This is a genomic window from Antarctobacter albus (assembly GCF_900101505.1).
Classification (GTDB): domain Bacteria; phylum Pseudomonadota; class Alphaproteobacteria; order Rhodobacterales; family Rhodobacteraceae; genus Antarctobacter; species Antarctobacter albus.
The window spans coordinates 1-43,675 of the sequence record NZ_FMZI01000024.1 but is presented as its reverse complement, the minus strand read 5'-3'; the positions used below and the strand labels follow the sequence as shown (position 1 = coordinate 43,675).

At 65.3% G+C, this 43,675-nt stretch carries 43 protein-coding genes and 1 pseudogene; 23 read left to right on the top strand and 21 right to left on the bottom strand.

What is annotated here, in order from left to right; all coding sequences use genetic code 11:
• From BLQ71_RS24830 to BLQ71_RS24795, 8 genes are all read left to right on the top strand, one after another.
• Positions 1-499: AMP-binding enzyme (locus BLQ71_RS24830; protein WP_139168487.1), on the top strand; the 499-nt coding region annotated here is incomplete at its 5' end.
• 7 nt (positions 500-506) lie between these two features.
• Positions 507-1,193: an adenylate kinase gene (locus tag BLQ71_RS24825; protein WP_074623644.1), complete on the top strand. Its 687-nt coding sequence runs from the start codon at positions 507-509 to the stop codon at positions 1,191-1,193.
• A 73-nt stretch (positions 1,194-1,266) separates the two neighbouring features.
• On the top strand, positions 1,267-1,554 hold the full coding sequence (locus BLQ71_RS24820; protein WP_043145385.1) for a DUF4212 domain-containing protein: 288 nt from the start codon (positions 1,267-1,269) through the stop codon (positions 1,552-1,554).
• 6 nt (positions 1,555-1,560) lie between these two features.
• Positions 1,561-3,348 carry a sodium:solute symporter family protein gene (locus tag BLQ71_RS24815; protein WP_043145386.1) on the top strand — a complete coding sequence of 596 codons (1,788 nt, stop codon included), beginning with the start codon at positions 1,561-1,563 and terminating at the stop codon, positions 3,346-3,348.
• 246 nt (positions 3,349-3,594) lie between these two features.
• Positions 3,595-4,161, top strand: coding sequence for a dihydrofolate reductase family protein (locus BLQ71_RS24810; protein WP_074623640.1), 567 nt, complete (start codon positions 3,595-3,597; stop codon positions 4,159-4,161).
• Positions 4,161-5,984, top strand: a complete 1,824-nt coding sequence (locus BLQ71_RS24805; RefSeq protein ID WP_074623639.1) for a DUF294 nucleotidyltransferase-like domain-containing protein — start codon at positions 4,161-4,163, stop codon at positions 5,982-5,984. Before BLQ71_RS24810 ends, BLQ71_RS24805 begins: the two co-directional genes overlap by 1 nt.
• Before the next feature lie 45 nt (positions 5,985-6,029).
• A complete protein-coding gene (locus BLQ71_RS24800) occupies positions 6,030-6,530 on the top strand; it encodes a hypothetical protein (RefSeq protein ID WP_074623638.1) in 501 nt (166 codons plus the stop codon).
• 4 nt (positions 6,531-6,534) lie between these two features.
• Positions 6,535-7,941: a 3'-5' exonuclease gene (locus tag BLQ71_RS24795; protein WP_074623637.1), complete on the top strand. Its 1,407-nt coding sequence runs from the start codon at positions 6,535-6,537 to the stop codon at positions 7,939-7,941.
• Here BLQ71_RS24795 and BLQ71_RS24790 read toward each other — a convergent pair.
• From BLQ71_RS24790 to bhcA, 16 genes are all read right to left on the bottom strand, one after another.
• Positions 7,938-8,549: a 3-hydroxyacyl-CoA dehydrogenase family protein gene (locus BLQ71_RS24790; protein ID WP_052244770.1), complete on the bottom strand. Its 612-nt coding sequence runs from the start codon at positions 8,547-8,549 to the stop codon at positions 7,938-7,940. The two genes, BLQ71_RS24795 and BLQ71_RS24790, sit on opposite strands and share 4 nt — an antisense overlap.
• On the bottom strand, positions 8,542-9,438 hold the full coding sequence (locus BLQ71_RS24785; protein ID WP_083342368.1) for a helix-turn-helix transcriptional regulator: 897 nt from the start codon (positions 9,436-9,438) through the stop codon (positions 8,542-8,544). Before BLQ71_RS24785 ends, BLQ71_RS24790 begins: the two co-directional genes overlap by 8 nt.
• A gap of 123 nt (positions 9,439-9,561) precedes the next feature.
• Positions 9,562-9,729: a hypothetical protein gene (locus BLQ71_RS26525; RefSeq protein WP_162846293.1), complete on the bottom strand. Its 168-nt coding sequence runs from the start codon at positions 9,727-9,729 to the stop codon at positions 9,562-9,564.
• Between the two features lie 137 nt (positions 9,730-9,866).
• The gene (locus tag BLQ71_RS24780) at positions 9,867-11,663 is read right to left on the bottom strand and encodes a feruloyl-CoA synthase (protein ID WP_074623636.1); all 1,797 of its coding nucleotides are present in this window, start codon (positions 11,661-11,663) and stop codon (positions 9,867-9,869) included.
• 10 nt (positions 11,664-11,673) lie between these two features.
• Complete coding sequence (locus BLQ71_RS24775; protein ID WP_069210376.1) at positions 11,674-12,435, bottom strand: SDR family NAD(P)-dependent oxidoreductase; 762 nt, start codon at positions 12,433-12,435, stop codon at positions 11,674-11,676.
• A gap of 91 nt (positions 12,436-12,526) precedes the next feature.
• Complete coding sequence (locus BLQ71_RS24770; RefSeq protein ID WP_043145401.1) at positions 12,527-13,843, bottom strand: TRAP transporter large permease; 1,317 nt, start codon at positions 13,841-13,843, stop codon at positions 12,527-12,529.
• On the bottom strand, positions 13,840-14,448 hold the full coding sequence (locus tag BLQ71_RS24765; protein ID WP_172430288.1) for a TRAP transporter small permease: 609 nt from the start codon (positions 14,446-14,448) through the stop codon (positions 13,840-13,842). Before BLQ71_RS24765 ends, BLQ71_RS24770 begins: the two co-directional genes overlap by 4 nt.
• 66 nt (positions 14,449-14,514) lie before the next feature.
• Positions 14,515-15,570, bottom strand: coding sequence for a TRAP transporter substrate-binding protein (locus BLQ71_RS24760; RefSeq protein ID WP_043145404.1), 1,056 nt, complete (start codon positions 15,568-15,570; stop codon positions 14,515-14,517).
• Positions 15,571-15,616: 46 nt separating this feature from the next.
• Positions 15,617-16,651: a TRAP transporter substrate-binding protein gene (locus BLQ71_RS24755; RefSeq protein ID WP_043145406.1), complete on the bottom strand. Its 1,035-nt coding sequence runs from the start codon at positions 16,649-16,651 to the stop codon at positions 15,617-15,619.
• A 322-nt stretch (positions 16,652-16,973) separates the two neighbouring features.
• Positions 16,974-17,966 carry an inositol 2-dehydrogenase gene (gene iolG / locus BLQ71_RS24750; protein ID WP_043145408.1) on the bottom strand — a complete coding sequence of 331 codons (993 nt, stop codon included), beginning with the start codon at positions 17,964-17,966 and terminating at the stop codon, positions 16,974-16,976.
• Positions 17,967-18,152: 186 nt separating this feature from the next.
• Positions 18,153-18,443, bottom strand: a complete 291-nt coding sequence (locus BLQ71_RS24745; RefSeq protein ID WP_043145410.1) for a putative quinol monooxygenase — start codon at positions 18,441-18,443, stop codon at positions 18,153-18,155.
• Between the two features lie 70 nt (positions 18,444-18,513).
• Positions 18,514-19,482, bottom strand: a complete 969-nt coding sequence (locus BLQ71_RS24740) for a 2-hydroxyacid dehydrogenase (protein WP_074623642.1) — start codon at positions 19,480-19,482, stop codon at positions 18,514-18,516.
• A 120-nt stretch (positions 19,483-19,602) separates the two neighbouring features.
• A complete protein-coding gene (bhcD, locus tag BLQ71_RS24735) occupies positions 19,603-20,595 on the bottom strand; it encodes an iminosuccinate reductase BhcD (protein ID WP_083342367.1) in 993 nt (330 codons plus the stop codon).
• 93 nt (positions 20,596-20,688) lie between these two features.
• The gene (gene bhcC, locus BLQ71_RS24730) at positions 20,689-21,852 is read right to left on the bottom strand and encodes a 3-hydroxy-D-aspartate aldolase BhcC (protein ID WP_074623635.1); all 1,164 of its coding nucleotides are present in this window, start codon (positions 21,850-21,852) and stop codon (positions 20,689-20,691) included.
• A gap of 72 nt (positions 21,853-21,924) precedes the next feature.
• Positions 21,925-22,899, bottom strand: a complete 975-nt coding sequence (gene bhcB / locus BLQ71_RS24725) for a beta-hydroxyaspartate dehydratase BhcB (protein ID WP_074623634.1) — start codon at positions 22,897-22,899, stop codon at positions 21,925-21,927.
• Positions 22,900-22,909: 10 nt separating this feature from the next.
• A complete protein-coding gene (gene bhcA / locus BLQ71_RS24720; RefSeq protein ID WP_074623633.1) occupies positions 22,910-24,100 on the bottom strand; it encodes an L-aspartate--glyoxylate aminotransferase BhcA in 1,191 nt (396 codons plus the stop codon).
• 178 nt (positions 24,101-24,278) lie between these two features.
• On the opposite strand from bhcA, the gene bhcR reads away from it, so the two are divergent.
• Positions 24,279-25,100: an HTH-type transcriptional regulator BhcR gene (gene bhcR / locus BLQ71_RS24715; protein ID WP_069210370.1), complete on the top strand. Its 822-nt coding sequence runs from the start codon at positions 24,279-24,281 to the stop codon at positions 25,098-25,100.
• A 111-nt stretch (positions 25,101-25,211) separates the two neighbouring features.
• Positions 25,212-25,808, top strand: a complete 597-nt coding sequence (locus BLQ71_RS24710; RefSeq protein WP_074623632.1) for a Hint domain-containing protein — start codon at positions 25,212-25,214, stop codon at positions 25,806-25,808.
• Between the two features lie 5 nt (positions 25,809-25,813).
• Here the strand turns inward: BLQ71_RS24710 and kynU are convergent, their stop codons facing one another.
• Together kynU and BLQ71_RS24700 are read right to left on the bottom strand one after the other, a co-directional pair.
• A complete protein-coding gene (kynU, locus tag BLQ71_RS24705) occupies positions 25,814-27,004 on the bottom strand; it encodes a kynureninase (RefSeq protein WP_074623631.1) in 1,191 nt (396 codons plus the stop codon).
• Positions 27,001-27,861 (bottom strand): tryptophan 2,3-dioxygenase, encoded by an 861-nt coding sequence (locus BLQ71_RS24700; protein ID WP_074623630.1) that lies wholly within the window; start codon positions 27,859-27,861, stop codon positions 27,001-27,003. The genes kynU and BLQ71_RS24700 overlap by 4 nt, the downstream gene beginning before the upstream one ends.
• Before the next feature lie 273 nt (positions 27,862-28,134).
• On the opposite strand from BLQ71_RS24700, the gene BLQ71_RS24695 reads away from it, so the two are divergent.
• From BLQ71_RS24695 to BLQ71_RS24635, 13 genes are all read left to right on the top strand, one after another.
• A complete protein-coding gene (locus BLQ71_RS24695) occupies positions 28,135-29,460 on the top strand; it encodes a serine/threonine-protein kinase (protein WP_074623629.1) in 1,326 nt (441 codons plus the stop codon).
• 16 nt (positions 29,461-29,476) lie between these two features.
• Positions 29,477-30,370: an FHA domain-containing protein gene (locus BLQ71_RS24690; protein WP_074623628.1), complete on the top strand. Its 894-nt coding sequence runs from the start codon at positions 29,477-29,479 to the stop codon at positions 30,368-30,370.
• Entirely contained in the window at positions 30,363-31,244 is an 882-nt protein-coding gene (locus tag BLQ71_RS24685) for a PP2C family protein-serine/threonine phosphatase (protein WP_074623627.1), read from the top strand. The genes BLQ71_RS24690 and BLQ71_RS24685 overlap by 8 nt, the downstream gene beginning before the upstream one ends.
• Positions 31,241-32,356, top strand: a complete 1,116-nt coding sequence (locus BLQ71_RS26520; protein ID WP_074623626.1) for a hypothetical protein — start codon at positions 31,241-31,243, stop codon at positions 32,354-32,356. The genes BLQ71_RS24685 and BLQ71_RS26520 overlap by 4 nt, the downstream gene beginning before the upstream one ends.
• 47 nt (positions 32,357-32,403) lie before the next feature.
• Entirely contained in the window at positions 32,404-34,389 is a 1,986-nt protein-coding gene (locus tag BLQ71_RS24675) for a dynamin family protein (protein WP_074623625.1), read from the top strand.
• Entirely contained in the window at positions 34,386-35,243 is an 858-nt protein-coding gene (locus BLQ71_RS24670) for a P-loop NTPase family protein (RefSeq protein ID WP_074623624.1), read from the top strand. Before BLQ71_RS24675 ends, BLQ71_RS24670 begins: the two co-directional genes overlap by 4 nt.
• Before the next feature lie 74 nt (positions 35,244-35,317).
• A complete protein-coding gene (locus BLQ71_RS24665; RefSeq protein ID WP_043145419.1) occupies positions 35,318-35,659 on the top strand; it encodes a hypothetical protein in 342 nt (113 codons plus the stop codon).
• A complete protein-coding gene (locus BLQ71_RS24660) occupies positions 35,656-36,438 on the top strand; it encodes a hypothetical protein (RefSeq protein WP_074623623.1) in 783 nt (260 codons plus the stop codon). Before BLQ71_RS24665 ends, BLQ71_RS24660 begins: the two co-directional genes overlap by 4 nt.
• A 197-nt stretch (positions 36,439-36,635) precedes the next feature.
• Positions 36,636-38,252 (top strand): peptide ABC transporter substrate-binding protein, encoded by a 1,617-nt coding sequence (locus BLQ71_RS24655; RefSeq protein ID WP_074623622.1) that lies wholly within the window; start codon positions 36,636-36,638, stop codon positions 38,250-38,252.
• Between the two features lie 132 nt (positions 38,253-38,384).
• Positions 38,385-39,314: an ABC transporter permease subunit gene (locus BLQ71_RS24650; protein WP_043145422.1), complete on the top strand. Its 930-nt coding sequence runs from the start codon at positions 38,385-38,387 to the stop codon at positions 39,312-39,314.
• Positions 39,311-40,246, top strand: a complete 936-nt coding sequence (locus BLQ71_RS24645; protein ID WP_074623621.1) for an ABC transporter permease — start codon at positions 39,311-39,313, stop codon at positions 40,244-40,246. The genes BLQ71_RS24650 and BLQ71_RS24645 overlap by 4 nt, the downstream gene beginning before the upstream one ends.
• On the top strand, positions 40,243-41,196 hold the full coding sequence (locus tag BLQ71_RS24640) for an ABC transporter ATP-binding protein (protein ID WP_074623620.1): 954 nt from the start codon (positions 40,243-40,245) through the stop codon (positions 41,194-41,196). Before BLQ71_RS24645 ends, BLQ71_RS24640 begins: the two co-directional genes overlap by 4 nt.
• Positions 41,193-42,176, top strand: a complete 984-nt coding sequence (locus BLQ71_RS24635; RefSeq protein ID WP_074623619.1) for an ABC transporter ATP-binding protein — start codon at positions 41,193-41,195, stop codon at positions 42,174-42,176. Before BLQ71_RS24640 ends, BLQ71_RS24635 begins: the two co-directional genes overlap by 4 nt.
• Before the next feature lie 10 nt (positions 42,177-42,186).
• Here BLQ71_RS24635 and BLQ71_RS24630 read toward each other — a convergent pair whose 3' ends face one another.
• From BLQ71_RS24630 to BLQ71_RS26925, 3 genes and pseudogenes are all read right to left on the bottom strand, one after another.
• Positions 42,187-42,621 (bottom strand): acyl-CoA thioesterase, encoded by a 435-nt coding sequence (locus tag BLQ71_RS24630; protein ID WP_074623618.1) that lies wholly within the window; start codon positions 42,619-42,621, stop codon positions 42,187-42,189.
• A 56-nt stretch (positions 42,622-42,677) separates the two neighbouring features.
• On the bottom strand, positions 42,678-43,475 hold the full coding sequence (locus tag BLQ71_RS24625; protein ID WP_074623617.1) for a glutathione S-transferase family protein: 798 nt from the start codon (positions 43,473-43,475) through the stop codon (positions 42,678-42,680).
• Between the two features lie 104 nt (positions 43,476-43,579).
• A pseudogene (locus BLQ71_RS26925) lies at positions 43,580-43,675 on the bottom strand (aldehyde dehydrogenase family protein); the annotation flags it as partial.

Genomic DNA, 43,675 nt, shown 5'->3' with positions numbered 1-43,675 from the left:
CGAGAAGACCTATTTCTCGGACTACAAGGGCTATTACTTCTCCGGCGACGGCTGCCGCCGCGACGCCGATGGCGATTACTGGATCACCGGCCGGGTCGACGACGTGATCAACGTCTCGGGGCACCGGATGGGCACCGCCGAGGTGGAATCGGCGCTGGTCGCGCATGAAAAGGTCGCCGAGGCGGCGGTCGTCGGCTACCCGCACGAGATCAAGGGCCAGGGCATCTACTGCTACGTGACCCTGATGAACGGCGTCGAGCCGACCGAGGAGCTGCGCAAGGAGCTGCGCACCTGGGTCCGCACGGAAATCGGCCCCATCGCCTCGCCCGACCTGATCCAGTGGGCCCCGGGCCTGCCCAAGACCCGCTCCGGCAAGATCATGCGCCGCATCCTGCGCAAGATCGCCGAGAACGACTACGGCGCCCTCGGCGACACCTCCACCCTCGCCGACCCTTCCGTCGTCGACGACCTCATCGAAAACAGAATGAACAAGGGCTGACCCGATGATGGACGGAGCAAACACCCCCGCCACCGCCCCCGTGCTGATCCTGCTGGGCCCCCCGGGGGCCGGCAAGGGCACCCAGGCGCGGATGCTGGAAGAGAAATTCGGCCTCGTGCAGCTTTCGACCGGCGACCTTCTGCGTGCCGCCGTGGCTGCGGGGACAGCGGCCGGGCAGCGCGCCAAAGCGGTCATGGAGGCCGGGGAGCTGGTCAGCGATGACATCGTCATCGCCATCCTGCGCGACCGGCTGGCCGAAGCGGATTGCGCCAAGGGCGTGATCCTCGACGGTTTTCCCCGCACCACGGTGCAGGCAGAGGCGCTGGACGGTCTGCTGGCCGAGAGCGGTCAGAAGATCAACGCCGCCGTCAGCCTGGAGGTGGACGACGCCGCGATGGTGACGCGCATTTCGGGCCGCTACACCTGCGGCTCCTGTGGCGAAGGCTATCACGACAGCTTCAAGCAGCCCGCCAAACCCGGCACCTGCGACAAATGCGGCGGCACCGAGTTCAAGCGCCGGGCCGACGACAATGCCGAGACCGTCGCTGCACGGCTCGAGGCCTACCACGCCCAGACCGCCCCGCTGATCGACTACTATGCCGCGCAACACGCGCTGATCGGCATCGATGCGATGGGCGAGATCGACGACATCGCGGGGAAACTCGCCGCGATCGTGAAGACGGCCACCGCCTGAGGCGGGGCCAGAGAAATCGCCCGCCGCGACCCCAGCGCGGCGGGTTCCTGGAGGAAAGAGGAGGACCCGCGACATGGCGGATCAAACCAATCACGGCGCCGAGGCGACCCAGAAGTCCGATGCGGCTTACTGGTCGGCCAACGTGCGTATCATCGTCATCAGCCTCATCATCTGGGCGCTGGTATCTTTCGGCTTTGGCATCCTGCTGCGCCCGATGCTGTCCGGCATTGCCGTCGGCGGCACCGACCTGGGCTTCTGGTTTGCCCAGCAAGGCTCGATCATCGTCTTCCTGGCGCTGATCTTTTTCTACGCCTGGCGGATGAACAAGCTCGACCGTGAATTTGGCGTCGAGGAGGAGTAAGACGTTATGGATCAGTTTACCATCAACCTGCTGTTCGTGGGCGCGTCCTTCGCGCTCTACATCGGCATCGCGATCTGGGCCCGCGCGGGTTCCACGTCGGAATTCTACGCCGCCGGACGCGGCGTGCACCCGGTCACCAACGGCATGGCGACGGCGGCGGACTGGATGTCGGCGGCCTCCTTCATCGGTATGGCCGGTCTCATCGCCTTCACCGGCTATGACAATTCGACCTTCCTGATGGGCTGGACCGGCGGCTACGTGCTGCTGGCGCTGCTGCTTGCGCCCTACCTGCGCAAGTTCGGCAAGTTCACCGTGTCCGAGTTCATCGGCGACCGTTTCTACAGCCCGACCGCCCGCGTGGTGGCCGTGATCTGCCTGATCGTCGCCTCGGTGACCTATGTCATCGGCCAGATGACCGGCGTGGGCGTGGCCTTTGGCCGCTTCCTCGAGGTGTCGAACACCACCGGCCTTCTGATCGGCGCCTGCGTCGTCTTCGCCTACGCCGTGTTCGGCGGCATGAAGGGCGTGACCTACACCCAGGTGGCCCAGTATTGCGTCCTGATCATGGCCTACACCATCCCGGCCGTCTTCATCTCGCTGCAACTGACCGGCAACCCGGTCCCGGCGCTGGGTCTCTTTGGCGATCACACCGCAAGCGGTGAGCCGCTCCTGGCCAAGCTGGATGCCATCGTGGCGGAACTCGGCTTCAACGAGTATACCGCACACCACGGCGACACCTTCAACATGGTGCTCTTCACCCTGTCGCTGATGATCGGCACCGCAGGCCTGCCCCACGTCATCATGCGGTTCTTTACCGTGCCCAAGGTGGCCGACGCACGCTGGTCTGCCGGCTGGGCGCTGGTCTTCATCGCGCTGCTGTACCTGACGGCCCCGGCTGTTGGCGCAATGGCCCGCCTGAACATCACCGACATGATGTGGCCGAACGGCGCATCCGGCGATCCCGTCTCGGTCGAGATGATCGAAGGCGACCAGCGTTACGACTGGATGGCCACCTGGCAGCAGACCGGCCTCCTGGGCTGGGAAGACAAGAACGGTGACGGCCGCATCGCGTACTTCAACGATGCAGATCCGGAAACCGTTGCGAAGATGAAGGAAGCCGGCTGGGGCGAAGCCAACGAGCTGACCAACTTCAACCGTGACATCCTGGTTCTGGCCAACCCCGAAATCGCCAACCTTCCCGGCTGGGTCATCGGTCTGGTCGCTGCGGGCGGTCTCGCCGCCGCACTGTCCACCGCCGCCGGCCTGCTGCTGGCGATCTCCTCGGCCGTGTCCCACGACCTGATGAAGGGTCAGCTGACCCCGAACATCAGTGAAAAGGGCGAGCTGATGTCGGCACGGATCGCAATGGCCGTGGCCATCGTCGTCGCCACCTACCTGGGGCTCAACCCTCCGGGCTTCGCGGCACAGACCGTGGCACTGGCCTTCGGCCTCGCCGCTGCCTCGATCTTCCCGGCGCTCATGATGGGCATCTTCACCAAGGTGAACAACAAGGGCGCGGTTGCGGGCATGGTCTCGGGCCTGGTGGTCACGCTGATCTACATCTTCCTGCACAAGGGCTGGTTCTTCATTCCGGACACCAACTCCTTCACGGATGCCAACCCGCTCTTGGGCACCATCAAGTCGACCTCCTTCGGGGCCGTCGGTGCGCTGATCAACTTCGCGGTGGCCTTCACCGTGTCGAAGATGACCCAGCCGATCCCGCAAGAGATCGAAGAACTGGTGGAATCGGTCCGCGTGCCGCGCGGCGCCGGGGCTGCCGTGGACGGTCACTGATATGGGTCGGGCTGTCGCAGCGGCAGCCCCTCCCCTGCGCATTCGTCCCGTCCGGCCATGTGCCGGGCGGGACTTTTCGTTTGATCTTTCTGACGTCGGACATTCGCCCGCCGGATCGGAATACACCCGACACGCAACGCGTTCCCAAAACCTGCGCCCTGAGACCGCCCGCCCCATGTCTTTTGCGCCGTTGCAGCGCTATGCGGTGCACAGCATCGCGCGCCCTCAACTGTCGGAGACGTCAAAGTGACCACCGGGCATGTCTTCATCGCCATGAGCCTCGACGGCTATATCGCCCGCGAGGACGACAGCCTGGACTGGCTGACCCCCTACCATGCCCCGGACGAGGATCACGGCTTCGATGCCTTCATGGCCTCAGTCGACGGGCTGGTCATGGGCAGCGGCACATTTCGCACCGTTCTGGGGTTCGGCGGCGACTGGCCCTATGCCAAGCCCGTCATTGTCCTCAGCCACAGCCTGACCCGGGACGACATTCCCGACGCCCTGCGGACACGCGTAACGCTCAGCCGAGAGACGCCTACAGCCCTGATGAGCAGGCTGGACGCCGAAGGGTTTCAACGCGTCTATGTCGATGGCGGTGCGGTGATCCGGTCCTTCCTGCAAGACGGCTTGATCGCGGACATGGAGATCACCCTGGTCCCTGTCCTGATTGGACGCGGACGCAAGCTCTTTGGCGAGATGGACCTGGCGACCGACCTCCGGCTCGATCAGCTCCGGGTGCGCCGGTTCTCCTCTGGCCTCGTCCTGACCCGCTACGCCGTTTCCGCCCCATCTTCCAGCAAGGACGCCTGATGCCCATCGACCACGCCGACCTGCTTCGCTTTCTCTCTGCGGTGCATCCCTATGACGCGCTGGACCCAGAGGCGCTGGACGAACTGCTGCCCGCCTTCCGGCCCCAGGCGATGGCCGCCGGAGAGGCGATCTACACACTGGGAGAGAAACTGGACGGGCTCTACCTGATCCACAAGGGCGCCGTGGAGGTTCGCGACCAGAACGGGGTGCAAATCTCTCTCCTGGGGCCGCGCAACTCGTTCGGGGAACGGGGTCTGATGCGGGACGGGCTGGCCGCAACCAGCGCCAGCACGCGCGAGGACACACTGCTATTGGTCCTGCCTGTGGACCAGTTCCAGAAACTGCTGGAAACCCAGCCCGCCGCGCGCAAGTTCTTTGATCGCCAGCGCGCCCCGAAACCCAAACGCGCCGACCTTGCCACCAGCCGGGTCGAGACGCTGATGGCCCCGGCCCCCCTGACCTGCCCGCCGGACACGCCGGTGCAGCACGCGGCGCAGCTGATGCATTCGCGGCATATCTCCTCGGTCTGCATCACCGAAGGCAAGCAACTGCGCGGCATCGCCACGATCCGCGACCTGTCCGGCAAGGTGGTGGGCGGCGCCCTGCCCTATGACACGCCGCTGTCCGAGATCATGACCGCCGATCCCGTCAGCCTGCCGCCTTCTGCCATTGGCTCGGACGTGCTGCACATGATGATGGAACGCCGCATCGGCCATGTCCCCGTGACGGAAAACGGCGAACTGGTGGGGATCGTCACGCAAACCGATCTGACCCGCTTCCAGGCCATGACCTCGGCGGAACTGGTTTCGGAAATCGCCCGCGCGAGAGACGCGCAAGACATGGCCCGTGTCACCGCGCGCATCCCGCAACTGCTGGTCCAGCTTGTCGCCGGCGGCAATCGGCACGAAGTCGTCACGCGGCTGATCACCGACATCGCCGACACCGCCACCCGCCGCCTTCTGGCGCTGGCCGAGGCGCAGCTTGGCAAGCCTCCCGTGCCCTATCTCTGGGCCGCCTGCGGCAGCCAGGGGCGGCAGGAACAGACCGGTGTGTCGGATCAGGACAATGTGCTGATCCTTTCGGACGATGTGACCGACGACCAGATGCCCTATTTCGAGGCGCTGGCAAATTTCGTCTGCGACGGGTTGAACACCTGCGGCTACGTCTATTGCCCCGGTGACATGATGGCCACCAACCCGCGTTGGTGCCAGCCGGTTCGCACCTGGCGGCAGTATTTCGACAACTGGATCGCCAAGCCCTCGCCCGAGGCGCAGATGCTGGCCAGTGTCATGTTCGACCTGCGCGCCATCGGCGGCACAACGGCGCTTTTCGAGGATCTGCAGGAGACAACCCTTGCAAAGGCGGCCAAGAATTCGATCTTCGTAGCGCACATGATCTCGAACTCGCTGAAACACACGCCCCCGCTGGGCCTGTTGCGCGGGTTCGCCACGATCCGCTCAGGCGAGCACAAGAACCAGCTGGACATGAAACATAACGGCGTCGTGCCGGTGGTCGACCTTGGCCGGGTCTACGCGCTGCAGGGACGGTTGACCCCGGTCAACACGCGCGCGAGGCTCGAGGCGGCCATTCCCGCCGGTGTGCTCAGCCAGTCCGGCGGGCAGGATCTGCTGGACGCCTACGACCTGATCGCCGAAACCCGGCTGGAACAGCAGGCCCGCCAGATCAAGGCCGGCAGCGCGCCGGACAACTACCTGGCCCCCGCTGACCTGTCGGATTTCGAGCGGAGTCATTTGCGCGACGCCTTTGTCGTGGTCAAATCCCTGCAATCGGCGGTAGGCCACGGCAAGGGAATGCTGTCGTAACAGCGGCCCGCGCCCGGAGGAGGGCGCGGCGGAGGAGGAGAGAGTATGTTTCTGGAACTGATCGCCGTCTTTGTCGCGGGGTTCTTCGGCGCGGGCATCATGATGCTGCTGAACTGGCTCTCGGGGCGGCGTCTGCCGCGCTGGTTCGTGCCGCTGGGCGCCGGGGGGGCCATGCTGATCGCCGCCATCGCCAGCGAATACAGCTGGTACGGTCGCACAGCGGACAACCTGCCCGACGGGCTGAGCGTGGCGCAAAAGGTCGAAAGCCGCGCCTTCTGGCGGCCTTGGACCTATCTCTATCCGCTGACCGACCGTTTCGTCGCCGCCGACACCGCCAACCCGCTGAAGAATACCGAACAGGACGGATTGTACCTGGTGAACCTCTATTTCTACGGACGCTGGCGGACCAACCGTGTGGTGCAGGTCATGGTCGATTGCGCCGGCCATCGCCGCGCCGACCCGGTGCTGGGCGACGGGTCAGAGCCGCTGTGGCGCGATGTCGGGCCGGAGGATCCCATCGTCAAGACGGTCTGCGCAGAGGTCTGATCCCATGAGCAAGCTCAGCCTGCGCCTGCGTATCTTCCTGTTTTTCTGCCTTCTGGCGCTGGGCGGCACCGTCCTGACGCTGGGCGCGCTATACGCGGGGCATTCCCGCGCGCTGGCCAGCACCCCCGCGAACGGCTTTGTCTTTGCCGGGATCCTGGCCAGCTTCGGCCTGGTAGCCCTGACCACGGGTGTCTGGCTGCTGTTTGACGAAAACGTCGCCAAGCCGATCGAACGCCTCTCGGGACAGTTGCGCGCCCGCGCCCATGCCGGGGCCGGGTTGCAGGTGGACACCGATGCCGCGCGCTATCTGGGCGACCTCGCGCCGGCGGCCGGCGCCATCACCGCAGCGCTGTCGAACAGCGCGGTCAGCACCGCCGAACGCATTGCCGTCGAGACCGAACGCCTGGCCACGGAAAAAGCCCGGCTGACCGCTCTCTTGACCGAAATCCCCGTGGCGACCCTGCTGGTCAACGCCGACGACCAGATCGTACTGTATGACGGACAGGCCGCCGAGGTGCTGGCCCAGCAGGCCGTGCCCCGCCTGAATGCCCCCCTGGCCGACTACTTCGACCCGGCCAGCCTGCGCGCCGCCCGCAGCGCGCTGATGAAATGCGGCAAGGAAATCAGCCGCACGCTGAAAGGGCTGGACGGACAGCAGACCTATGACGCCCGGATGAAGCCGACCGAGGGCGGCGGCTACATGATGATCATCGACGCCGCCCATATCGAGATCTCACCCGAAGCCGCGCGGCCGCTGGTCTATGATTTCGACCTGATGCAGGGGCGCAGCGGAGCCAAACTGGACGAAACGCCGCTTTCGGCGCTGACCTTCACCGTTTTCGACACCGAAACCACGGGGCTATTGCCGCACAAGGACGAGATCGTACAGATCGGCGCTGTGCGCGTGGTCAACGGGCGCATCGTCGAGGGCGAAAAGATCGACCAGCTGGTCGATCCGGGCCGCCCGATCCCGCCTGCCTCGACCAAGGTGCACAAGGTGACGGATGCGATGGTGGCGGGCCAGCCCAACATCGCGCGCGCCGGGCGGCTGTTCCACGGTTTTGCCCGGGATTCCGTGATCGTGGCGCATAACGCGCCTTTCGACATGGCCTTTCTGCAACGCCACAAGGGGCGGATGGGCGTGGTCTGGGACCACCCCATCCTGGACACGGTGCTGTTGTCGGCGGTGCTGTTCGGGGCCTCGGAAACCCATACGCTCGACGCCCTGTGCGAGCGGCTGGGCGTCACCATCCCCGAACCGCTGCGTCACACGGCACTGGGCGATGCCCGCGCCACGGCAGAGGTCCTGGTGCGGATGCTGCCCATGCTCAAGGCGCGCGGGCTGGATACTTTCGGAGAGGTGATCACGGAGACGCGCCGCCACGGCCGGCTGCTGGAGGATCTGAACTAGGGGACCTGCCCCTCGACCCGCCTCAAGGGCACCTTGCCCTCGTCCAGAACCGTCTTTGTCATCGCGGCCACCCCCGCCGGGTCCCTGGCCGCCCATGACAGCACGCCGCCCCGGTCTGCCGGGAACCCCAGCGCCTCGACCGAGACCGCGTCGATGTCGCTGGCTGCAAGCCCCTCGGCCTGCAAGTCACGGGCGGCGGAGACAAGAGCCACCAACAGCCGCTCGCGGATTTGGTCCGGAGTGTAGTCGCCCCGTTCCAGCCGATGAAAATGGGCCTCTTCCAGCGCCAGGTCCGCGACGATGGGATCGTCCACCTTGCCGTTGCCGCCGGGGTAACGATACCACCCTGCCCCGGTCTTGCGCCCCAGCTTGCCCAGTTCCATCATCCGCACCAGGATCGGCAAGTCCTGCGCGCCTTCGCCCGCCTTCCGACGGGCCCAGGCCAGGTCAAGCCCGATCCGGTCCTCGATCTCGAAGGGACCGGCGGCAAAGCCGAACTCCTCCATTGCCTCGTCCACCTCCCAGGGGGTCGAGCCATGCAGGAACACCGCCTCCGCCGCGTCCCGAAAAGGCATCCACAGCCGTTCCGCCAATGTGTCGTCAGCCAAGAAAATGCTCCTGCGCGATAAGGGCCAACAACCGCTCCAGCGATTCTTCCAGCGTCGCACCGGAGGTGTCGAGCAGCGCATGGGCACGTTCATAAAGCGCCTCGCGCGCCTGCAGGATGGATTTCAGCTGAGCCATCGCCTCGGGCTGACCCGCCATCGGACGTTCGTCCCCCTGGGCGCGCACCCGGGCCATGTGCTCCTCGGGCGCGGCCTTGAGCCATATCGTATTGAAATGTGCCAGCAGCCGGTTGTAGGTGCCCGGTTCGGCCACGATGCCGCCGCCAACCGCCAGGATCACCTGGTCATGGGTCGCGATCACGCGGTCCAGCGCATCCGCCTCCAGCTTGCGATAGCCCTCTTGACCGTAAAGCGCCATGATCTCGCCCACCGGCATCCCGCCGACCTCGGCGATCTCGCGGTTCAGCTCGACAAAGGGCACGTCCAGCGCAGCGCCCGCCAGCCGGCCCAGCGTCGACTTGCCCGCGCCGCGCAGGCCCACGAGACAGATCCGCTGCGCCCGCCGCCCGCCGGGGGCAGCCTCCAGCAGCAGTTCGCGCACCTGCGCCTGAACCGGTCCTTCGGCCTGGCGGTACATTTCGGCCATGTGCAGTGCCTCGGATGTCCAGGGGTCCTCTTCGCCCACCAGCCATTCGATCCGCAGGTCCAGCGCATCGGCCACCTTGCACAGCAACCCGATAGAGATGTTGCCCGCCCCGCTTTCCAACTGGGCCAGGTAACGCGGCGAGACGCCTGAGGACTCCGACAGCACACGGCGCGAGATGTTCCGCTGTTCGCGGGCCTGGCGCACGCGTTGGCCGACACGGGCCAACAGGCCCGCGACCGTGGCATTTTCCGCAGGTTCCGTTTCCAGGGCCACCCGATCCGACACCTCTGGTCCTTCCGATTGCGCGTTCCGACTTGTGAACTATAGTGCATAGCTCAATTCAGACGCGCAGGAAAGAACCGCCTTGATGCGGTGGGACGTAACGTCACGAACAGGATGGAACCGGGATCACTCCCCGCGGCCCAGCACGCTGTCGGGGACGACAAGCGCCTCGATCAGGGCGTGGCAGAGGCCGGTGCATTCCTTGCAGCCGATGCAGGTGCCCCCAGTCTCGTAGAATTTCTCTCCGAAGGCACGGGCGCGCGGGGCATGGCCGATCAGGCGGTCGCTTTGCATGGCATCACTTTCTGTTCGCGGCAGAAGATTCGAGTCCCAAGTTTACCGCCCCAGCCAAGCCCCACCTTGTTCCAGATCAAAAAGGGGCCGGGTTCGCGCTGCAAACCCGGCCCCCGGCCCGTCTTACGGGCGTTTTCCTACAGGCAGACCACGGCCGGATCATCGTCGCTGTAAAGCCTGTCCAGCAGGGATGCCCGGCGCGCCAGCACCTTGCGGTAGTTCAGGTTGCCCTTGGCGGTGATTTCTCCATCGCCCAGCGAGGGCGGTTCCGCCAGCACCATCACGCGGTTGACCCGCGCGGCTGATCCGTGATCGGCGCGCAGCGCCAGTTTCTCGGCCAGGGCGGCGCGCAGGGCATCGCTCATCAGGGCACCGTCCTTTTCGGCGCCCTCCCCGGCCAGGGCAAGCGCCTCTGCCGAGGGGAAGATCATCAGACCCACCTGCGACTTGTCGGCCCCGCAGATCACCATGTCCTGAACGAGGTTGCCGTATTCCTGCAGGAGTTCCAGCCGCAGCGTCGCCGCGCGCACCCAGGTGCCCGTCAACAGCTTGAAGTCTTCGGAAATCCGCCCATCAAAGCGCATGCCCTTGTTCAGGTCATTGTCATCGACGAATTTCACCGCGTCCCCGGTGCGAAAGAAGCCCTCTTCGTCGAAGGCTTCGGCGGTCTTTTCCGAATCGTGCAGGTAGCCCGGCATGATGTTCGGACCACGCACGCGGATCTCGCAGCGCATGTCCTCGTCCGGGATCAGCTTTACCTCGACCCCGGTCATGGGCACGCCGATGATGCCCGACATATGCGTCGGCTCGTGCTGGATCAGGCAGGCAGGACCGGTTTCGGTCAGCCCCCAGGACGAGTTCATCAGCGGCACCGCGCCACGCACCTCGCGCGCCATGTCCTCGAGATCGTCCCAGACATCCTGCGGCAACGAGGCGCCTGCGTAAAAGAGCATGTCGAGATCCTCGAAATAGCTCTTGCGCAGCTCCGGGTCCGCCTTCATCGCGTTGCGGATCATCGAGAACCCGACTGGCACGTTGAAGGCCAGCGTGCCGTTCTTCATCCGGTTGTTCTCTATCGTCTTGGCGATTTTTGCCGGAATCGGCTTGCCCGCGTCGATATAGAGCGTGCCGCCATTGGCCAGCATCATGTTGAAATTGTGCGACCCGCCAAAGACATGGTTCCAGGGCAACCAGTCGACGATCCGCGGCGCCCGGTCGCGCAGGAAAGGCAGCGCATCGGCCAGTTGCGCCTGATTGGCACACATCATCCGCTGGGTGGTGATGACCGCCTTGGGGTGCGAGGTCGAACCGGAGGTCATCAGGTACTTGGCCACGGTATCGGGACCGACCTCTGCCGCCGCCTTGTCCACCGCCGCATCATCGCAATCACCCAGAAGCGCGGTCAGTTCCGTCTCGCCCGCCTGCGGGTTCCGGGCCACGACGCGTTCCATGCCGTCGAACAGGTCATGCGCCAGCGCGGTGGCGAAACGCGCGCCATCGTCGGCAAAGACCATCGCCGGTTTGACCAGTTGCGCGCAGTGTTCCAGTTGCGGCCAGGCGCCGGGGATCAGGGCGTATTGCTCGGCCAAGGGCACCGTGGGCACGCCGACATATTGCGCCGCCAGCGTCAGCAGCGCGTGGTCCACGCCGTTGCCGGAAATGATCAGGATCGGCGTGTCGGCGTTCATGCCCCGCGCCAGCAGGCTGGAGGCTATGCGGCGCACGCTGTCGCGCGCCTGGGCATAGGTGACCTCGCGCCAGCCTTCGCCGTCACGTTCGGCCAGAAAGACCGCCTCGGGCGTTTCCCCGGTCCAGCGGTCCAGCCAGTCGCCGGTCTTTGTCGCGGGCTCGGTCATCTCGTAGCCCGAGCGCAGGATGATGGTGCCGTCCGGCCGGTCCTCGCGGGTGACGGAATGGGCGCGATACTTGCTCATTTCGGCCTCCTCAGCGCTGCGGCAGACGCACCGCCGCATCCAGCCGGATCGTGGTGCCGTTGAGATAGGGGTTGGCGACGATCTGGCTGACCATCTGGGCGTATTCCGCAGGCTCTCCCAGGCGGTGCGGGAACGGCACGTTGGCGACGATCCCGGCGGTCACATCCTCGGGCAGACCTTCCATCATGGGGGTGTTGAACAGGCCCGGGGCGATGGCCATGACGCGCACGCCCTGTTTCGCCATCTCGCGGGCGGCAGGCAGGCACATGGCCGCGATGGCCCCCTTGGAGGCCGAATAGGCCGCCTGTCCGAACTGTCCATCCTGGTAGGCGATGGAGGCGGTGTTGACGATCACGCCGCGTTCGCCGGTGTCCTCGGGCTCCAGCGCCATCATTTCGCGCGCGGCGTAGGACATGACGAAATAGGTGCCCATCAGGTTGACCCGGATGGTCTTTTCGAAAAGGTCGGTCGAGAGCTTGCCCTCGCGTCCGACAATGCGGGCCGCAAGGCCGATCCCGGCACAGCTGACCGCCACGCGCGGCGCGCCAAGCTTGTCCACGATTTCAGACATGGCCGCCGCGACCGAGGCCTCGTCTCCGACGTCCGTCTTTACCGCGTGCCCGCCGATCTCGGCGGCGACCGCTGCGCCGCGCTCGGCGTCGAAATCCAGGATGCCGACCCGCGCGCCTTCGCTGGCAAGACGTCGCGCCGTGGCCGCGCCCAACCCGCTTGCACCGCCCGAAACGACCGCAACTTTATCCGTGATGTCCATAGCTTACTCCTCGCGCCAGACGCGTTACATTGGGCTTGAAAGGTTTCCGGGAATGGTCGCGGCACCACGCGCCGCGACCGGGGCCAGAGCCCTACCCCGGTATCAGGAAGAGGGTGATCGCCGGGAAGGCCACCAGAATGACCACGCGGATCAGGTCAGAGACGACGTAGTAGAGCACCGCCTTGTAGGTCTCGACCATCGGTGTTTCCGGGTCCATCGCATTGATGACAAAGAGGTTCATCCCGACAGGTGGCGTAATTAGCCCGACCTCGACCACGATCAGCACAAGGATACCGAACCAGATCGCCGCGTGTTCCGGGCTCATGCCGAAGTCCAGCGCCATGATCACCGGAAAGAAGATCGGGATCGTCAGCAGGATCATCGACAGGCTGTCCATGAAACAGCCCAGCAGCAGGTAAATGACCAGGATGATCGCCAAGACCGCAATCGGGGACATGCCCAGTTCGACAACCCAGTTCGACAGTTCCTGCGGCACCCGCGTGCGCGCCAGGAACAGGTTGTAGAAGGCCGCGCCGAAGACGATGAAGAAGATCATGGCCGAGGACCGGGCCGTGTCGGTAAAGCTGTCCAGCAGGGTCCGCCAGGTCAGCCCGCCATTGAACAGCGCGATGATGCCGGTGCCCAGTGCGCCAACCGCCGCGCCCTCGGTCGGGGTGAAGATACCGCCGTAGATGCCGCCCACCACGGCGATGAAGACCAGCAGCACGGGCCAGACATCCAGGATCGCGCGGATGCGGTCGGCATAGGGAACCGGCTCGCGCACCCCGGCGGATTCCGGGTTCACCCGAACGTAGATCGACACGGCGATCATGTAGCCGATGGCCGCCAGCACACCCGGGATGAAGGCCGCCAGGAATAGCTTGGCGATGTTCTGTTCCGTCAGGATGGCATAGATCACCAGCACCACGGAGGGCGGGATCAGGATGCCCAGTGTGCCGCCGGCCGCCAGCGTCGCGGTCGAGAAACCGCCCTGGTAGCCATAGCGTTTCAGTTCGGGCAGGGCCACGCGGCTCATGGTGGCGGCGGTGGCCAGCGAAGACCCGCAGATCGCGCCAAAGCCCGCGCAGGCACCAATCGCCGCCATCGCCACACCGCCGCGACGGTGCCCCAGCCAGCTTTCCGCGGCCTTGAACAGCGCCTGGCTCATGCCGCCCAGCGTCGCGAAATAGCCCATCAGCAGGAACATCGGCACAATCGACAGCGAGTAGCTGGAGAAGGTCGAATAGGACAGGTCCTTGAGCTGCGCCAGCGGCAGCCGCGTGCTGCCCATGACCAGCCAGAACCCCGCAAAGCCGGTGCCAAACATGGCCAGCCCGATCGGCACGCGCAGGAATATCAACAGCAGCAGGGCCGGAAAGGAATAGATCCCGATCTCGAGGTTGCTCAATGATCCGCTCCCACGGCATTCGGCACGATCACGCGCCCGGACAAGAGTTCATACAGCCGCACGATGACGACATAGACGGAGGTGATGGCCGCCAGCACGGCCCCGAACAGGCTAGCCGCATAGGCCCACCAGATCGGGAATTCGAGCAGCAAAGAGGTTTGCGCCGCACCGAACCCGTTCGGCATCTTGCGGACCATCCCCTCGTAGAGCTGGACGGCGATCGTCACCAGGGCGACGGCGAAGAGGACCGCAATCAGGAAATCCAGCACGCGGTTCACGTTGCGCGACAGCATGTTGGTGAAGACATCCACAGAGGCATGCCCCATCGTCACCTGGCAGAAGGGCAGGAAGGCGAAGATGCAGAAGGCCATACCGGCCTCGACCAGCTCGTATGACCCACGGATTGCCCCGATGCCGACATCATTGATCAGCCAGTTGGCCAGCCCAGGTGCAATGCCCTGAACGAGGTCCGAATGGAGGCCGGAATTCACTGCGCGCCCGACGATAGAAATACAGGTGATCAGGATCAGCGCGGTCAGGATGACCCCGCCCAAGAGCGCCATGAAGCGCGCAACTCCCACCACGATGCGGTGCAAACCGGTCATCGTTGACGTCCCCCCTTGGTTTCATGAAGGGCCGCGGATTTCTCCGCGGCCCCGGGTTTCAGAGGCTTACTTGCCCCAGGTGTCCATCTCGGACGTGTATTCCGCCATCAAGGCGCGGGCCTGGTCGATCAGGGCCTGACCGTCGATGCCCTTGCTCTGCATGTCGGCGATCCAGGTCTCGTAGATCGGGTTCACCAGGGCGTCCCATTCCTTGGCTTCTTCCTCGGTCACGGTGAAGATGTTGTTGCCAAGGTCCACGGCGATCTGACGTGCCGGGCCATCGGCATCCGCCTGGGTGCCACCCGCAAAGATCGAGAAAGCGAGGCCCGAGTTGTCGTCGATCACCTTCTGCAGGTCTTCGGGCAGGCTTTCGTACATGTCCTTGTTCATCGCCAGGACGAAGGTCAGGTTGTACAGCGCGGCGCCGTCGAACTCGGTGTGGTTCTTGACCAGCTCCGGCACCTTGAGGGCCGAGGTCACTTCCCACGGGATCGTGGTACCGTCGAGAACGCCCTTGGACAGCGCTTCGGAGACCGCCGGGACCGGCATGCCGATCGGCTCGGCGCCGACGCGGGTCAGCAGATCGTTCACCAGGCGCGACCCGCCGCGGATCTTCATGCCTTCGAGGTCGGAAGGCACGCGCACCGGTTCGTTGGTGTGGAACATGCCGGGGCCGTGCACCCAGGTGCCCAGGATCTTGAGATCGGCGAATTCGCCGTCTTCCATGTGCTCTTCGAACATCTTCCAGTAGGCGTAAGAGGCCGCGCGGGCATCGGACACCATGAAGGGCAGTTCAAAGACTTCGGTCGTCGGGTAACGGCCGGGCGTATAGCCGACGACGGTCCAGACGATATCGGCGATGCCGTCGATAGCCTGGTCCATCAGTTCCGGCGGGGTGCCGCCCAGCTGCATCGAGGGGTAGCGCTCGATCTCGATACGGCCGTTCGAATCCGCCTCGACCTTGTCCGCCCAGACGTCCAGCACCTGCTTCGGCACATTGGCCTGCGCCGGCAGGAACTGGTGCAGGGTCAACGTGACCTCCTGCGCCATTGCCGAAGTGGTGGTCATCATCGCGGCCAGTGCGGCCCCGGCAATGCCAAGAACGGTTCTGCGTGTGGTCATGTCTTACCTCCCTGAATGACCTCCGCTTTCCCTTTTGGGAAGCGGTTTACTTTGCGTATTCCTGCATGAGGGCCTTGGCCTGGTCGATCAGTGCCTGCCCGTCGATGCCCTTGTCTGCCACATCGGCGACCCATGCATCGTAGACCGGGCGCGCAAGCTCCTCCCAGCGGGCGGCGTCCTCTGCACTGATGGTGATGATATTGTTGCCCCTGTCCACAGCGATCTGGCGCGCGGGCCCGTCAGCCGCGGCCATCGTGCCGCCGGCAAAGACCGAGAATTCCAGCCCCGAATTGTCGTCGATGACCTTTTGCAGGTCCTCGGGGAGGCTGTCATAGCGCTCCTGGTTCATGGCCAGGACGAAGGTCAGGTTGTAGATCGCCGGGCCATCGAATTCGGTGTGGTTGTCGACCAGTTCAGAGACCTTCAGCGCCGCCGTCACCTCCCAGGGGATGGTGGTGCCGTTGATGACGCCCTTGGACAGGGCCTCGGGGATGGCTGTCACCGGCAGGCCGATGGGCTCCGCCCCCAGCAGTTCCAACAGCTGGTTGACCATGCGAGAGCCGCCGCGGATCTTCATCCCTTCCAGGTCGGCGGGTTCATCCACCGGGTCGGAGGTGTGCAGCATACCGGGGCCGTGCACCCAGGTGCCCAGGATCTTGACCTGCGCAAAATCCGTGTTGGCCATGTGCTCTTCGAACATCTTCCAGTAGGCGTAGGATGTCGCCTCGGCGTCATAGGTCATGAAGGGCAGTTCAAAGACCTCGGTGTGCGGAAAGCGCCCGGGGGTAAACCCGTTCACCGCCCAGACGATGTCGGCCACACCGTCAATGGCCTGGTCGATCAGCTCGGGCGGGGTGCCGCCCAGCTGCATGGCGGGATAGCGTTCGATTTCGATCCGCCCATTCGAGTCCGCCTCGACCTTGTCGGCCCAGACATCAAGGATCAGCTTGGGCACGTTGGCCTGTGCCGGCAGGAACTGGTGCATGACCAGCGTGACGTCCTGCGCCGCCAAGGGTGCCGCCGACGTGGCCGCCACGAGTGTTCCGAAAATCGCCCCAAGGGCCGCTCTGCGCGTCTTCATCCTGACCTCCCCTTCAGAATGTACCTGGCTTCCGCCAAGACTATGCACAATTTTGCACGCGGTGCATTATATCGCAATGCATTTCCCGCCCGTGCGGTCGGTTTACGACGTCCAAGGCCTTGTGTCCACAGCCTTGAATGCCGCCCCTACAAGGGAACAGCTTCGACGTGAATTGTCCAGAATAATCCACTAGGAAACAAAATTTGCCGCGCTGAGAGCGCTCACACCTACGTGAGAGCCGGGATTTGGAGAGGAAATCTGACCGGTTTCGCGGATGTGCAAAGGAGGGGCTCGCCCGGGTTTTCCGGGCGCGCCGACAGAATCACACCAGGCTCACGGCCTTGCCAGACTGGGCCGATTCCAGTGCCGCGTCCGCCAGTTGCAGGGCTTTCAGCCCATCTTCGCCCGTGGTGGGAAGGGATGTGCCCTCGTTTACCGCAGCGACGAAGGCGGCGATCTCGTTGGCATAGGCGGCCGCGTAGCGGTCCATGAAGAAATTGAGCAGCGGCGGACGACCGTATCCGCCGGTTCCAGCCACCTCGACAGTGCTTTCGTGCCGGTTCGCGGCGGCGGCCATGCCCTCGGACCCGTGCACCTCGATTCGCTGGTCATAACCGTAGGTTGCGCGACGCGAGTTGGTGATCACGCATTGCTTGCCACTGGCGGTTTTCAGGATCACGTTGACGCTGTCGAAATCGCCCAGTTCACCGATCTCGGGATCGACCAGGACCGAACCCTGCGCCATGACCGTCACCGGCTCTTCCCCCAACAACCAGCGCGCCATGTCGAAGTCATGGATCGTCATGTCACGGAAAATGCCGCCCGAAACCTTGATGTAGGAGGCCGGCGGCGGGCCGGGATCGCGCGAGGTGATGACCACCATTTCGACATCGCCGATGGTGCCGTTGTCGATGGCTGCCTTGACCGACATGAAATCCGGATCGAAGCGGCGGTTGAAGCCGACCATCAGCTTGGCGCCGGTTTGCTCGACGGTGGCCAGCGCCTGTTTCACACGCTCTGCCGACAGGTCCACCGGCTTTTCGCAGAAGATCGCCTTGCCCGCGCGGGCGAATTTCTCGATCAGGTCGGCATGGGTGTCGGTGGGCGTGCAGATGGCGACCGCCTGCACATCGTCGCTGGTGGCAATCTCGTCGATGGTCCGCAACTCGCAACCATAGCGCGCGGCCATGTCGTCGGCGGCCTGCTGAAACGGTTCGGCCAGCGCGACGAATGCGGCCCCCGGCGTGGCCGAGATCGCGCGGGCATGGGCCTGGCCGATGCGGCCCGCGCCCAGAATGGCAAATCCTAGTGTCATGTCTCTCTCCCTCAAAGGGCCGCCGCGGCGCAATCCTGTGCGCCCGTGCGGTCGGCCCGATATGCCGTCGCTGCCCCCCCGTCGGTCAAGCGGCCCGCCTCGTGGATGCGTGATTTTCTATCAACTCTGAGACGGCGAGGGTCAAAACCTCTCAGCCATATGTCATTCCCTGTCACCGGCCAGATGTCAGCGAAAGACCTCTGCAAAGGTCTGTACCGACTTCGACAGGACCAGCGGATCGCTTGCGGCATCGAAGCTGATGAAATGAGAGGTGGTCATATGCGCCTCGAAGGAGGCCCGGTCATCGTAAATCTCGTAAAGGAACACGTCTTGCGGACGCTCCGGGTCGACGCAGACGTCGAACTGGCGGCAGCCGGGTTCGTCCCGCACCGAGGCATGGGCATTCTGGCGGATCAGATCCAGAAAGGCCGTCTCGGCCCCTGGCTTGATCTCGAAACGGACGGTGACTGCGTACATGGGCGCTCCTCTTTCCGGAGCGCAGGTTAGCCCCCCTGCCCGCCTCGGTCCATGTCACAGGTCAAACCGTTCAGGCCACCCGGTCGCGCGGCGCCTGCCCGGCAAAGAAATCCTCGAGGTTGGCCAGCACGCGAAACCCCATCTCTTCGCGCGTCTCGCGCGTGGCGCTGCCCAGGTGCGGCAGCATCACCAGGTTCGGCGCCGCCATCAGTTCGGGTGCAATCGCAGGCTCGCCCTCGAAAACATCCAGCCCCGCGCCGCCGATCCGGCCCGCCTCCAGCGCATCGGCCAGGGCGGCGGCGTCGACCACCTCGCCCCGGGCGGTGTTGATCAGGACCCCGCCGGGCCGCATGGCAGCCAGCGCTGATGCCCCGATCAGATGCCGGTTCGCCGCGCCCCCCGGGCAATGCAGCGAGATGAAGTCGCTTTCCATCAAAAGCGTGTCGAGACTGTCGACCTGCCGCGCACCGAAGCGGGCCAGCACCTCGGGCGCCACTTTTGACCGGTTCTGAACCAGCACCGTCATTCCAAAGCCGAAATGTGCCCGCTGCGCCATTTCCTGCCCGATGCGCCCGAACCCGACGATACCCAGCACTTTGCCGGAAACCCGGGTGCCCACAAGGTGGGTGGGGCGCCAGCCGGTCCATTGGCCGGCGCGCAGCTCGCGTTCCCCCTCGCCCGCGCGGCGGGCCACCATCAAAAGCAGAGTCATGGCGATATCGGCGGTGCATTCGCTCAGCACCTCCGGTGTGTTGGTCACGACAATCCCCTGCCGCGCCGCCGCCTCGGTGTCGATATGGCTGAAGCCCGCGCCGTAGTTCGCCAGGATACGGGCGCGGGGCGAACCCTCGAAGACGTCCGCGCCCAGGTGGTCCGTGACCGTCGGCAACACCGCGTCATGTTCGGCAAGCGCCTTGCGCAGCGCCTCTGCCGTCATCGGTCTGTCGGCCTCGTTCAGAGTGACATCATACAGTTCGGACAGCCGCGCCTCGACCGCCGCGGGCCAACGCCGTGTCACCAGCACCTTCGGTTTGCTCATGCCCTCATCCACCATCGAAAGGGCCGCGTCGCCCATGCCGTCACCCGCTGGCAGAATGCCCAACGCGCGGGGCCGGTGCCCCGGTCCCGCGCCTTTCATAATCCGCCAATAGCGAAAGGGCTAGAGGCTGACCCGCTGCGCGCTGCCCTCCTCCTCGGCGAGACGCGCGGCGACGGATGCCACGGCAAGGTCCTGCAGACCGACGCCGGTGCCATCGAACAAGGTGATCTCGTCATCCGAGGACCGGCCAGGATGGGCGCCGTTGATAACGGCACCGATGGGCGTGATGCGATCCTCGGTCAAAAAGCCTTCAGCGATGGCGTGCTGCGCCTCTCCGATGCTGATGGATTGCGCCACCTCGTCGGTAAAGACCGTCGCTGCGGCGACAAGCGCGGCATCGACCTCCTGTTTGCCCTTGGTGTCGGTACCCATGCAGGCGATATGCGTGCCCGGCTTGATCCAGTCCTTCATCAGCAGCGGCTCGAAGGCCGAGGTGATGGTGATGATGACATCCGCCTGGGCGCCCAACTGTTCCTGTGTGACCGCCTCGAAGGGCAGGCCCAGCTCCTCGGCCACGGCGCCCAGTTTCGGTAGCATCTCGGGGTGCGGGTTCCAGGCGACGACCTTTTCGAAATCGCGCTGTTCCGCCGCTGCGCGCAGCTGGAACTGCGACTGGTGGCCTGCGCCGACCATGCCCAGCACCTTGGCATCCTTGCGCGCCAGATGCGCAATCGACACAGCCGAAGAGGCCGCCGTGCGCACTGCGGTCAGGTAGTTGCCCCCCACCAGCGCCGCCAGTTGCCCTGTGTCAGGGTCGAACAGGAACACCGTGGACTGGTGATTGGTCAGCTCCTTGTCCATGTTGCCGGGCCAGTAACCGCCGGATTTCACGCCCAGCACCTTGCCCGCCTTGTCGAACCCCGACTTGAAGCCGTAAAGCGCGTCCGCATAGCCGATTGCCTCGCGCACCACAGGGAAGTTCCAGGCATCCCCCTTGGCCATCGCGCCGAACACGGCCTCGACGGCGTCAAAGGCGTCCTTGCGGCCCACCAGCCGTTCGCATTCCGCCTCGCCCACGATGACAAGGCCCTGTGTCTCGGGCATATCCTTCATCTTTCCTGTCCTTCCAGATCGGATGTGAGGCGCCGGGACAGGGCCCGGCGCTCTTGTCGTTGCATCGGGCCGGGTCCCTGCCCGGCCACGGCCTCAGTAAGCCCGGCCGCGTGCCGAGACGGGCCAAAGCGCCTCGACCTTGCCGTTCCGCACGCCGACGTACCAGTCATGCACGTTGGCGGTGGGATCGCAGTGGCCCGGCACCAGCTTCAGCTTGTCGCCGACTTTCAGAACACCCTTCGGGTCGGCGATGACGCCGTGTTCGTCCGAGCATTTGACGTATTCCACGTCGTCGCGGCCAAAGATCACCGGCAGGCCGCTGTCGACGGACTGCGCCTTGAGGCCCGCGTCGCAGATCGCCTTGTCCGCCTTTGCGTGGCTCATGACCTGGGTCAGGATGAAAAACGCGTTCTCCCATTCGCCCTGGTCGATACGCTTGCCGTCCTTGTCCAGGATGCGGCCATAGTCCGCGTCCATAAAGGCATAGGAGCCGCACTGAAGCTCGTTGTAGACGCCCGAATTCGACTCGAAGTAGTAGGAGCCGGTGCCGCCGCCGGAGACGAGTTCACATTCGATCCCCTCGGCCTTCAGGCCCTCGACCGCGTCCTTGACCATCGCGATGGCGACGTCGAGTTTCTCCTTGCGGGCCTCGTAGCTGTCGAGGTGCTGCATGGCGCCCTGGTAGGCCTGGATGCCAGTAAACTTCAGTCCCTCTGCGGCCTCGATCGCCTTGGCGATCTTCACCACGTCCTCTGTCGTGGTCACGCCGCAGCGGCCCGCGCCACAGTCGATTTCCACGAAACACTCGATCTGGGTGCCATGCTTCTGTGCCGCCTCGGACAGTTCGGCGACGTTGTCGATGTCATCGACGCAGACGATGGTGCGCGCGCCCAGCTTGGGCAGGCGGGCCAGGCGGTCGATCTTTTGCGGGTCACGCACCTGGTTCGACACAAGCACGTCCTTGATGCCGCCACGGGCAAAGACCTCGGCCTCCGAGACCTTCTGGCAGCAGACACCGACGGCACCGCCCAGTTCCTCTTGCAGCTTGGCCACGTCCACGGACTTGTGCATCTTTCCATGCACGCGGTGGCGCATCCCGTGCGCCTTGGCGTAGTCGCCCATCTTCTTGATGTTGCGCTCCAGCGCATCCAGATCCAGCACGAGGCACGGGGTCTGGATGTCCGCCTCGTCCATGCCGATGGCCGCCGGGATGTCAAAGCCGACTTCGTAGTCGTCGAGGTTGGTCACGTCTTTCATGGGGAAACTCCCTTGTCTTGAGGTGGCGGGGCAAGCCCCGCCCTACGTTGCGTTACGCGGCGGGACCGGGACTTAACCCAACGTCCACGGCAGCCTGTCCAGATCGACGTTGCCGCCGGTGATGATGACGCCCACGCGCTTGCCCCGGAACAGCTCGGGGTTCTTCAGGATCGCGGCCAACGGCACGGCGCTCGACGGTTCCATGACGACCCGCAGGTATTTCCAGGTCAGCTTCATCGCGTCGACGATCTCCTGCTCGGAGACTGTCGGCACATCGGTCACGAAGTTGGACACGAAATGCCAGGTGTTCTCCTTCAGCGGCACCTTGAGACCATCGGCGATGGTCTCCGGCGCGTCATCGGCGATGATGTGCCCGGCCCTGAAGCTGCGCGCGGCGTCGTCGGCCTGTTCCGGCTCGGCGGCGTAGATCTTTACCTCGGGGGCGAGGTTCGACAGGGTCAGGCAGGTGCCCGAGATCATGCCGCCGCCGCCGATGGGTGCGACAACCGCATCCACGCCGCCGGTCTGTTCCAGCATTTCCGCCGAACAGGTCGCCTGCCCGCAGATCACCCGCGGGTCGTTGTAGGGATGCACGAATTCGCCACCCGTCGCGGCCTGCACCTCGGCAAAGACCGCCTCGCGGCTGCTGGTCGAGGGCTCGCATTCGGTGATCGTACCGCCGTAGCGGCGCACAGCGTCCTTCTTGGCCTGCGGCGCGGTACGCGGCATGACCACGTTGCAGGGGATGCCCCGCCGTCCCGCCGCATAGCTGAGCGACAAGGCATGGTTGCCTGAACTGTGGGTGCAGACGCCGCGCTGCGCCGCCTCCTCCGAGAGGCCGAAGACCGCGTTGCAGGCCCCGCGCACCTTGAAGGCGCCTGCCTCCTGGAAGTTCTCGCACTTGAAGAACAGCTCTGCACCGGTCAGGTCGTTCAGGTACTGCGACTGCAGCACCGGGGTGCGGTTGATATGGGGCCGGATGCGCTCATGCGCGGTGCGCATGTCCTCGATGGTCAGCGCTTCGGCCAGGGTCATCGCGTCAAGCATCTTTGCCTCCTCAGGCTGCGGATTTCAGCGCCGCAACGCGGCTGGTCCGGTAATATTCCTGCGCGGCGGCGACGCCGCTGCCCAGGGTAATCGGGTAGTTCAGGTCGGCCATCGCCATCTCGATCGTGGCAAGACCGGACAGAACCATGACGTCGGTCAGGCTGCCCAGGTGGCCGATACGGAAGGCCTTGCCGTCCAGTTGACCGAGGCCCACGCCAAAGGACACCTTGTAGGCGCGGTAGGCGTGATCGGTCAGCGCATTGCTGTCGAACCCCTCGGGGACATAGACCGCGCTCACTGTATCAGAATAAAGGTCCGGCGACTTGGCGACCAGCTTCATGCCCCAGGCGTCGACGGCGCGGCGCACGCCCTCGGCCAGGCGGAAATGGCGCGCAAAGACGTTCTCCAGCCCTTCTTCAAAGAGCATGTCGAGGCTTTCGCGCAACCCGTAGATCAGCTGCAGCGGCGGCGTGTAGGGGAAACCGCCCGTCGCATTCGCCTTCATCATGTCGCGGAAATCGAAGAAGGTGCGCGACAGGCCGGCGGTTTCGATGGCTGCCAGCGCCTTGGGCGAAACGCAGAGGATCGCCATGCCGGTGGGCAGCATGAACCCCTTTTGCGAGCCGCTGACGGCGATATCCACGCCCCAGGCGTCGAACTCGAAGGGCATCGAGGCCAGCGAGCTGACGCAATCGACAAAGAGCATCGCCGGGTGATCGGCCCCGTCCAGCGCGCGACGGACGGCGGCGATGTCCGAGCGGACGCCGGTCGCCGTTTCGTTGTGCGTGGTCAGGACCGCCTTGATCTCATGCGCCGTATCGGCGGACAGGATCTCGGCGAACTTGTCGGCGGGCACGCCCTCTCCCCAAGGGGTTTCGACGATCTGGACGTCAAGGCCGTGCCGCTGGCAGAGGTCGATCCACTTGTTCGAAAAGACGCCGTAGCGGCCGACAAGGATCTTGTCGCCGGGACTCAGCGTGTTGGTGACCGCCGCTTCCCAGCCGCCGGTGCCGCTGGCGGGAAAGGTGATGATCTTGCCTTCAGTCGAACCGAAGACCTTTTTCGTGTCTTCCAGCACGGGCGCAAAGGTGTCGACGAAATCCGGCGCGCGGTGATCGCGGGTCTGGATCTGGATCGCGCGACGCAGGCGGTCGGGCATGTTGGTCGGGCCGGGGATGAAAACCGGGTTCTGGTCGGTCATGGCGTGGTCTCCTTCTTGTCACCCAATATCCGCCAAGCCCCCGAGTCGTGCAATTTTCTTGAAAAGCTTTTTCATTTCTGGAAAAATTGTCACAAGAACATGAAATTGAATGATATTCAGTTTCTCATTTTCCACCTTCGCAAATGCAGCGAAAAACTTTTTCGAAAGGTGAACGCACATGAACAGCCCCAAACGCCCCCGCGGCCGCCCCAAGTCCGCCTTCAAGGAAAGCTCTGCCGGAACGCTGCAGGCGCTGGACCGCGCGCTTGGCGTGCTGACGGCCCTGGCCCGGGATGAAGGCACGACCCTGTCCGATCTCTCGCGCGAGATCGACATTCCCACCGCCACCACGCACCGCATCCTGACGACGCTGGAAAACCACCGTTTCGTGACCTTCGACGAGGAACGCCAGGAATGGGCCGTGGGGATAGAGGCCTGGCGCACCGGCACTGCATTTCTGAAACGCAACAGCGTGGTCGAGGTCGGCCGCCCGGTCATGCGCCGCCTGATGAAGGAAACCGGCGAGACGGCGAACCTGGCGGTCCCAGACGGTCTCGAGGTGGTCTTTGTCGGCCAGGTCGAGACCCCGAACCCGATCCGGGCTTTCTTTCCGCCGGGCACACGGACAGCCATGCATGCCTCGGGCATCGGCAAGGCGATCCTGGCCGCGATGCGCCCGCAGGCGCAGCAGCGATTGATCGAGGACATGGACCTGACGCCTTTCACTGCCAGCACGCACGTCACCCTGTCGGGCCTGACCGCGGACCTGCACAGCATCGCCGCGCGCGGCTGGTCGCATGACCGAGAGGAGCGGCACGCCGGCATGTCCTGTATCGGGGCCGCGATCCTGAACGACCAAGGCGAGCCCTGCGCCGGGATTTCCGTCTCTGGTCCCACGGTCAGGTTCAGCGGCGAAGGCATCGCGGACCTGGGCCGCCGCGTGGCCGAGGCCGCCCAAGAGATCACCGACCTGTCCGGCGGCGCGATGCGCGACGTCTGATCCTTCGAATCCGGATCAAATTCTGCACGTTTCGCGAGGTCGCGTTGGCCAAATCTCCACCTCTCGGGCCGAGGCTGCGGTCATTGCATCACGCCTCGGGTCGGGGAACCAATGGAACGCAGCGCCTTTCCTGCTGGGCTGGACATTCTGTCGGCAGAGCCTGTCTCGCCGCCCGACCACGTCCCGGCGCCGCCTGTCGCCGTCGGCGGCTTGCTCATCGGCACGCGGATCAAGACGCTGCGCGGCCATGTACGGATCGAAGGTCTGCGCCCGGGAGACAGGGTACTGACCCGCGACAACGGCTATCAGGTTCTGCGCGGTTGCCTGCGGATCCGGCCCGAAACGGCGCAGGGGCACGCGGCGCCGGTGCGCCTGCGCAAGGGAACGCTTGGACGTGGCACACCGGATCGCGCCTTGCGCGCGGCCCCGGCCCAGAGGCTGCTGATCGGCGGACCGGCACAGGACCAGCCCGAGCTTCTGGTCGAGGCATCGCGCCTCTGCACCCTGCCCGGCATTGCGCGTCTGCCCGGCCCCGGTGCTGGGTTCATCCAACTGCTGTTCGACCGGCATGAACTGGTCATGGCAGATGGCGCCTGGTCGGAAAGCCTGCCACCTCCGGGCAGCGCATCCTCCGACCTGGCCCGTTCGGTGATCCGGGATCGCGACCTGCGCCCCCTCTTCCTTGGCAGACAGCCTGGCGCGGGCTGACCCGCTCAGGTCACGCGGGACTTTACCTGGTACTTCGGATCGCGCCAGGTCTCGTTGCCCAGCACATCTTCCATCACGTCGACGGCGGCCACCACGTCGTCCTCATCGATGTAAAGCGGGGTAAAGCCGAAGCGCATGATGTCGGGCGCACGGAAATCGCCGATCACGCCCCGGTCGATCAGCGCCTGCATTGCGGCATAACCGTCCGCGAAGGCGAAAGAGACCTGCGACCCGCGTTGACCAGCCTCGCGCGGAGAGGCGAGTTTCAGCATCGGACAACGCGCCTCAGCCTCGGCGATGAACCTCTCGCAAAGCGCGACGGATGCAGCGCGCAATTCGCCCATCTCGACCCCCTCCCAGGCATCCAGTGCCGCGTCCAGCACCGCCAGTTGCAGGATCGGCGGCGTGCCCACCCGCAGGCGTTCGGTGGACATGGCCGGACGATAGCCCGGTTCCATCGCGAACGGCGCGGCATGACCCAGCCAGCCCGACAGCGCCGGCTCGACATTCTCCACGATGTCGGGACGGGCATAGATGAAGGCCGGCGCCCCCGGCCCGCCGTTGAGGTACTTATAGCTGCAGCCCACGGCGAATTCGGCATTGCAGGCGGTCACGTCCACGGGCACCGCCCCGGCACTATGCGCCAGGTCCCAGATCATCACCGCGCCCGCCGCATGGGCGCGTTCGGTGATGGCCTTCATGTCGTGCATCCGACCGGACCGGTAATCCACCTGCGTCAGCATGACCACGGCCACCTCCTCGGTGATCGCCCCGGCCACGTCTTCGGGCGCGGGCGTGCGCAGTTCATACCCTTTGTCGATGGTGCCGATCAGCCCCTGCGCCATGTAGAGATCGCTTGGAAAGTTGCCCGCGTCCGACAGGATCACGCGCCGATCCGGGGTCATCTTCAGCGCCGCGGCCAGTGCCTGATAGACCTTGATCGACAGCGTGTCGCCCGTGGCCACGGATCCGGCAGGTGCGCCGATCAACCCGCCGATCCTGTCGCCGACCTTCGCCGGCAGCGCCATCCACTCGGCGGTGTTCCAGGCGCGGATCAGCTCCTGCCCCCATTCGCGGGTCATGACCTCCTGCACGCGCTCGGTCGCTCCTTTCGGCAGCGGTCCAAGAGAGTTGCCGTCGAGATAGATCACGCCCTCGGGCAGGTCGAACAGGTCCTTGCGCGGCAAAGTGGTCATAGCTCTCCTCTCAGGTGCCAGAGTTCCGGGAACAGTTCGACGCTCAGCATCCGGCGCAGGTAGGCCACGCCAGAGGTGCCCCCGGTGCCGCGCTTGAACCCGATCACCCGCTCCACCGTGGTGACATGGTTGAACCGCAAGCGGCGGAAGTAATCCTCGAGGTCGACCAGCTTTTCCGCCAGTTCATACAACGTCCAGTAGCGGTCGATGTCTTCATAGACCACTTTCCAGCGCGCCTGGATCTCGTCGCGGGCGGCATGGGGGCTGTCGAGTTGCGGCGCCGGCATGGCGCCTTCGTCCCCATCGACCGTGCGGAACAACAAAGCGACAACCTCGTCGTAGAAACTGGGGCGCGCCAGTTCCGCCTCCAGCGCAGCACGCACCTGCGGAAGGTGCTCGTGCGGCTTCATCATGTGGGTGTTCCGGTTGCCCAGGATGTATTCGATCATCCGGTACTGGTAGGACTGGAACCCCGACGACGGGCCCAGCGCCTCGCGGAACCGGGTGTAATCGGCGGGCGTCATCGTGCGCAGCACATCCCACTGGTTGTTCAGCTGTTCGAAGATCCGGCTGACCCGCGCCAGCATCTTGAACATCTTGGGCGTGTCCCCGGTCAGCAAGGCATCCCGCGCCGCCCCAAGTTCGTGAATGGCCAGCTTCATCCAGAGTTCGGAGGTCTGATGCTGGATGATGAACAGCAACTCGTCATGCGCGCCACTCAGGCAATGCTGCTGGTCCAGCAGAGCGTCGATATGCAGGTAGTCGCCATAGGACATGGCGTCGGCAAATCCCATCTTCGCGCCATCACTGGACGGGTCGAAGGCGGTGTCGGGGTCTTGATCGCTGGATGTGCTCATTTCCGCGCCACTTTTCGCCAGATCGTGAACCTTGGCAAGACGGCATGACGCGGGGTCACGGCAGGACAGGGCCGGCACCGCGCGGGGCGCGTGCTTCGCGAACTGTCGCAATTACCTATAAAGATTGAACTTCCTTCGATCCAAGGGACGCATTTTCGTCCCAATTCAGACACCGCCCGGCCCGCAACGGCTGATGATTTCGGGATTGAACGCACCCTGCACCGCATCCGGCCCCGCCCGCAGCCTGTCCCGTTCGAACAGGAGTATCGAGGTATGACAGTCCAGTCGCAATTTCCGGTTTCCGAACCCGCCGAGACCCTTGGCGACGGTCTGCCGCCGGGCACGACCCTGTGCAACGGGCAATACACCGTCGACACCTACCTGAATTCCGGCGGCTTCGGCATCACCTACCTGGCCCGCGACAGCCTGGGGCGCCGTGTCCTCATCAAGGAATGTTTCCCCAACGCCATCTGCTGCCGCCGGGGCGAAGACGTCCGCCTGCGGTCGAAAAGCTACGACATGGACTTCACCCGCGCGGTCGAGCTGTTCCAGAAGGAGGCGCGCGCGCTGGCACAACTGCAGCATCCCAATATCGTCGGCGTGCACCAGATCTTTGAGGCCAACGGCACCGCCTACATGGCGCTGGATTTCGTCGAGGGAACGGACCTTTTCGACCTGCTGGACCAGCACCCTGACGCGCTGACGCCCGAGGCGGTGCGCGAACTGGCGGTTCTGCTCTTGCAGGCGCTCAGCTACGTCCACCGCAACGGCATCCTCCACCGCGACATTTCCCCGGACAACATCCTGCTGGACACGATGGGCACGCCGGTTCTGATCGATTTCGGGGCCGCACGGCAAAGCGCGACACAGGCCAGCCGCGTGCTGTCGCGGGTGCACACGGTCAAGGACGGCTATTCCCCGCAGGAATTCTACATCGCCGGCAGCGCGCAATCCCGGTCCAGTGATCTCTATGCCCTGGCGGCGACCTTCGTCCACCTGATCGAAGGCAGCCCACCGCCAAACAGCAGCCTGCGGCTGGCGGCAGTGGCCGAACAGCGTCCCGATCCTTTCCGCCCGCTGTCAGGCCGCTTTCCCCAACACGACCCGCACCTTTTGGCGGCGATCGACCGCTGTCTGAACCTGTTTTCCAAGGACCGGTTGCAAAGCGCCGACGAATGGTTGGATGCGCTGGCAGGGCGGCGCCCGTCGCTTCTTGCCCCCGCTGCCCCGACACAGGCGCCAGAGCCATGCGTCGCCGCCCCGCCCGTCGACCCGGAGATCGAGTCGAAGATCGCCGAAATGGTGGCCAGCAACCACGCCGCCATCGCCGAGGACGGCGACGCGCGCAGCGCCCACGTCAAGCGCGCGCCCCGCCCCGATCCCGAAGAGGCAAAGCGCGCCGCCGAACGCGCGTACTGGGCGATCCTGAACGAGGACCCCGCCGACTGGGTCAGTGAAGCCGAACCGGAACCGCCGGAAGAAGAGGCCGCGGAAGGAGAATTGGCCCCGCCGCCACCGCGCCGCCGCCGCTTTTCGCTGAGCGCACTTCTATCCTGGTCCGGCCGAAGTCGGCGGCAAACGCTGGAAACGAACCTATGAGGAAAGGGTGAAGGACATGCAGGGTATCAAGAACCTGATCGCGCGGAGACGCCCGGTATCCGATCCCGCGCTGGACACGCCTCCGCAGGATGCGCCCGCGCGCGACCCCTGGGATGATCTTGCCGGGCGCATGGCGGCCGAACAGGACCCGCGAAACTGCGACATCGACAGTGCCCGCGCCGCACGCAACCATGTGCCCCGCCCGGAACGACCCCAACCGTCACCGCGGCAGGAATGGGCCGCGCCCGCGGCGCCCGATGCGGTGGACCTGCCCCCGCTCGACCTGGACTCGGCCGCCGCCACCAGCCCCAGGATCTGGGACCTGGAACCGGACAAAACGGTAGCCCCTGCCCCACCGTCGTCCCCCGGCCCCGAACCCTCGGCGCTGGCGCGCAGCGCCTCCGCGATGGGTACAGAGCCTCAAGATGTGCCAAGGCCCAGTTTGCAGCGGGTCAAGACACGGCTGCTGGGATTCCACGCCGAGCCCGCCGGTCCGGACCCGATGGCCGCCCCCGCCGCAAGTGCGCCGGGCGCCGAACCCTTCTTCCCCATCGGCTGGATCGTCGTGATCGACGGACCGGGCCGCGGTGCCAGCTTTACGCTGACTGCGGGCCTGTCGACCGTTGGGCGCGATCCGGACCAGACCGTGACCCTGGATTTCGGCGACAGTGCCATTTCCCGCGACCGACACCTGGCCATCGCCTACGACGAGGATGACAACCGCAGCTATATCGGCCACGGCGGCAAGGCCAATATCGTGCGCCTGAACGACAAGCCCCTGCTCAGCACCGAGGAATTGCACGACGGCGACACCATCCGCATCGGCAAGACCCTGCTGCGCTTCGTGGCCTTCTGCGGCGAGGGCATGTCCTGGGCCGGCCCTGAAGATGGGGCGCAGGACAATGGCTGAGCTGGCCACCGACGCGGCCTCGGGCCAGTTCCTCGGGCTGCGCAGCCGGCAGGAAGACGCGCTGATCGCGCAGTTTCCCGAGGGCGGCTTGCCCGGGCTGGCCGTGCTGTCGGACGGCATGGGTGGTCATGATGACGGCGACCTCGCAAGCCGCATCCTTGTCAGCGAGATGTTCGCCGAGCTGTACCTGGCCGCGGCCCGCGCCTCCTTGCAGGGCGATCCCGGATTTCGCACCGCGCTGGACAGCGCCAACGCCCGCCTGAAACAGCATATCGACGCGGAGTGCATCAGCGCCGACACCGGCGGGACACTCGTGGCCCTGCGCGTGGACGCCGCCGGGCTGCGCTGGCTTTCCGTCGGGGACAGCCCGCTGTACCTCTTTCGAGACGGCGCGTTGCGACGTCTGAACGTGCTGCATTCGATGGGCGCGCAGCTGGATCTCATGTCGGAACGCGGCGCGATCACGCCCGAGGCCGCCCGTACCCATCCCCACCGCCATTGCCTGACCTCCGCCGTCACCGGCCAGAGCGTGCCCCTGGTCGATTGCCCGGCCGAGGCGCTGGCGCTGGAACCCGGGGACATCGTCCTGTTGGCCAGTGACGGGTTGAACGTTCTCGACGAAGGCGAGATTGCCCAGATCCTAGGGCGGCGCCCAGCGACAGAGAGCGCCGCTTTGACCCGCGCCCTGCTGGCTGCGGTCGAGGCCAAGAAAGCGGACCAGCAGGACAATGTCTCTCTGGTCGTGATCCGCATGCTCCTCTGTCCCCGCACGGTGCTTTCGCGCCGCGCCAGATCTTTCGCCGTGAAATGGCCCCGGCTCGGGATGGACGGGCTGGCGGGACTGGTGCCGCTCAAGCGGAGAGCCGGACTATGAGCCAAGCAAACCAAGCGCAAACCCTCGCCGGGCTGCGGGCCCTCTGCGCCGATGCCCGCCTGTCCGCGAAGGCCCGCGCAAGTTGCGCTGCCCTGGCCGAGAAACTGGCGGCGCCGGTGCGCATCGGTATTCTTGGCCTGCCCGGGGCCGGAAAGCGCAGGATCCTGGCGGCCCTGGGCGGGCTGCCCCCCGAGTTTGCACAACACGCCTTGCCGACGCTGGAGCTGCAACCCGGTGACGCCCCGGGGACCAGCGCCATGCTGCCCGACGGCAACCGGATCGAGGCCGAGGGCCTGCCCGCACCCGATCTCCTTGCCCAGGCGCCCGTGTTCCTGCAGATCGCATCCCCCGATCCGGCCCTGTCGGGACGACGCCTCTTGATGGTTGTCACCGACACCAGCGCGGCAGACCTGCGCGCCGGCCTGTCCTGGGCCGCGCCGCGCGTCGACCTTTCCCTCTGGTGTTCGCAGGACTGGAGTGATTTCGAACGTGAACTCTGGCAGGCGGCCCCGGAGCGGCTGCACAATCACGCGCTGCTGGTCTTGACTGGCAGGCAATCGCCTGCCGCAGCCGCAGGCGCGGACTTCGACGGGCAGCTCAAGGTCGACCCCGCCACCGCCGAAGGGCTGGCCCCGCTGATCGCGCATCTTGACCAGGTGATCCGGGACGCCAGCCAGCAGGACATCCACGCAGCCCAGATGCTCTTGCATCGTTACGGTGCCCCTACGCCCCCTGCACCGGCTACAGCGAATAAACCGACGGCACAGGTCATTCCGCATCCCACAGTTCTCCCGCCGGAGGCCGCGCGCGACCTTGCCCGGGTCTTTCACGCGGTCCGCGACACGGCCAACGACCTTGCCACGACCCTTGAGGGAGCATGCGAAGAAGACGCGCTCTTCAACGCTTTCGAAGCGGCTTTCGCCTTGCTGGCCGACAAGGCCGCCGGGTCCGACAGCCTGCAGGAACATCTGCCCGACCTCGTCGCACGGTTCGACGAGGCCCAGGACCTCGCCCTGCTGCTGCGGATCGAGGGCGGCGCCGAGCAACTGGCCGATGCCGCGCAATTGCTGCTGCAGGTCCGGCAGGATGTCGAGCAGCACATGGCCGCCTGACGGTCGGAAAAGGTCCCGCAAGAGGATACACAGGTGAGACAAGACGCATGACACAGGTTTCGACGGACCCGAACGCAACGCCGCCCAGGGCCTTTGACGGTTTTTCCGACCTTGCCGAACGGCTGGCCGATCTGGACCTGCGATTTTCCGAAATGGCGCAATGCGGCGAGGAGAGCATCGCCCATCAGGCCCGCGAATACCGCCGCCAGATCCGTGCATTCGAACCCTCGGTAACCTTCATCGGGCAAGTCAAGGCAGGCAAGACCACGCTGGTGAACGCGCTCACCGGCTGGCCGGACCTGCTGCCCGCGGATGTGAACCCCTGGACCTCGGTCGTGACCTCGCTGCACATGTCGCCGCAGCTGAAACCGCAGGACCGCCGCGCCGCCTTCCGGTTCTTTACCAACGAGGAATGGGACCACCTGATCCGCCAGGGTGGCCGCGTCGGCGAAATCGCCGCCCGGGCCGGGGCGGACACCGAGCTGGAAAAGGTCCGCGCGCAACTGGACGAGATGCGCGAGAAATCCAAGGCACGGCTGGGGCGCAAGTTCCAGATGCTGCTGGGCCAGACCCATGACTACGACACCTTCGACCAGGAGCTGATCCAGCGGTATGTCTGCCTAGGCGACGATTTCTGGGAAGCGGCAGACGGCAGCCCCGATCAGGGCCGGTTCGCCGATATCACCAAATCGGCGGACCTCTGGTTCCCCGGGCCGGACCTGCCTCTGGGCCTGTGCATCCGCGACACGCCGGGCGTCAACGACACCTTCATGATCCGCGAACAGATCACCATCAACGCCCTGCGCGGCAGCCGGCTTTGCGTGATGGTCCTGTCGGCGCAACAGGCGCTTTCCTCCGTCGACCTGGGCCTGATCCGGCTGATCTCGAACGTGAAATCGCGCGATGTCATCATCTTCGTGAACCGGATCGACGAGCTCGCGGACCCGGTCAGCGCCGTTCCGGAAATCCACGCCAGCATCCTCGCCACCCTGCGCCGGTTCGATGGTCCGCAGGAGGCCGAGATCATCTTCGGCTCCGGCTACTGGGGTCATCACGCCGTTGCGGGCCGCCTTGACGACCTGGGCAGCGACAGCGCCGAGGCGCTGGTCAGCTGGGCCGAGGCACATGTCACCGGCGCACTGGCCCATCTGCCTCCGCAAGAGATCATCTGGCAGCTTTCCGGCCTGCCCGCCCTTGGCGACGCCATTGCCCAGCGGGTCGAACAGGGGGTGGGCGCCCGCCTTGAACAGACGTTGAAGGTGGCGCTCGACAACCTGCAGACAGGCAAGGACATCAGCGTGCCCCGAGACGGGTCCGGCAGGTTCGAACCGCGGCAGCCGACGATGGCCGCGCCGGACATTGCGCACCAGCTCGACCGGATCGAGGACCGCGCCTGCGCGGCGCTCGAGTCCCACCTGGCCCGGATGCACGAAGCCTTTGCCAACCGGTCCGACAATGCGCGCCGCGCCTTCCTTGGACGGGCCACCGGGTCCCTGGTCAAGCACCTCGAACACTACGGCGAAGGCGAGGTCTGGACCTACGATCCCTCCGGGCTTCGGATGCTGTTGCGCAGCGCCTACAAGGTCTTTGTCCAGGGTGCGGGCAAGGCCGGGACAGAGGTCCTGGCCGGGGCGGCCGAGGACATCGGCGCGCTCTACCGGACGGCCTTCGCGCTGGAAACCGACGGACCTGCGATCAAACCGCCGCCACTGCCCTCGGCCCCCGCACCGATCAGTCTTGGCCAGACCATCGCTCTGGACCTGCGGGGCAGCTGGTGGGCGCGGTTCTGGCGGCGTCAACGCGGCTACCACGCCTTTGCCGATGACTTCTCGCGCCTGATCCACGAGGAAACGAAACCCGTGGTCGAGGCCCTGCACCACCAGTGCGCCGCGCCATTCTCGCAAGAGCTGCGCAACACGCTGACCGAGTTCATCCAGGGTCAGCGCGACATCCTGACCGGCCTGACCCAGGACAGCGCCGTATTCCCACAGGCCACAGCCCCCAGGAACCGACTGCAGAGGTCCGCATCATGACAGACGATCATCCAACCGACCCGGGCGCCCGCAAGCCGCGCGTTGCCCTGATGGGTGAATTCAGCGCGGGCAAGAGCACCCTGGCCAACCTTCTGCTGGGGCAGAACAGCTCTCCGGTACAGGTCACGGCCACGCAGCTGCCGCCGGTCTGGTATCAACTGGGCGCCCCCGGTGCCCAACGCGTCGGTACGGACGGCAGTGCAACGCCCCTGCCCGCCGAGGACTGGACAGCGGTATCGCCCGAAGACACCCGGATGATCCTGGCCCGGCTGGACGCGGATATCCTGCAGGCCTGTGACCTGATCGACCTGCCCGGAACCTCGGACCCGAATATGGCACCGGATTTCTGGGATGCCTTCCTGCCCAAGGTCGACCTGGCGATCTGGTGCACCCCCGCCAACCAGGCCTGGCGCCAGTCCGAGGCCGCGCTCTGGGAACAGGTGCCGCCGCAGCTCTGGACAAAGAGCCTGCTGCTGATCACCCGCATCGACAAGATGCAAGGAGAGCGGGACCGGGCGCGCGTCGTCGCGCGGGTCCGGGCCGAGGCCGGGGCCCTGTTCCGTGACGTCCTGCCGATTTCGCTGACCGGCGCGCTGGCGGGCCGCGACAATGACGAGGTGCTGGAGGCGACCGGCGCCGCCGCCCTGGTGCGCTTTCTCTGCCACGCGCTCGAGGGGCTGGAGCCACCTGCCCCGGTTCAGGCTCCGCGCCCTGCCACACCAAGATCGGCGACCATGCGGACCGCGCCCCCGCCTTATGCCGGTGCCGGCACCGAGCCAAGGATCGTACCGCGCCGGATCACACGCAGGAAATCGCCGGACGCCCGGCCAAGGCCGGAACATCGTCAAGCCTGATCCCTGGAACACCTCCCGAGGTAAGGCGACCTTAACCCCGCAGGGGTCATGACAGGGACAGCAGAGGCTACCCGATGACCCGTGACGATCTTGCCAGGTTCCGTGCCGGTTTCGCCCATTGCGAACTGGTCATGCTCGCCGACACCGCGGCGGGCACCGTCCTGACGTTCGACAGCGCGATCCACCAGGGACAGGAACGCCTGGACGATCTCTGCGCCACGGCCTGCGCCCTCTTTCGTTCGGACTTGCCTGCCCGCGGCATGGCCGTCCTGAGTGGCCCTCGGGGCAGCCGATTGTTCCTGCAAATGCCCCGCGACCCGACCGAGGTGATCTGTGCGGTCCTCGGCCCCCGGGCCGACCTGCCCGCGATCTGTGTGGCGGCGGGGCGCCTTGGCGATACGGAAAACATGACATGACCGAGCATCCTTCGATTGCGACCATCCTGTCCCAGGCTGCGGCCCTGGGCACCGACAGCCAGGACCTCGCCGCCGCTACAGCCGAAGAGGCGCGGGGTTTTGTCCTGGACGCGATCGCCGCCTGCATCGCCCCGCGTGAACTGACGATCCTCGACGGGGGCAAACCTATGTTGCGGCTGGAGGCGGCGGCAGGACAGCTGTCGCGTTTGCTCGACCTGCCGGACACCGCCCCGGCGGAGGCGCGGGCCTTGTCGGGCCAGCCTCTGACGGTCAAGGAACTGGACGCCGTGGCCCGTGCCCTTGCCCGGTTGCTGCCCGGCGACCAGCGGTTGCAATGCAGGTCCACCCCGCCCGCGCAGCCGCCCGATCCCGCACACCCCGGCATTGGCGTTGATGCGCTCCTTCGGCAGCTTGGGCTGATCCCGCCGGACAGGGCGATCCAGGACCGTTGGGCCTATCTTCTCGGCGCCGCGGAGGAGGTGCTGATCGCTGTCGCCGACCCGGGACAAGCGCCCCGGCAGATTTGCCCCGACCGCCTCATGACCGCAACGCTGGAACGGCAGTTGCAGGCCCTTCTGGCCCCACCGGCGCCCGGGATCAACCTGCTGGACAAAAATGAGATTCTCTTCTTCACCCTCAAAAGCGATCCCGATATGGCCATCGGGTTGGCACAGGACGGCCCCGCCCCCCGCGCCCTTGTCATCGAGGCCGGGGCAATGGCGGAGGTCGCTGCCTTCTGGGCCAGCCTCTCGCATGTTCCGGTGGCTCGCGCCCCCTGAAAACCGCTTCTGACAAAGCCGGCTGGCACGGTCGCGACACGCTCCCGCCGCCCCGCCCTTTTCGCCCCTTGACCTCCTACCGCGTTTCATCCCACGGTTGACCCGACGACGGGCCTGCAGGCACCCAGAAAAGCCTTTGCAAGGTCCGGCAACTCGGGCACGCTTTGCCGCAAGAGCATCCAATCCAGGGGAGAACCATGAAGTATCGTTCCGCGATCGTTCCATTTCTTTTGTCGACCACGCTGATGACGGCCGCCTTTGCCGCCGACGTCCCCGAGGGCACCCAGCTGGCCGCCGACCAGACCTTCACCTACCGTGTACTTGACGAATTCTCCTCCTTCGACCCGCAGGTGGTCGAAGATGTGAACGGCTCCGAGGTCGTGCGTGACCTCTTCGAGGGGCTCTACAACCAGAACGCCGACGGCGAGATCGTGCCCGGCGTCGCGCTGAGCCACACGGTCAGCGAAGACAACATGACCTACACCTTCACCCTGCGCGACGATGCCAGGTGGTCGGATGGCAAGCCCGTCACTGCCGGCGATTTCGTCTATGCCTGGCAGCGCGCGGTGAATCCGGAACTGGCCTCGCCCTACGCCTGGTACATGGAACTGATGTCGATCCAGAACGGTGCCGCGATCATCGCGGGCGAAAAGCCGATCACCGACCTCGGCGTCTCTGCCCCCGACGATCACACCTTGGTCGTTCAGCTGAGCCAGCCGCTGCCCTATTTCGCCAAGATGGTCACGCACGCCACGACCTTCCCCTCTCCGAAATGGGTGATCGAGGAGCACGGACAGGAATGGACCCGGCCCGGCAACATCGTGTCGAACGGCGCCTATGTCCTGACCGAACACGTCCCCAAGGAACGGTCGGTGCGCGAACGCAACGAGATGTACTGGGACAATGACAAGACCGTGCTGGAACGGGTCGTGACGCTGGTCATCGGTGACGAGGCCCAGGGCCTGACCCGCTGGCGCGCGGGAGAGGTCGACAAGACGGATATCCCGTCCGGCCAGTACCCGACCCTGAAGGAAGAGTTCCCCGACCAGGCCTATGCCCTGCCGCGCCTGTGCAACTACTACATGACCTTCAACCTCAAGGACGGCCCCGAGCCGTTCCAGGACGTGCGCGTCCGCCAGGCGCTGTCCTACGCGCTGGACCGCGACGTGATCGTCGACCGGGTGCTTCAAGGCGGGCAATTCCCGGCCTATACCTTCACCCCCGGCGCCACCGACGGATTCGAGGTCCCCGAGGTCGACTACGCCAACATGACCCAGGCGGACCGCGACGCGAAGGCCAAGGAGCTGCTGGCAGAAGCGGGCTATGGTCCGGACGGTGATACGCTGTCCTTCACCTATCTCTACAACACCTCCGAAAGCCACCAGCAGATCGCCATCGTGGCCAGCCAGATGTGGAAGCAGAAACTGGGCGTCGAGGTGACGCTGGAAAACCAGGAATGGAAGGTCTTCCTCGAAACCCGCGGCAACCAGAACTTTGAACTGGCGCGCGGCGCATGGTGCGGAGATTACAACGAGGCCTCGACCTTCCTCGATCTGCTGACCTCGCAGTCTGGCTACAACGACGGCAAGTATTCCAACGCGCGTGTCGACGAACTGATGGCAGAGGCCAAGTCCTCGCAGGACGCCAGCCCGCTCTACTTCGATGTCGAGGCAATCCTGTCGCAGGACATGCCGGTGATCCCGATCTACCACGCCTCGACCAACATGATGCTGAGCGACCAGATCATGGGCTGGCCGGTCAACAACGTCGAGCAGAACTGGTACGCCAAGGACCTCTACAAGGTCGCCGAGTAAGCGCCGCGCCGCTTTCCCGCATCCCCTGCCCCGGACCAGATCCGGGGCCTCTGCACGGTATCACCGGCGCAGGGGTCCCGGGTCAGGCCCGGGACGGGGCCATCTTGCTCGAACCCCAGGTCCGGTTCCCCCATGTTCAATTACACCCTGCGCCGATTGCTGACGGTGATCCCGACGCTCCTGGTGCTGATCGTCTTTTCCTTCTACCTGATGCGGCTGGCGCCCGGAGGGCCATTCACCTCTGAAAAGCCGCTGCCGCCCGCGGTGATGCAGAACGTGCTGGAACGCTACGGCATGGATCAGCCGCTCTACGTCCAGCTCTGGACCTACATCAAGAACATCGTCTTCCACTTCGACTTCGGGCCCAGTTTCGCCCAGAAGGACCGCACGGTGAACGACGTGATCGCGCAAGGGTTTCCGGTCACGCTGACCTATGGTTTCTGGTCGGCGGTCTTCGTGCTGGTGCTGGGCATCCCGCTGGGGATCGTCGCCGCGCTGCGCCACAACAGCATCTGGGACTACACGATGACGGGCCTCGCCATCTTCTCCCAGATCTTTCCGAATTTCGTCCTCGCCCCGATCCTCGTGCTGCTCTTCACCCTGTCCTGGGGGCTGTTGCCCGGCGGCGGCTGGAACGGCGGGCAATGGGAATACATCGTCATGCCCGCCATCGCGCTGGGGACATCCTACATGGCGGGGGTCGCCCGACTGACACGGGGCTCCATGCTGGAGGTGCTGAACGCGCCCTTTATCCTGACCGCCCGTGCCAAGGGCCTGCCGGAACGGGTCATCATCTGGCGGCACGCGCTGAAACCGGCGCTCTTGCCGACGCTGACCTACATGGGCCCGGTCTTTGTCTACATGATCACCGGCTCGGTCTTCATCGACGTGTTCTTTTCCACCGGCGGCATCGGGCAGGATTTCATCGACGGCGCCTATAGCCGCGATTATTCCATGCTGCTTGGGCTAGCGATCCTCTACAGCCTGCTGACCTTCGCCCTGAACCTCATGCTCGACCTGCTTTATGCATGGATCGACCCCAAGGTGCGGAGCAGCCTGTGACCGACGCACGTAAACGCCTCAACTCCAGGGATTTCGCCGACACTGTCGCCGAAGAGATGATCGTTTCGCGGTCGTTCTGGGCGGATGCCCGGCGCCGTTTCCTCGGCCATCGGCTCGCGGTCTTTTCCGTCTTCATGCTGCTGGCGCTGGTGCTCTTCGCCCTCTTCGGCCATGCCTTCGCCCGGTGGAGCTTTGAGGAAATCGACTGGAACGTGCTGGGCCGGATCAAGACCGAGGGCGCCCCCAGCCTGGATAACGGTCACTGGTTCGGCGTCGACGAACTGGGCCGCGACCTCTATGCCCGTGTTGTTCAGGGCACGCGCACCTCGCTGATGGTCGGGTTTGTTGCCGGGCCGTTGGCAGTGCTTCTGGGGGCCACGCTGGGCGCGCTGGCGGGCTATTTCGGCGGCAGGCTCGACCAGATCATCACCGGGTTTTACACCATCTGGATCTCGATCCCCTACATCATCTTCTTTGTCGTCTGGCAGGCCTTCTTCGGACGTTCACTGACGCAGATGATCATCGTCATCATCATCGTGAACTGGACCGCCGGCCTGTTGATCGTGCGCGGACAGGTCATGATGCTCAAGCACCGCGAATTCGTCGATGCGGCGCGGATGCTGGGCATGTCCGACCTTGCCATCATCTTCAAGCACCTGGCGCCGAACATCCTCTGGGTGATCGTGATCTATACCTCGATCGTCATCCCGGAGGTCATCATGGCCGAAAGCCTGGTCTCCTTCCTGGGTGTCGGCATCCAGGAACCGAACACCAGCTGGGGAGCGCTCATCTCCGAAGGGGCGCGCACCATGACCTTCGGCACGCTCTGGCAACTTGCCTTCCCCGCCGCCTTCTTCGTCATCGCGCAGGTTTCGCTGTATTACATCGGTGACGGCCTGCGGGACGCGCTCGACCCCAAGGACCGCCGATGAGCCTGCTTTCCGTTGAAAACCTGCAGATCCGCTTTCGCACCGGCGACGGGCTGGTACACGCGGTCAACGATGTCAGTTTCGACATTGCCGAAGGTCAGAAACTCGCTCTCGTGGGCGAAAGCGGCTCTGGCAAGAGCCAGATCGCCCTGGCCATCATGGGCCTGCTGGCAAAAAACGCCGAGGTCGCGGGCAAGGTCCGGTTCGACGGGCGTGACCTGCTCAGCCTGCCCGCCTCGCAGCTGAATGCCCTGCGGGCCGCGCAGATCGCACTGATCTTCCAGGACCCCATGAGTTCGCTCAACCCCTACATGACCATCGAGCGACAGCTGGGCGAGGTGGTGGAACTGCACGAGGGCGCCAGCCGGGCCGAGGCCCGCAAACGCGCGCTGGAAGTCATGGAGGCCGTGCGTATTCCCGACGCCAGGAACCGTCTGCGCGCCTATCCGCACGAGTTCTCGGGCGGGATGCGGCAGCGCATCGTGATCGCGATGGCGCTGATCTGTCGCCCCCGCCTGATCCTCGCCGATGAGCCGACCACGGCGCTGGACGTCACCGTGCAGGCCCAGATCATGGCCCTGCTGGACGAGATCCAGCGCGATCTGGGGACAGCCGTCCTGCTGATCACCCACGACCTTGGCGTTGTCGCCGGGTTCTGCGACGACACGATGGTGCTGTACGGTGGCCGCGTGATGGAGGCCGCGCCGACCCCCGCGATCTTCGACGCACCGGGGCATCCCTACACACGCGGCCTGCTGCGCGCCGTGCCGCGGATCACCGACGGCGATGTTACGCTTTCGGCCATCCCCGGCAGTCCGCCGAACCAGACCGCCGCCCCCCGGGCCTGCCCCTTTGCGCCGCGCTGTGTCGATGCCATTCCCGCCTGCCACGAGATGCTGCCGGACTTCCGCGAGGGCCGCGCCTGTATCCGCCCGGTCGAGGAGCTGACATGAGCGATCCCATCCTCTCCGTCAAAGACATGCGCGTGACCTTCCCGGTGCGTCGGGGCCAGCGTTTCCCCTGGTCGCCGCCGCGGCGCCTGAACGCGGTCAACGGAGTCGGCTTTGACCTCATGCCGGGCCGGGTGCTGGGCATCGTGGGCGAATCCGGCTGCGGCAAGTCCACGCTGATCCGCGCCGTCGCCGGACTTGGCCCGCATGACAGCGGCACCGTCACGCTGGACGGCCAGCCCATCGACTATGCCCGCCGCACCGACCTGCAAAGGTTGCGGCGGAGGATGCAGATGATCTTTCAGGATCCGATGGCCTCGCTCAACCCGCGCATGACCATCCGCGAGATCGTGGCCGAACCGCTGGTCTACTTCTGCCCCGAGCTGAACAGCCGGCAGAGGCGCCATAAGGTGATCGAGATGCTGGACCGCGTCGGCATCGCCGAGCGCAACATGAACCGGTTTCCGCATGAATTCTCGGGCGGACAGTGCCAGCGTATCGGGATTGCACGGGCGCTGATCGCCCGCCCGCAGATCCTGCTCTGCGATGAGCCGGTCTCGGCGCTCGACGTCTCGATCCAGGCGCAGGTCATCAACCTGCTCAAGGAGTTGCAGGCGGAAATGGGGCTGACGCTGATCTTTGTCGCGCATGACCTGGGCGTGGTGCGCCACATCTCCGACGACATCCTGGTGATGTACATGGGCGGCATGATGGAGATGGCCCCGGCGGGAGAGCTTGTGGCGAACCCGCGCCATCCCTACACGCAGGCCCTTCTCTCGGCGGTTCCGGTGCCCGATCCTCGCGTGAAACAACAGCCGCAGATCCTGACCGGGGATCTGCCCAGCCCGATGGACCTGCCGCAAGGCTGTCTGTTTCAGTCGCGCTGCCCGAAACGCATTGATGCCTGCGCGACTGTGCGGCCCGACCTGACGGACCGTCAAGGACGGCTGGTCGCCTGCCTGTTGGAGGATGAAACGGTGTGACGGTCCCGGTTCAGGTCCGGGGCGCCTCCGTCTCGCGCAACGTCTCTGCCCTGTCGCGCACATCCGGCGGGATCTCGACGGCGCGCCGCGTGACAAGGTCCATCAAGACGCATTTGAAAACCGTCTCGAAGGCCACCGCCCCGTCTTCTGCTCGCTTCAGCACGTGCCGAAAGGTCATCGACTTGCCACCAACCGCCATCACGTTGCTTTCCAGCCAGATCGCATCACCGGCCTGCAACTCGGCACGGAAATCGCTTTCGGCATGGACGACGGCAAAGGATAACCGCCGCCCTTCACGCATGTCCCGGGCCGTCAGTCCCAATTCTGCCTGCACGGCAAAGACACCATCCGAACAGGCCGAAAAGTAGCGCGACACGTTCATATGCCCCAGGAAATCGCAATCGGCCGGATCGACGACCGAGCGGAAAGAAATCATGGCGGGCATTGGCACCTCCCTTTTCGGACCATAGTGCAGCAAGAGGCCCGTGCGACCAAGTTTGCTCAGGCCAGCCCCAGGTCCGCGTCCGAAGCACTGCCCGCGTATTTGTCACGGGGCGGCATCGGGCGGTCACGCCAATGTGGCTCGAAGACAAAACTGGAAATATTCCGCCCGTCGACCAGCGCCCCGTTCCCCGCCCCAAGCGCGTAGTCGTAGTAAAGCTTGACGATCTCCTCTTGGCAGACCTGATCGGTTGCGGGGTGCGCCATGCAGGCCGCGTGCCAACGCCGGACCCGGTCGTACTCCGGCCCCTCGGGCAGCGCGAAATCCTCGTAGTACTCGAGAAACCAGAAGCGTTTGAACATCGGGGTGAACACCGCCTCGGCCAGGCCAAAATCCTCGAAGAGGAACGCCCCCTCCGGGCTGTGCTCCCAGAGGAAACCGTCCAGGTCTCGGTAAAGGCCCAACAGCTTGTCGCGATGGGTCGCCCGTTGGTCTGGCTCCTGGTTCAGGACGTATAGATACCCTGCCGTTGTAAACGGGCCTTCGCGCGCGATCAGCATGGATTCCACCGCATGTTCGAACGGATCCGGCCTTCGCAAAGGGGCACCCGGCAACATCTCGTCAAGGTAGCGCAGGATGACGAGGCTTTCCTTGAGGATGCGCCCGCCGGGCGTTTCCAGCACCGGCAGGGCGGTGGTTCCGCGGGTCTTGCGCAGCAACTCGGGATCGCGGGGCTTCGTGATGTCGACCACGCGGAACTCGACCGCATCGGGAGTTCCCCGCAAGGCCAGCAGGATTTCCAGCCGCTGGGAAAAGGGACAGACGGGAATGTGATAGACGATCGGCTTATCGGTCATGTTCGGTTCCTCGGGGCGTTGTTACACCACAGGATAGCCGCGATCGCCTGTTCGCACATCCCTCGGGGGCCCCTCCCGACGTCGGAGAGGCCCCGGAGTGTTTCCTACCGCAAGTCCTCCGGCAGGAGGGCGTCGGGGAGGTTCTGGTAGCAGACCGGGCGCAGGAAGCGGCGGATGGCCAGGGTGCCGACCGAGGTCGC

Excerpts from the sequence above, each read along its gene's own strand:
- iolG (WP_043145408.1), bottom strand. The coding sequence starts at position 17,966 with ATGACACTAGGATTTGCCATTCTGGGCGCGGGCCGCATCGGCCAGGCC.
- BLQ71_RS24630 (WP_074623618.1), bottom strand. The coding sequence starts at position 42,621 with ATGCCCGCCATGATTTCTTTCCGCTCGGTCGTCGATCCGGCCGATTGC.
- bhcR (WP_069210370.1), top strand. The coding sequence starts at position 24,279 with ATGAACAGCCCCAAACGCCCCCGCGGCCGCCCCAAGTCCGCCTTCAAG.
- BLQ71_RS24815 (WP_043145386.1), top strand. The coding sequence starts at position 1,561 with ATGGATCAGTTTACCATCAACCTGCTGTTCGTGGGCGCGTCCTTCGCG.
- BLQ71_RS24820 (WP_043145385.1), top strand. The coding sequence starts at position 1,267 with ATGGCGGATCAAACCAATCACGGCGCCGAGGCGACCCAGAAGTCCGAT.
- BLQ71_RS24695 (WP_074623629.1), top strand. The coding sequence starts at position 28,135 with ATGACAGTCCAGTCGCAATTTCCGGTTTCCGAACCCGCCGAGACCCTT.
- BLQ71_RS24690 (WP_074623628.1), top strand. The coding sequence starts at position 29,477 with ATGCAGGGTATCAAGAACCTGATCGCGCGGAGACGCCCGGTATCCGAT.
- BLQ71_RS24740 (WP_074623642.1), bottom strand. The coding sequence starts at position 19,482 with ATGAGCAAACCGAAGGTGCTGGTGACACGGCGTTGGCCCGCGGCGGTC.
- BLQ71_RS24665 (WP_043145419.1), top strand. The coding sequence starts at position 35,318 with ATGACCCGTGACGATCTTGCCAGGTTCCGTGCCGGTTTCGCCCATTGC.
- bhcB (WP_074623634.1), bottom strand. The coding sequence starts at position 22,899 with ATGCTTGACGCGATGACCCTGGCCGAAGCGCTGACCATCGAGGACATG.
- BLQ71_RS24760 (WP_043145404.1), bottom strand. The coding sequence starts at position 15,570 with ATGACCACACGCAGAACCGTTCTTGGCATTGCCGGGGCCGCACTGGCC.
- BLQ71_RS24745 (WP_043145410.1), bottom strand. The coding sequence starts at position 18,443 with ATGTACGCAGTCACCGTCCGTTTCGAGATCAAGCCAGGGGCCGAGACG.
- BLQ71_RS24775 (WP_069210376.1), bottom strand. The coding sequence starts at position 12,435 with ATGGACATCACGGATAAAGTTGCGGTCGTTTCGGGCGGTGCAAGCGGG.
- BLQ71_RS24655 (WP_074623622.1), top strand. The coding sequence starts at position 36,636 with ATGAAGTATCGTTCCGCGATCGTTCCATTTCTTTTGTCGACCACGCTG.
- BLQ71_RS24625 (WP_074623617.1), bottom strand. The coding sequence starts at position 43,475 with ATGACCGATAAGCCGATCGTCTATCACATTCCCGTCTGTCCCTTTTCC.
- BLQ71_RS24800 (WP_074623638.1), top strand. The coding sequence starts at position 6,030 with ATGTTTCTGGAACTGATCGCCGTCTTTGTCGCGGGGTTCTTCGGCGCG.
- BLQ71_RS24650 (WP_043145422.1), top strand. The coding sequence starts at position 38,385 with ATGTTCAATTACACCCTGCGCCGATTGCTGACGGTGATCCCGACGCTC.
- BLQ71_RS24660 (WP_074623623.1), top strand. The coding sequence starts at position 35,656 with ATGACCGAGCATCCTTCGATTGCGACCATCCTGTCCCAGGCTGCGGCC.
- bhcD (WP_083342367.1), bottom strand. The coding sequence starts at position 20,595 with ATGAAGGATATGCCCGAGACACAGGGCCTTGTCATCGTGGGCGAGGCG.
- BLQ71_RS24755 (WP_043145406.1), bottom strand. The coding sequence starts at position 16,651 with ATGAAGACGCGCAGAGCGGCCCTTGGGGCGATTTTCGGAACACTCGTG.
- BLQ71_RS24805 (WP_074623639.1), top strand. The coding sequence starts at position 4,161 with ATGCCCATCGACCACGCCGACCTGCTTCGCTTTCTCTCTGCGGTGCAT.
- BLQ71_RS24640 (WP_074623620.1), top strand. The coding sequence starts at position 40,243 with ATGAGCCTGCTTTCCGTTGAAAACCTGCAGATCCGCTTTCGCACCGGC.
- bhcA (WP_074623633.1), bottom strand. The coding sequence starts at position 24,100 with ATGACCGACCAGAACCCGGTTTTCATCCCCGGCCCGACCAACATGCCC.
- BLQ71_RS24635 (WP_074623619.1), top strand. The coding sequence starts at position 41,193 with ATGAGCGATCCCATCCTCTCCGTCAAAGACATGCGCGTGACCTTCCCG.
- BLQ71_RS24685 (WP_074623627.1), top strand. The coding sequence starts at position 30,363 with ATGGCTGAGCTGGCCACCGACGCGGCCTCGGGCCAGTTCCTCGGGCTG.
- BLQ71_RS24780 (WP_074623636.1), bottom strand. The coding sequence starts at position 11,663 with ATGAGCAAGTATCGCGCCCATTCCGTCACCCGCGAGGACCGGCCGGAC.
- BLQ71_RS24700 (WP_074623630.1), bottom strand. The coding sequence starts at position 27,861 with ATGAGCACATCCAGCGATCAAGACCCCGACACCGCCTTCGACCCGTCC.
- BLQ71_RS26520 (WP_074623626.1), top strand. The coding sequence starts at position 31,241 with ATGAGCCAAGCAAACCAAGCGCAAACCCTCGCCGGGCTGCGGGCCCTC.
- BLQ71_RS24710 (WP_074623632.1), top strand. The coding sequence starts at position 25,212 with ATGGAACGCAGCGCCTTTCCTGCTGGGCTGGACATTCTGTCGGCAGAG.
- BLQ71_RS26525 (WP_162846293.1), bottom strand. The coding sequence starts at position 9,729 with ATGCAAAGCGACCGCCTGATCGGCCATGCCCCGCGCGCCCGTGCCTTC.
- BLQ71_RS24795 (WP_074623637.1), top strand. The coding sequence starts at position 6,535 with ATGAGCAAGCTCAGCCTGCGCCTGCGTATCTTCCTGTTTTTCTGCCTT.
- bhcC (WP_074623635.1), bottom strand. The coding sequence starts at position 21,852 with ATGAAAGACGTGACCAACCTCGACGACTACGAAGTCGGCTTTGACATC.
- BLQ71_RS24825 (WP_074623644.1), top strand. The coding sequence starts at position 507 with ATGGACGGAGCAAACACCCCCGCCACCGCCCCCGTGCTGATCCTGCTG.
- BLQ71_RS24765 (WP_172430288.1), bottom strand. The coding sequence starts at position 14,448 with ATGACCGGTTTGCACCGCATCGTGGTGGGAGTTGCGCGCTTCATGGCG.
- BLQ71_RS24675 (WP_074623625.1), top strand. The coding sequence starts at position 32,404 with ATGACACAGGTTTCGACGGACCCGAACGCAACGCCGCCCAGGGCCTTT.
- kynU (WP_074623631.1), bottom strand. The coding sequence starts at position 27,004 with ATGACCACTTTGCCGCGCAAGGACCTGTTCGACCTGCCCGAGGGCGTG.
- BLQ71_RS24670 (WP_074623624.1), top strand. The coding sequence starts at position 34,386 with ATGACAGACGATCATCCAACCGACCCGGGCGCCCGCAAGCCGCGCGTT.